The organism is Flavobacterium sp. LHD-80, assembly GCF_030929605.1.
Classification (GTDB): Bacteria; Bacteroidota; Bacteroidia; order Flavobacteriales; family Flavobacteriaceae; genus Flavobacterium.
Genome location: NZ_JAVFVS010000005.1, coordinates 403699 through 461369 on the forward strand (window position 1 = coordinate 403699; position 57671 = coordinate 461369).

A 57671-nucleotide genomic window follows, 5' to 3' on the forward strand; every position below is an offset into this window, starting at 1 on the left:
CTTCTTTCCAAAGCCCAAAAGCTTTTCCCATTCCTTGCTCAAATTGTGTCTGAGCTGATAATAAACTGCAGATAAATAATGTGGTAATTGTAATAATTTTGGTCATGATTTCTTTTTTTTAAAGTTACTAAGGTTCTAAGTTTCTGAGATTCTAAGTTTTTTTATTGATGATTAAAACTCTTTTTTTTAAGCTCTAAGCTTTTAAGAAATCTAAGTTTCTAAGTTTTTTTCTTAGTATCTTAGAATCTTAGCCGCTTAGCGTCTTTTTAATTTATACTTCAAAAGTATGTTGGTTTTTTCTTCTTTAAAATTAAATGATACTGAGTTGTTGATTTTGGTTACTGAATTGTTTTTTTTAAGGTTCTGAGGTTCTAAGATGCTAAGGGACTAAGTTTTTTTCTTAGAACCTCAGAACCTTAGTCCCTTAGCACCTAAAGGTTCTTCAACTGATTCTCTTTTTTATCTTGGCTGATCGTCCAGAAGAAACCTACGAAGAAAAATCTATCGGCAGTTGGTGTTACCGCTTGTCTTTGATACACTCCATTTGGATCTGGTAATTTTGCATAATCATATCCAAAAATGTTTTGTGTTCCTAAAATATTTGAAACTGAGAAATAAAGAATTTTTTGTGTTGTCAATAAATACGCCCAGTTAAAACTCAAACTATTGTATGATTTTGTTTTTCCGTTCATGAATTGCGTCTGATTTGGATCGTTGTACGGACGTCCTGAACTGTAACTATTTGTGAATCCGATTTGTGATTTCCAATCCGTAATAAAATATTTCGTTACGACAGATAAACTATGATTGGCCACAAAACTCGGCGTTGCCATTGTTGGAAAGTTCTTATATTGTCTTTCTGAATCGATATACGAATAGGAAATCCAATATTCTAAGTTTTTGTACAAATTGCTGTCTCTCCAAAACAAATCAATTCCTTTTGCATATCCCGAACCGTTGTTATTAAAAACCGAATTGTACTGAAGATCTCTCGTATCGTACTGAACCAAATTGCTGTAATCTTTATAATAAGCTTCGGCTCTAAAAGTTTGTCCTGGTTTTGTAAACTGATAATTCAAGATATAATGTCTTGCTTTTTCGCTTTCAAACTGATGGTATTTTGAATATTTAATATAATCAACAACAGGCGTTTGAGAAAAATCTCCGTAAGCAAAAGAAAACTGACTGTTTTTTGAAACTTTGTAAGCCAATGAAGCTCTTGGCGCAATATTGTTTTCGTCTAACAAACTATTATTTGAAAATCGCAAACCTACTTTCATTGCTAATTTTTTAGAGAACAAAATATCACCTTCTGTATAAGCTGCAAAAATGTTTGAATCGTAACCGTTTGCAACATTTATAGAAACATTATCATCGACATTTTCATTGAATTTTGTTATGAAATAATCAGTACCAAAAGACAATTTGAAATAGTTTGAAACTTTTTTCTGCAATTTTAATTTCAACTGTGCGGCATTTTCGTTGTTGTCAACATCAGTAATATTGTAGGTTACTTTATTTTTGCTGTAACCGTAGCTAATTCCAGATGTAATTTGCCAGCCGGTACCAAAACTTCCTTTGTATGAAGAATTCAAATAAAAGTTATTATTGTTCATGTCGGTTCTGATTGGATTTTCGAAATTGATGTTTTTCTGATTTAAATCAAATTTCTCAGAATCAAAAGCCGCGTATAATTTAAAGATTCCGTTTGTGAAATTGTATCGGTAAACCGTTTCGCCACCAAGTGATTGGTAAGGATTATTCCAATCTACATTTTGAGGAATAACCGCTTGATAAGGCGCTAAATTGATGTAGGACATATTTACGCTCAACGAACTTTTTTTGAATTTCTGTGTATTTGCCAAACTCAATCCAACGGTCATTAAACCAATATCAGTTTTTTCATGATCGGCTTCATCCTGCGTATTTAAAAGCAAAACACTTGATAAAGCTTCACCGTATTCTGCTGAATAACCTCCTGTAGAAAAAGCAATTCCGCTAAACAAAAAAGGAGAAAAACGGCTTCTTGTAGGCAAATTATTTGTTGTAGCCCCGTATGGCTGTGCAACACGTATTCCGTCGACAAAAGTTTGCGTTTCGCTGGCTTCTCCGCCACGTACAAACAAACGTCCATCTTCTCCAACGTTCTGCGTTCCCGGTAATGTCTGCAAAGCCGCAATAATATTTCCCGCAGAACCCGCAGTTGTAACAATATCTAAAGGTTTTAAAACCGAAACTCTCGCTTTGTCACCAGATTCTAACGTTCCGGCCGTAATGACAACAGCATCAAGCGCATTAACATTTTCGCGTAATTTAATCGTCTGATCTTTATAATTGGCAACATCAATTTCTTGTTTAAAAGTTTCAAAAAGTAAAAAACTTACCACTAAAAATTTATTTCCTGTTTCGCTAGTTTGAAAAGAAAAATCTCCCGTTTCAGAACTTGTTGCTCCATCATAAGTTCCGTCAATATAAATATTCGCGCCAGCAACTGGTTTTCCTTTTTGGTCTACCACTTTTCCTGAAATAGTGTTTTGAGCAAAAATGAAAGCTGTAAAAAATAAAAAGCTTATTGTAAAAAATAATTTGGTTTTCATGTCATCTTTGGTTTTTGATGAAGCAAATATATTTTAACATTTAACGTTAAAAAATATATAATAACCCAATTGTAGAATTTCGAGGATGAGTTGTAAATTACTAATTTGTATCTTAGCTAGGAATTCCAAAAAACACCTAAGTATGTCAGAAAGTAAAAGAGTTTCGAATTTGTATCAATCCATTTATAATGGAAATCCGTGGCTTGAAGTGACCTTAGCAGATACTTTAAAAGATGTAACTGCAGCTCAAGCTTATAAAAAAATCAATCCTAATTTAAACACGATTTGGGAAATTGTCAATCACCTAATACAATGGAGAAGAAACATTTTAAAACGTGTTCAAGGAGAAATAATCACAACTCCCGATCATAATTATTTTGTACCAATTTTAGATTCATCTGAACCTGCCTGGGAACAATCACTACAAAGTCTGGCAAAATCTCAGGAATTATGGAATGATTGTTTGAATAATTTTAATGACGCGGATTTCGAGAAAATAGATCAAAATAATAATCATAATTTTTATGAAGATATTCACGGAATTATTCAGCACGATGTTTATCATTTAGGACAGATTGTTATTTTGAAGAAATTGCTATAGCAGACAACAAAATTTGCTTTTTTGAGCAATCTTGTCATTCCGAGGAACGAGGAATCTCCGCGAGTGACTCTACAAAGATTGGATTTTCGTCACGGAGTTACTTGCGGAGATTCCTCGTTCCTCAGAATGACAAAATTGAGATCCATTTTAAATAAATATCTTATGAAAAAATCAATATTATTATTCGTGTTTCTACTGCTAGGCGCCATAGGATTTTCCCAAGAAACCGAAGTCAAATATGATGAGAAATTGGCAAAATCCCTAAATGCCGATGAATACGGAATGAAGAAATATGTTTTCTGCCTTTTAAAATCGGGAACTAATACGACGGCTTCAAAAGAAGAAACCAAAAAGCTTTTTGAAGGTCATATGGCCAATATCAACAAATTAGCTAAAGAAGGAAAATTGGTTGTCGCCGGACCTTTTATGAAAAACGACAGAAATTATAGAGGAATTTATGTTTTTAATGTTGAAACTGTAGAAGAAGCCAAAGCACTAGTTGCAACTGATCCCGCAATAAAAGCCAATTTACTCGAAGCCGAATTAACGCCTTGGTACTGCACCGCAGCTTTGCAGGAAACTGTAAAAATACATGACAAAATTGCCAAGACGAAAATGTAAAATATGAAAACTGAAAAAGAAAAAATGATCTCTGGCGAATATTATAACGCCTTTGATCCAGAATTGCTTAAAGGCCGAAGAGCAGCAAAAAATCTTTTGCACAGCTTAAATGTGAAAGAATACAGAGTTACCAAAAAAGCAAAAGAAATTTTGGCAACATTAATTCCGAATGCAGGAGCTGGCCTATATATAGAGCCACCATTTCATTGTGATTATGGTTATAATATTTTTTGCGGTGAAAACGTTTATTTTAATGTGAATTGTGTTGTTCTCGACTGCGCTCCGGTAAATATTGGATCAAATGTATTTATTGCGCCAAATGTTCAAATTTATACTGCCTCGCATCCGCTTGACGCTGAATTAAGAAAAACGCTTGAAAATGCATATCCGGTTACAATTGGCGACGATTGCTGGATTGGTGGAAATTCTGTTATTTGTCCTGGTGTGACAATTGGAAAAGGTTGTGTTATTGGCGCTGGATCTGTAGTTACAAAAGACATTCCAGACAATTCATTAGCTGTTGGAAATCCAGCAAAAGTAATTCGAAAATTAAATCAAGAACCTGAATCAAAAAAATAATGCTTACCCTTAATAAAGTTCATCATATTGCCATTTTATGTTCCGATTACGAAAAATCGAAATATTTCTATACCCAAATTTTAGGCTTAACTATTATTCGAGAAATTTACCGCGAAGAGCGCCAATCTTATAAATTGGATTTGGCTTTGAATGGTTCGTATGTTGTCGAGTTGTTTTCATTTCCAAATCCGCCACAAAGACCTTCAAGACCCGAGGCCGTTGGTTTAAGACATTTGGCTTTTGAAGTAATTAATTTAGAAGAAACCATCTCTTTTTTAGATTCTAAAAATATAGAATCAGAACCCATAAGAATTGACGAAACAACTGAAAAACGATTTACTTTTATTGCCGATCCTGATTTATTGCCGATTGAGTTTTATGAGCGTTAGGTTTTTTGCCGCGAAGGCACAAAGACACTAAGTTTTTTATTATTGTGATTTATGAGTTGCCTCCAGCTTTAGCTGGAGGAATATAATTTGACAACAACAAGGGCTTTAGCCAAAGAATGACTTTGGCTAAAGCCTTTTTTGGCAATTATTTTATGACATCCAGCTAAAGCTGGACGCTATTAAAAAACTTAGTGTCTTTGTGCCTTCGTGGCAAAATCCATCACTGAAAGAATTTTCTTATTTTAATAATTTTAACATATAATAAAGACCAATTATTATTAAAAAACAGATTTGATTGCCTAATTTTGTGAAATCGCAAATAAAATCCGGCGACACAAAATCACTTCTGATGAACAAAACGGCGCAAATCAAAAAAAATCATCAATTTATTAAATTCCGAAAATTAGTTATTGTTTCTATTTTAATTGGCTTTCTTTCTGCCTTTCTCGGAATTTCATTAAAAAAAATAACCGAATATTACGAAGAAATCTTCTTCCATGAAGTTTCGGTTAATCCCATATTTTACATCATTTTTCCCGTTTTCGGATTATCAGTTATTTATTTTCTAAGACAATATCTTTTTAAGAAAAAAGAAAATAAAGGAATCAAAGAGGTTTTTGAAAGTACTAAAACCACAAAAAATCTTCCTTCATACAAAATTCCCTCCCACTTTATAAACGGATTATTGACAGTTATTTTTGGAGGTTCAACCGGAATTGAAGTTTCAACCGTTGTTGCTACGGCTACAATTGGTTCAGTTGCCCACGAAAAAGAAAATGTTTTTCGTCAATATAAAACCGAATTAATCTGTGCGGGAGTTGCGGCGGGCGTTACAGCGCTTTTCAGCAGTCCAATTGCGGGTATTTTATTTGCTCTTGAAGTAATTTCCAGAAAAGTAACTCGTGCTTTTATCATTTCAAATGTAATTGCCGTTTCGATTGCCTTTGGTTTATTAACCATTTTAAAAGAAGAACCTTTATTTGCGGTTTCAATTGCAACTTGGCATTTAAAAGCGATTCCGTATTTTATTCTTTTAGGAATTTTAGCAGGGATTAATTCCGTTTATTTAACCCGTTGCGTATTATTCTTTAAATCGCAATTTGGAAAAATTGACACACATTATTACAAAATCCTAATTGGTTCAGCTGTCTTAAGTATTTCTTTATTTACTTTTCCGCAGCTGTATGGAGAAGGTTATCACGCTATAAAAGGGATTTTTGGAAGTTCAAGCCAGCTTCCATTAACTATAACTTTGGCATTGACATTCATCGGGATATTAATTTTAAAACCAATTGTAACTTCTATTACTCTTGCTTCTGGAGGTGATGGTGGCGTTTTTGCACCAAGTTTATTTATCGGTGCATTTTTAGGATTATTATTGGCTTCAATATTAAATACCTTTTTTCATGTAAATGTAATTCCAGTGAATTTTATGATTATCGGAATGGCTGCTGTTTTGAGCGCTAGTATTCACGCGCCTTTTACCGCAATTTTTCTGGTTTGTGGCTTAACAAACGATTATACTTTGTTTTTCCCAATTCTTGTAGTTTGTTTAATCTCAAAATACACTGCAAAAACAATTTATCCATATACCGTATATAGTTATTCTCCAAGCTTAATCAAATAACCCAAACCTACAAGCTACAGATTCACAAAGCAATAAATACTAATACTATACCTCAAAGTGTATTTAAAAACATAACGAGCAAAATAATACCACATACTATGCCCACTCAAAAAATAAAAAGAAGCTATCGCAAAACACGTTATATTCTTTATAAAGAAACTTTAATCGATTATAAAGAGCATTTCTGGTCGTTTTTAGGATCATTTGTCGGAATTGGAATTTTGGCTTACGTTCAGTCCATGCATTTTTCTGGCAGTGATGCTGTTTATTTAATTGGTTCGTTTGGAGCCTCGAGTGTTTTAGTATACGGAATTATTCAGAGTCCGTTTTCACAGCCTCGAAATTTAGTTGGAGGTCATGTAATCTCAGCTCTTGTTGGTGTAACCGTAAATAAACTGGTTCCAGACATAATGTACATTGCTGCTCCATTAGCCGTTTCAATCGCGATTATTTTAATGCAGATCACAAAAACGCTTCACCCCCCTGGAGGTGCAACAGCATTAATTGCTGTTATAGGAACCGAAAAAGTAAAAGCACTTGGTTATATGTACGTGCTTTCTCCAGTTTTCACAGGAGTTATGATTTTGCTTTTAACAGCCTTGGTTTTTAACAATATGACTTCAAGCAGAAGTTATCCTAGTCATAGTACCTATCACAAACATTATCATAAAATCAGAAAGAGATTGACTGGGAAGAAATTCTAATCCCTATTCCTGCAAGGTTTTCAAAACCTTGTAGGTATAACTTTAATACAATTACAAACCTACAAGGTTTTGAAAACCTTGCAGGAGCACCAGCTAAATAATCTACAGTAAATCAAAAGATTAAAATCTTTTCAACAAATCTCGATTCACAATTCGTATTTCGTTTTTTATATTTTACCTTTGACCTCTCAATAAAAACAAAGATTATGGTTTATAAATTTAGAGTTATTCTAGACGCCGAAGAAGATATTTTTAGAGACATTGCTATTCTTGAGGAAGATACACTTGAGGATTTACACAATGCAATCTTCAACGCTTTTGGCTTTGACGGATCAGAAGTGGCTTCATTTTATACTTGCGACGAAACTTGGAATCAAGAAGATGAAATTCCGCTTTTTGATACAGGTGATGTTCCTGGCGAAATCAGAACCATGAACGATTACCCGTTATCTAGCATTTTAGACAAAGAAAATACTAAAATTATCTACGTTTACGATTTCATCAGCATGTGGACTTTCTTAGTTGAATTGGCTGCAGTTGAAGATGAAGCCGTTGGAGCAACATACCCAGAAACTTTATTCTCTCACGGTGAAATGCCTGATGAAGCTACCGAAAAAAGCTTCGAAGCTGATGACATGCACAACGATATCTACGGAGAATTTGAAGACGACCTAGACGAAGATGATCTTGACATGTTCGAAGGCGACGACAGCTTTGAAGATTATGGATTTGAGGAGAATTGGAATTAATTTTTTTTTGAGGTTCTAAGGTTCTGAGAGGCTAAGGTGCTAAGGTTTTTATTTTGAAAGTTTTTTCTTGTTTTTAATTCTTCAAATTAAAAATATTAAACATGAGTAATTTTAGAAGTCTTCTTATTTGGCAGAAATCAATGGCCTTGACAAGCAAAATTTATTTTTCAACAAACAATTTTCCAAAAGAAGAAATCTTCGGGTTAACTTCACAAATTAGACGTAGTTCTATTTCTATCCCAAGTAATATTGCAGAAGGATTTGGAAGAGAAAGTGATAAAGATCTTTTACGCTTTTTAAACATATCTATTGGATCATTATTTGAAATGCAGACTCAGTTAGAAATAGCAAAAAACATATCCTATCTTAAAGAACAAGATTTTAACAACTTATATGAGGACAGTCGCGAAGTAGAAAGAATGTTAGTTTCTTTTATAAAAAAAATAAAAGATAGAACTAAACCTTAGTACCTTAGCATCTTAGAACCTCAGCACCTTAAAAAAAATGATCAACCTATTCAACACCCACATCGAGACGCTTTCCATACATCGCGTAGGAAATAAAAGCCGTAACGAAGCTATTTTTTTATCAGAGCAACCATTTAATTTAAATGATGAGATTGTTCCTTTGATAAAAGAATACTTTTTTAAGCCTTTTAGAGAAAAAGAAGAAAACTATTATCAGTTTGCACACGAAGTGGACTTGGATTACAACGACATGTTTAAATATGCGACTGAAATTTTCGCTAATCCAGCTAGTGTTCAAGAGGTTTCAAAAAAAATTACAAAGCATTTATACGAACAGTCAAATCACCCGCACATTAAAAACGGAGAGGTTTATGTAACGTATTTGACTAACTTAAGCATTGACAATAATGTAGTTGATGCAATCGGAATTTTTAAAAGCGAATTACAAGCCGACTTTTTACAATTTGAAGAAAAAGACAGCAATCTTGAAATGATTTTACAGCAAGGAATCAACTTGAGTAAATTAGATAAAGGTTGTTTGATCTTCAATTATAAAAAAGAAGAAGGATACAAAATCCTGACTGTAGATAGCAACCGTTATGACGCACGTTACTGGTTGGAGCACTTTTTATCTGTGGATGCTTTTGAAGATGAAAATTTCATCACTAAAAAATATTTAAAGTTCTGTCAAAACTTCGCAAAAGACGTTGTTTTGCCAGCTGAAGACAAGAAAGAGGAAGTAATGTTTATGAACCGATCTGTGAATTATTTTGCTAAAAATGATCAGTTTGAAGAACAAAATTTCTTGAATGAAGTATTAGACAATCCTGATTTGATTCCTGAATTTAAAAACTATAAAGTTGATAAAGGAGAAAAATACAGCATCGAAGATGTAACCTCATTCCCAATTGCCAACGCAGCAGTTTCTGACGCTAGAAAATCGATTAAAAATGTGATCAATTTAGATACTCACATTCAGATCAAAATGGATTTTATCAATCCTGAAAGCGCTGAAAAATTTGTTGAAAAAGGCTGGGATGAAGAAAAACAAATGTATTACTACTTAGTTTACTTCAACAAAGAAGAAAAAAACTAAGAAGTTTTCATTTTCTATTACTTACTTAAAACAGAAAACGGCAGTTACATTTGTAATTGCCGTTTTTTTTTATCGCAAATTTTGATGTTATAAAATCGAGAATACTGCTTTTACAATATCATCGTAAACTTGTTTATCTCTTTCACCAGTTCTAGCCAAAACCCTAATCCCCGAATAATTATTAAAGATAAATCTAGCTAAAACTCTTGTGTCTTGCTGTTTGGAAATATGTCCTGCCTCCTGCCCTTTTTTTACAGCATTCGTAAAAACCTCTTCCATTGTCTGGCTATTATTTTTTACAATTTTTGCAATTTCTTCATCGTGCATAGCAAGCTCTACAGAAGAATTAACCATAAAACAGCCTTTTGTAATTCGGTCTTCAAGACTTTCTATAACGGCCTGCTTAAAAATATCATGCAATGTTTCTTTAACATTTTCGGATTTTTCTAATAGCTCTTTTACAGTTTCTTGTGCCTGTTTTTGATAGCGCTGTAAAGATTTTGAAAACAGCTTTTGCTTATCGCCAAAAGTATCGTACAAACTTGAGCGACTCAAACCTAAATAAGTTACTAAATCCTGAGCAGAAGTTCCGTTATAGCCTTTGTGCCAAAAAATTTCGATGGCTTTGTCTAAAGCCTGATCTTCATTAAATTCTTTCGTTCTAGCCATTGTTTCAAAATTAAATTTCTATACAAATATAAGAATAAAACGGAACAATCGTTCCTGAATTAGTCAAAAAAATTATAATACTGTATTTACAGTAAGTCCACCGTCAATAACAATTTCTGTTCCTGTAATAAATGATGAATCGTCTGAAGCAAGAAAAGCAATTGTTTTTGCAACTTCTGAAGCTTGTCCAAAACGTTTCAATAAAATTTTATTTCCTAAAGCAGCTCCTAAACCTTCTACTTCTTCTTTTTCTAAACCTACTTTACCATATAAAGGAGTTTCAATTGGACCGGGAGAAACCGCATTTACTCTGATTTTTCTTCCAGCTAATTCGGCTGCAAAAATTCTGTTTAGTGATAAAACTGCTGCTTTACTTGCTCCGTATACGCTTGAACCTGGCATTCCTAATTGTGCATTTACTGAGGTATTAAAAATAATAGAACCGCCTTCGTTTAAAATTGGCAATACTTTTTGAACTGTAAAATAAACTCCTTTTACGTTCACATTCATAATACTGTCATAATGATCTTCAGAAGCTGAATCTACTGGAGCAAAAGCTGCAATTCCAGCATTTAAAAATAAAATATCAACTTTTCCAAATTTTGATTTTACTTCTTCTACTAAATTATCAATTGATTTTAAATCAGATTGATCAGCAACAATTCCGGTAACGTTTAATTCTGTTTCGGCTTTAGCCAAAGCTTCTTTGTTTCTTCCTGTTACAATTACTTTTGCACCTTTTGATGCTAATTCTGCAGCAGCTGCATATCCTATTCCACTGTTTCCACCTGTTACGATTGCCACTTTGTTTTCTAAATTTTTCATTTTTATTTGTTTTTAAGTTATTGATTATTCAATTATTATGGTACAAAGATATAATAACGGAACGATCGTTCCGTTATTTAAAGTGTTAATTTTTAGTTAAATTATCAAAGCCCGTTTCAAAACCCTTTATTGATAAAGGAATTAACTATTTAATCATAAGCGAAAGAAATAGCAAAATGTCGGCGATTCTTAATATTTGCTTAATTTTGTACTTCTAAAAACAAAAACATATGGAACGCCTTTTACCACATGAAAGTCCTTTCGAAACCATAATCTCTTTTCACAAACTACTTGAGTCTTTTGAAGAAATTGCAGCGTCTGATGTAGATTACCGCTCTAATTACGCCAAAGCCATTTTAAAAGAAGTGGAACCTTTTCCTGAATTCAGAACTGGAATTCATGATTATAATGTTATTAAAAACAACGAAGGTTTAATCAAAAATATAGTTGCCGATTTATTTCCAACAGCATTGACAAACAACGAAATAAAAGCAATTACAATTCCGTTTCAAAACTTATCTTTTAATTATACAGAGCGTTTCAAGAAAATTCTGCGCAATGCCGGAGACGAATTCGATATGGAAATTCGTGATTTTGATGATCATCAATTCTATATAAACAACTGCTGTTTAATATTGGCCTATTACTACAATCAAAACGTTGATTTCAATAAGCCTTTCTTTTATGACATTCCAGACGAACAAGGAATTGAAAAACACTACAGGATTTTGTACAATGCTGATTTCATGGAAATTACTCCAACTGAAAGAGCTATCGAATTAACACAGGACGATATTGACCAATTAATTGACAATTATAATGATATTGAATTATGGAAATCTAAGTTTCCTAAACGAAGCTGGATCCTAAAAGGTTTCGGAATTGTTTCTTTATTTGACGCTACTACAGAAAGTGCAATTTCAAATCTAAAAAGCAATTTATTAAAACCTGATTCAACACGCGTTACTTCAACTGACATTATTGAAGATATTTTCAGATCGATATTTAAAATTCCGAGTTTAAAAGTGGGTTTCATTATTTACAATCCTGAAGAAGAAAAATTTATAAGACCAATTAAGTTCGACAATCAAATGCAAAGTTTTCTATTGAAAACAGATCAGGAAGTCGATTGCAAAAATGCTTTTTTTGGCTGTTCATTTGAAAATCTTTTGAACAATAAAGAACCTTTTGTGATTTCGAATGTCGAAAAATTCATTGAAGAATCTCCAAACAAAAGACTGGGCGAACATTTACTGAAACAAGGCATCAAAAGCTGTGTTTTTGCACCAGTTATAAAGGACGAACAATTATTAGGTGTTGTCGAATTGGTTTCTGAAAATATCCGCGATTTAAATAGTGTCAACGCTACAAAACTGGAATTGATTTTACCGTATTTAACCGATACTATTGATCGCTATAATACGGATATGCAACATCAAATTGAAGCGATTATTCAGCGTGAATATACTACGATTCACCCTAGTGTTTACTGGAAATTCAAGAAAGAATCTCAAAATTATTTTCAAAACATAAATCATACAAAAGATTACATTTTTAAAGAAATTGTTTTTAAAAGTGTATATCCGCTTTATGGTCAAATTGATATTAAAGGTTCGTCTGAGCATCGAAATGAAACCGTAAAAATTGACTTAAAAGATCAGCTTTCGACGCTTTTAGAGATTTTTGACAATCAAGAAACAAATTCAAATCTTGTTCTTTTGGAACAAAGAAAATTTGAATTGGAATCACTTCGAAAAGAATTAGATTTCCCACTAAAAGCAGATACTGAACAGCATATTCAGCGTTATATTGAAGACGAAATTCATCCGATTTTAAGAAACACTAAAGGTTCTGAGAAAAACGAAAAATTAGAAGCTTTATATTTTGAAAGTCTGGACGAAAAATCAGGCTTATTTTATCAGGAACGAAAAAAGTTTGATAATGCAATGTCTATTATCAACAAAAAAATGGCATCGGTTTTAGATAAAAAACAAGTTGAAGCACAGCAAATATATCCGCATTATTACGAACGTTTTAAAACGGATGGCGTTGAGCACAATTTATATATTGGGGCTTCGATTTCGCCAACAAAACCTTTCGACATTATGTATTTGCACAATCTAAGATTATGGCAATTGCAGACATTATGCGAAATGGAATTAGAGCATCATCAACTTAAAGAATCGCTTCCGTATGAATTAGATGTTACCTCATTAATTTTAGTTTTCAGTGTACCGCTTTCCATCCGATTCAGAATGGATGAAAAACGTTTTGACGTTGACGGAACCTATAATGCACGATATGAAGTCGTTAAAAAACGAATTGACAAATCGAATATTAAAGGAACAAAAGAGAGAATTACTGAGAAAGAAAAAATTACAATTGTCTATTCTCAAAACAACGAAGAAACAGAATACTTAAAGTATATCAAGTACTTACAGCATAAAAAAATATTGGAACCTGCAATTGAGCAGTTTGAAGTCGAAGATCTTCAAGGTGTTTCTGGCCTTAGAGCCATTCGCGTAAAAGTGATCAATAATACTGTAAGTCCAACCGCAAAAAAAATTACTTACCAAGATTTATTAGATGAGCTCAACTAAAATTAGTTGAGCTTTTTTTAAACCGTTACTTCTTTAAAAGCAATAACAAAAGCGATTACCGTAATAATTATTCCAACCATAAAAAGATTGTAGGCAATTCTAAGTAAATTGTATTTGCGCTGTAAAACCAATCCCAGGTAATACAAATCTTTTATCATCGTAGAGTACAAATAATCTCTGTCTTTCATCATTTCGTTCATTGCCCAGTCATATTCTTCAAAAGGCATTTTATAGAAATTCCCAAAAAACATCAAATTAACTTTTTTTGCTTCAACATCATCACGTGTAAAAAATCCTGACGTCACTTTTGGTCTTGTCGAAAGAATTGCAAAAATAATCGTGATTACACTAGAAATCAACATTATAAATGTCGGAATTACCAAATGTGCATTTTTTGGACTGTCTAATTTTGGTATAATTGATGAAAGTGCAATCGAAATAATAATCGCGTTTACAGAAAGTAAAATATTCGCTTTACTATCAGCAATACCGCTTAATCGTGTATGATTTCCGAGCGTCACGCGAAACAGCGTATCAATGCCACGCTCTGGTTTTTCGAGTTTTTCTTTCTTTTTATTTTCCTCATCAATTGCCGATGCTGCTTTTAATTCCTGTTTGTTAATTTTCTTCTGAATAAGAATTAGATTTTTCTCTTTCAAAGGCTGCCATTTTCGCAAAGCATAATCGGTATAAAAGCGATGTTTATTCAACAAGAAATTTAAATTTTCTCTTGTCCATTCTGAATTAGAGAAACTTACAATTCCGGTATTTTTAAGTTCCAAACGAAGCAATTCGCAAGTCGTAGTATATTCAGTTCCCATTAAATGGGCATAATCTGCATCTTTAATGATTTTTTCTAAATGTGTTTTTGGCTCATATCCTTTGGCTGTAGCCAAAATTAAACTCGAAACAAGCGCAATGAATTCTTCCGATTTTCCTTTTTCGCGCAAAAAGTCTGCTGCAATATCAGTGCTTTCTTTTTCGTGATTCTCATATCCGTTGATATATCCCGTATCATGAAACCAGGCTGCAACTAATACAGCCTCTTTATCTCCATCTTTTACATCTTCTTTTTTACAAAGCTCTTTTACGGCTGTAACTACTGTGAAAGTATGGTTAAAATTATGGTAAGAATATAAATTAGAAAGTTTATCTTTGAGTAAATTACTGACGAAATCTTCGGATTGTTCTATTAGATTCATAAGAGAATATTTTAATACCACTAAAATATGAAATTGTTTTTGGATAACCATTTTATTGCAAAGATTAAAAACTATTCTTTGGCAATCATGGCACTATTTATTATTTATTCCTGCGCAACACGCAAAGCGCAATATGGGAAAAATGTTAGTGCCAACGAAACAGAAAACGCAACAGATACCATAAAAATTGCTCACACCTTTTTTCTTGTTGGAGACGCCGGAAATGCTGACGAAGAACAAGCCCAGCAAACACTGGAACTTTTACATCAAAAGCTAAAAAAATCGGGTAAAAAATCGACGCTTCTTTTTTTAGGAGATAATATTTATCCAAAAGGCTTTCCTAGCGATAAAAACTCTGAAGACAAAGCGCTAGCCGAGACAAAATTGACCAATCAATTGAAATTATCTGAAGGATTTAAAGGAAAAACCATATTTATTCCCGGAAATCACGACTGGTACAGCGGTATTAAAGGTTTGGAACTTCAGGCTGATTTTGTTACCAAATATCTAAATGACAAGAAAGCATTTCTGCCAAGAAAGGCTTGTCCAATCGAAGATGTCAAAATTGACAGTACTGCAACGTTAGTGACAATTGACAGCGAATGGTTCTTGGAAGACTGGAACAATCACCCTACTATTAATGACAATTGCGACATTAAAACGAGAGAAGATTTTTTTGATGAACTTGAAAGTATCTTAAATAAAAATCAGGAAAAAACCGTAATCATTGCCATTCATCATCCTTTATTAAGCAACGGAACACATGGCGGACAATTTTCGATGGAAAAACAATTATTTCCTTTAGAGAAAAAAATTCCGCTTCCTATAATTGGTTCTTTTATAAATTTATTGCGAAAAACATCTGGCGCCAGTCCGCAGGATCTTCAAAACAAACAATATACGATTTATGCCAAAAGAATAAAGACACTTTTACAAAGGCAGAAAAATGTAATTGTAGTTTCGGGCCACGATCATAATCTGCAGTACATCAGTAAAGAAAATATCCAGCAGATTATCAGCGGTGCGGGTTCAAAATCTGAAGCTGCAAGAGCAATCAGTGAAAATGATTTTTCATACGGCGGAAACGGTTATGCAACACTGACATTATTTAAAAGCGGAGATGCAAAAGTTTCGTATTATGGAAATGAAAACAACAAAGAAAAACTGCTTTTTGAACGCGAGATTATAAAGGCTAAAGAAATAAATTGGGCAGCTGATATTCCAAATAATTTTCCTTCAAAAATCACCACTTCGATTTATACGAAAGAAATGACGGATAAAAGTTTAGTTCACAAATTCTTATTCGGACAACATTATCGAAAATATTACAGTACGCCGGTTGAAGTTAAAGTTGCCACTGTAGATACTTTGATGGGCGGTTTAAAACCAATTCGCGAAGGCGGTGGACATCAATCTATTTCGTTGAGAATGTCAGATCCAAAAGGCCGTGAATACATCATGCGCGCTATGAAAAAAAGTGCCACTGTATTTTTACAGTCGGTTGCGTTTAAGGATCAATATATTGTAAACGATTTTGAAAAAACCTATACCGAAAACTTTTTATACGATTTCTATACGACCTCACATCCTTATGCTCCATATGTAACGGGAAGTATGTCTGATCAAATTGGACTTGCGCACACAAACCCAATTTTATATTATATTCCGAAACAAAAAGGGCTAAAAGAGTTTAATGCGAGTTTTGGTGATCAGCTTTATATGGTCGAAGAACGTCCGGCAGATAATCATTTGGATGCCAAAAATTTTGGAAATCCATCTAATATTATCAGCACAGATGATATGATGAAAAACTTGCATAAAGATGAAAAATACGCTGTCGACGAAAAAGAATATATGAAAGCTCGTTTATTTGATATTCTAATTGGCGATTGGGACAGGCATAGCGATCAATGGCGCTGGGGCGAATACAAACAAGGCGACAAAGTTATTTACAAACCAATTCCGCGCGACCGCGATCAGGCTTTTGTCAAATATGATGGGGCTTTACTTTCACTTATTATGAATATGCCACCGCTTCGTCATATGCGATCTTTTAAAGCCGACAGAATCAATGTAAAATGGCTTGGGAGAGAACCTTACCCAATGGATTTGGCCTTTTTGAGAACAGCCGAAGAAAAAGATTGGATTGAACAAGCAAAATATATTCAGGAAAATTTATCAGATGCGGATATCGATACTGCATTTAAAAATATGCCTAAAGAAGTTCAGGATGAAACAGTTGACGAAATCAAGCTGAAATTAAAAAGCAGAAAAAGAGATCTTCAGAAATATGCTGCAAAATATTTTGATGTTTTGAGCCGTACAGTAATGATTGCAGGAACTGATAAAAAAGACAAATTTGTAATCAATCACAATGCTAAAAAAAGTATTGAAATTCAGGTTTTCAGAACTAAAAAAGAAGGTGATGAATTAGTTTACACCAAAACGGTAACTGATGATAAAACTGTGAACTTATGGGTTTATGGTTTAGATGATAATGATGTTTTTGAAGTCAAAGGAAATCAGAAATCGGACATTAAAATTAGATTGATTGGAGGCCAAAACAATGACACTTACAACATTGAAAACGGCAGAAAAGTGATTGTTTATGATTTTAAATCAAAAGAAAACACATACAACTTATCCCGAGGCCTCGGGACTAAAGCCAAAACACAGCTTACAGATGATTATGATGTGAACTTGTACAATTATGAAAAACCTAAATATAATGTAATTGCTGGTCTGCCAAACATTGGCTATAATCCAGATGATGGTGTAAAAGTTGGTTTTAATTTGAATTATACTGTAAATAATTTCAAGCAAAACCCTTATACACAAAGACATATCTTAAACGGTTTCTATTATTTTGCAACGGGAGGTTTTGAATTAACATATGCAGCACATTTTCCAGGATTATTAGGGAAATGGGTTATTGACGTTGATTCGCAACTTACGACACCAAATTTTGCAATGAACTATTTTGGCTATGGAAACGAAACGGTAAATAATGACGACGAATTTGGAATGGATTATAACAGAGTGCGAATCCGAAAATTTACTGTTGCAGGTGCGGCAAGACATGTCGGGCGTTTTGGAAGTGAATTCAGCATACAGCCAATTCTTCAAAAATTAACTGTGGAAGAAACTGAAAACCGATTTATTGATATTCCTGGAATTATAAATCCGAATGTATTTGACAGTCAAACTTATGGTGCTTTGAGAGTAAAATATCTTTTCAAAAATTCTGATTTTGTTGCAAAACCAACTTTGGGAATTTATTTTATGCTTTCAGGAATGTGGACCACAAACCTAAGTGATACCAAACAGAATTTCCCGACTCTTGAAAGTATATTAGGCTTTACGCATAAGATTGATCATAACGGAAAATTAGTTTTGGCCACATTCTTAAAAGGAAAAGCAATCTTGAATAACAATTTTGATTTTTACCATGGTGCGGCTTTAGGAGGTGATACTGATTTACGTGGATATAGAAATGAACGCTTTTTAGGAAGTTCGTATTTCTCTCAAAGCTCTGATCTACGTTTCACTCTTGGGAAAATCCACAAAACTGTTGCACCTTTAACCTACGGAATCCTAGGTGGATTTGACTACGGAAGAATCTGGCTTGACGGCGAAAATTCAAGAAAATGGCATCAAGATTACGGCGGCGGATTATGGCTGAATGCGATTAATTTGCTAACAGCAAGAATTTCTTATTTCCAATCTCCTGATGAACCAGGAAGAATTATTTTTGGAGCGGCATATAGTTTTTAATTTTTGAGGTTCTAAGGTTCTGAGATGCTAAGGTTCTAAGCTTTTTTAGCTACTGAATAAAAATAGCCACGAATTCACGAAATAATTTAATTAAAATTCGTGAATTCGTGGCTAACTTTTTCTATGCAAACATAAACCTTAGAACCTTAGCATCTCAGAATCTTAGAACCTTAGAGTTTAAATTCATAAACATTCCCGCCTATTTTATCCGCTTTTTCATCAGCGATTAAGAGGGTGTTATTGTCTTTAAAAACTGTGGCTTCTTTTTGTGAAAAGTGATTTAGACTTACTTCTGTTTGTTTTCCTTTGTGGAATAAATCTCCTTTGAAATCTTTAAACAAAACAATTTTATCATGACTTAATAAAGCAACTTTTTTTCCGTCTGGACTAATTGTAGCACTTGTTAAGACACAATGATTGTAGTTGCTACAAGTTTTAAACTCACCTATTTTAGTCGCTTTTTGCGGTCCTTTAGCATTTTTGATTTTATAAATAAAAGCTGTTCCGTCAAAACCTTTGCTTCGGTTTTTGGTGAAAAGATAAAAATATCCGTTTAGTTCAAAAAAACCTTCAACGTCGTAAAACATTTCTTTTTTCTTTGGAGGAAATTCGGTTTGTTCTGGGTAAGAAAATGAGATTTTATATTCGGCGGAAGCCAAATCTTTATTCAGCTGATTTTTTGCGATTTTATAAATACACAAATCCTTGCGCTTGTTGTCGTTATTTCCAAAATCTCCAATGTAAATATTTCCAGATTTATCTTTTGTAATATCTTCCCAATCAACATTTGTCGCATTTGAAATCGTAATGGTTTTTGCTAATTTTCCTTTAGAATCAATTGCATAAATGGCATTTTTGTTTCCACTGTCTTCTAACGTGTAAATTAAATTTGTCTCAGGAAAATACGTTATTCCAGAAACTTCTTTTAATTTCTTTGGAAGCGGAAAAAGCGTTTTAAAATCACTGCTAGTCTGTTGCTGACAAGCCAATAAAACAATAGAAACGGCTACTAAAAAAGATTTCTTCATAAGATTGTGTTTTTTTTAAACCATATAAGTTATATAAGAAAATTTAAGTTTTGCTTTATAAACTTATATTGACTTTTTTAAATAAAATAAGAAATACAATAAAATTCAAGTTTTTCTTTGATGAACTCATATAACTTATATGGTTTAACCCTTTAAACTAAATTAGTGTTTTTAAAATTGCGTGTGATAAACTCAAACGCAGCGTGCATGATATGCCCCATTGATTTTGCGTTTTTAAACTTCATATCATTGGTGTATCGGTACAATTCCATTTTGAGCTGATCCAAATGTTCTTGCGTCGAAATCGTATCGTGGCACATTATATTCAATAATTTTTTAATTCTGGTTTCGGCGGAATGAATACGTTTTGCCAAAATTGCTCTTTCTTCATCTTTATATTGAATGATCGAACGTTCTTCTAATTTTTCTTTTATCAGCTGAATCATCGGATAATTTTCCTTGAAAAACTGCGGACGATACACTTTAAAATTTCCCTCGTAACATTGCTGATCAAAATCGATGGGACGAATTTTATAAACTACTTGGTCAAAATCATGAATTGGAACAATCACATAATTGTACGCACGCATATCGCCAAGCAAACGAATCATACAACGCTCATTAAACTTTACAAATTCTTTTGCGATTTGGGCTTTTTCAGTTTCGGTACATTTGTCCAATAAAGTATCCATAAAAACATCACCGGGAATTCCGATAATATGTTCTTCGATCAAAGTGTCATTGTAGACCAAAAAGTTGATTTTATCTGGCGAAAGAATATCTTCTAACTCTAATCCATAAATTCTTGAAGCATCGGCTTTTTTGATATAAAAATGAACGTAATTGTCATTCAGAATATTTCGAACTTTGATTCTGAAAGGTTTCGAATTCCCAAAAGTGCAGTAATCAATAGCATCAATATTCAAAAACTGAATAATTTCGCTGTTTCCGTCAGAATGCAGGAGCGAATAAATTTTCTTGAGATTCAAATCGATTTCATTTCGTTCAAATTCACCATAATACACACGAATCCATAAGGTATCGGTTTCATTTTTATCATAAACATTTATCGAACCTGAAAATCGCAATAAATCATCATAAAAAACAGAAACTTTCGAAATACGCTCGAATCTGTCTAAATAACTTAAAAGTGGCTGCGTTAAAGGGTATGAAGGTTTTTTTAAAACCATTAAAGGCTCGCTCATTTTGAATATCTTTAGTACAAATTTACATCAATAACACGATAAAAATAAATTTCGCGTAACAATATAGAAGTTGATTCGTCATACTAAAAACTAAAACCGAAAAAACCTTGGAAACCATCCTTACAATCGAAAATCTCAGTAAAAGATACGGGCGCATTCAGGCACTCAAAAACGTATCATTCAGTATTCAAAAAGGTCATGTCTACGGCATTCTTGGCCCTAACGGAAGTGGAAAATCAACCACTTTAGGAATTGTTTTGAATGTTGTAAACGAAACATCAGGCAATTACAAATGGTTTGATGGGAAAATGGAAACGCACGAAGCCTTAAAAAAAGTAGGCGCCATTATCGAGCGTCCAAACTTTTACCCGTATATGACGGCAGAAGAAAACCTGAAATTAGTCTGTAAAATTAAAAGTATCAATTATTCTAAAATTGGAGAAAAACTGAATCTTGTAGGCTTAACCGAAAGAAAAGACAGCAAATTCAGCACGTTTTCATTAGGTATGAAGCAACGTCTGGCAATTGCATCGGCACTTTTGAATGATCCTGAAATTTTGATTTTAGACGAACCTACAAATGGTTTAGATCCGCAGGGAATTCACCAAATTCGCGATATTATTAAAGAAATTGCGTCGCAGGGAACCACAATTTTACTGGCTTCGCATTTATTAGATGAAGTCGAAAAAGTATGTTCGCATGTTGTTGTTTTAAGAAAAGGCGAAATTTTATATTCGGGTTCGGTTGATGCAATGTCTGCAAATGAAGGATTTTTTGAAATTTCTTCGAATGATAATCTGACTTTAAAATCAATTTTGAATGATCATCCGGCTGTTGGCCAAATTAAAGAAGAAGACGGAAAAATTTTGGTTTACTTGAAATCAGAATTATCAGCTTCTGATTTAAATCAATATTTATTCTCAAAAAATATCGTTTTAAATCATTTGGTAAAACGCAAAAACAGCCTAGAAGCACAATTTTTAGAATTAACCAAAAACGCTACCATTCAAAAAAACTAAACCATGAACAGACTTATCTCTATAGAACTTCAAAAAATCTGGAAAAACAAAGCCAGCCGAATCTTAACACTCGCCTATTTTATTTTACTTTCGTTTATAGCATTGATCGCTTCAATAAAATTTGACATTGGTCCGTTTAAATTTCATTTGGCCGAAATGGGAATCTTCAATTTTCCGTTTATCTGGCATTTCAATACCTATGTTGCCGCGTGGCTTAAATTTTTCTTAGCCATTGTAATTGTCTCGATGATGGCAAATGAATACAGTTACGGAACTTTAAAACAAAACCTTATTGACGGTTTGAGCAAGCAAGAATTTATATTGTCAAAATTTCTAACGGTTGTTCTTTTTGCTTTTGCATCGACCATTTTCGTTTTTGTAATGAGCTTAATTCTCGGATTATGCTTTTCATCTTACAATGAATTTGGAATTATTTTCTCCGACTTAGATTATCTCTTAGCCTTTTTTGTAAAGCTTGTTGGTTTCTTTTCATTCTGTTTATTTTTAGGGATTTTGGTAAAACGTTCGGCTTTTGCTTTGGGATTTCTTTTGGTTTGGAGCATTCTAGAAGGAATAGCAAAAGGTCTTTTAATTTTTAAAATATTCCCTAACAGCACAACAGGTTATACAATTCTAAAGTTTTTCCCGCTTGAAGCAATGTCAAATTTAATAATTGAGCCTTTTACCAGATTGTCTGTTGTAAAAAGTATTGGAACTCAAATTGGCGTAGAAAATATAAAAGATTATAGTGTAAACTATTTTTCAATTTTTATCGTTTTAGTTTGGACATTTTTGTTCATTTTCCTCTCATACAAATTATTAAAAAAGAGAGATTTGTAGTATATTTGTTGGCTATGACCCATTTTAAAGTTTATTTATGCGCTTTTTTTATATGTTGTTTATCTCTAAAGATAAACGCTCAATATATTCGCATAGATGACCAAAGAACACCTAAACAGCTTATTGAAAACATATTAGTTAACAGTTCATGTGTATCTGTTACCAATACTTCAGGAAAAGGAGATACTTTTACTCAGGATCAGCAAAGTTTTGCTTACTTTAATGCAGGAACAAGCGGATTTCCTTTTTCTGAAGGAATTGTTTTAACCACTTCAACAAGTCCAAACGCGGTCGGGCCATATGAGAGTTATATTGGCCAAGGCGATGTTAACTGGCAAGGTGACGCTGATCTAAACAATCTTTTAAAAATCAATTCTATAAATGCAACTGTTTTAGAATTTGACTTCGTTCCGCTGACTAATTTCTTGAGCTTTAATTACATTTTTGCTTCCAATGAATATCAGTCTTTTTATCCTTGCGAATATTCAGATGCATTTGCTTTTTTAATTAAAGAAGCTGGAAGTTCTGATCCTTATAAAAATTTGGCCGTACTTCCTAATAACAATACTATTCCTGTTTCTTCGACAAATGTCCGTCCACAAATTAATCCTGGAGTTGCCGTAAATGGAGATCGTTATCCAGGATGTCCAGCAGTTAATGAAAATTATTTCAACGGCTTGAACGACAATAAAAGCCCTATAAATTATGCCGGACAAACTATTGTCATGAACGCGCAGACTAATGTAGTTACTGGAAAAAAATACCATATCAAACTCGTTATCGCTGATGATAAAAACAGGTATTTTGATTCGGCTGTTTTTTTACAGGCGGGAAGTTTTGCGTCTAAAATTGATTTGGGCTCAGATCAGACTTCTACATCAGGCAAGCCACTTTGTTTTGGACAACAAACAACATTAGACACTCATTTATCAGCTGGTTATGATTTTAAATGGTATAAAGATGGCGTGCTTTTACCGACTGAAAAAAATCCAACCTTGCAGGTGTCAACAACCGGCACATACAAAGCTGAAGTTACATTAACACCTTCGACATGCGCAGTAACGGGAGAAATTAAAATTGAAGTAACGCCAGAAATCCTGACTACGAATACGACTTTGTTTCAATGTGATGACAATAATGACGGAATAAATGTTTTTAATTTAAAGAAAGTTGATAATCTAATTAAAAACAACGCCGCGGATATTACGAATAATGGCTATTATGAAACTTTAGCCGATGCGCAGTCTAAAACAAACCCAATTGCAAATCCTGAAAAATATACAAATAAGAGTATCAATCAAACTGTTTTTGGAAGAATTGAAAACAAGTTTGGCTGTTTCAAGACTGTCGAAGTAAAACTTCAAATCTCAAACAATTCGATTGCATCACAAAATCCAATTAAAACTTGTGATGCCGATGATAAGCAAGATGGATTATATCAATTTGATCTTCAAGCAGAAGCAACTCCACAATTAACTGCGGGTCTGCCAACAGGTTTACAAGTAAATTATTTTTTAACTCAAAATGATGCTGTAGCCGAAACGAATGCATTGCCAAATATTTTTAAAAATACAGCGGCATTCTCTCAAATTATTTATGCCCGAATTATAAATGGAGCTGATTGTTACAGTATTTCCCCTATTACATTAGTGGTTAATACTTTTGATCCGCCAAATTTTCAGGAAGAAACAAAATATATCTGCAAGGATGATGATATAACTTTAAGTGTCGCCACAGGTTTCAGCAGTTATTTATGGAGTCCCGGAAACAGCACTTCAAATACTTTACTAGTAAGCGCAACAGGAGACTATACGGTGACCGTAACAGATGCAAATGGATGCGAAAAAACTAAAAAATTCAAAGTCCTTTTATCTGAACCGGCAGTTATTACAGAAGCTGTTGTAAAAGATTTTTCTGGAGTTGACAACTCTGTTTTAATAAAATATACTGGCGCTGGTAATTATGAATTTTCATTAGATGGAAACGTTTTCCAAGATGATCCTTTATTTACTGGAATTGGACCAGGTGCTTATTTTGCGATGGCCAGAGATAAAAATGGCTGTGGACTTTCAAATCGCTTTTTAGTATATGTTTTGGATTATCCAAGATTTTTTACTCCAAACAATGATGGTTATAACGATTTATGGGCAATTAAAGACATAAATCAGATGCCCGATTATACCATTCGAATTTTTGACCGTTATGGTAAATTTTTAAAACAAATGAATCAAAACAGCTCAGGCTGGAACGGATTGTTCAATGGCGAACAATTACCATCTGATGATTATTGGTTCACACTTCTTTTTGTTGATGGAAAAAGTGTTAAAGGACATTTTAGCTTAAAAAGGTAATTTTCTTTCATAAACACATCTCCTTATTTTCTCAAAATTTCAACAAATTTTTTAAAAAAGAAAACAAACAAAACTTTTTTAAATAACTGTAAATGATTGCATTATTTTATATTTGCGTCTTAAATTAATAAGATGAATCCAGTTAAAATTTTATTTCTTTTAATTTTATTTTCATTCAAAATTTATGCACAAAATGACTGCACAGATTTTATAACAGTTTGCGGAAACAGCAATTTATCGGGCCTTACGGCAGTTGGCCCAGGTTTAATACAAGATTTTAAAGATATTAGTCGGTGCAAAGTACCTGAAGACAGTAGTCTTTGGCTAAAAATAAATATTGTAAAAGGAGGTACTCTTGGATTTACATTAAATCCTGAAAGTTCTGATCTAGGTGTTGATTTTGATTTTTACGTTTTTGGACCAAATGTATCCTGCGACAACTTAAAGGAGCCTATTCGATATACGTACTCAAATCCTGTACTTGCAAAACTCACAACCAATAAAACAGGCATGAGTGCTACTGAAATAGATTACTTTGAAGGTGTTGGTGTCCAACAGGATTGTAAAGATTTAGGCAGTGATGGAAATGCTTTTGTAAAATGGCTTAATGTCTTAGACAACGAAAGTTACTTTATTGTAATTTGCAGATATTCAGGTCAGTCAAAATTTTCTATCACGTGGAATGGAACAGCAAAATTCTCTGAGCCTCCATTTTTTAAGAACCAAGAACCTCAGTTTGCTTTAAATTTGGAAAAATGTGATACCGATGGTGTTGATGACGACAAAACAATATTTGATTTAACTCAAAATACAAATGCAGCAGTAGACAAACAGGATAATGTTGAAATAACGTATCATACGACAGCCAATGATGCAATTCTAGGAATTAATCCGATAGTTCATCCTGAAGCTTACACAAATACATCTTTGAGTGAAAACATCTATATCAGACTAAACAACACAGTTACAAAGTGTTTTACCACAGCCGAATTTTCGATTAACCTTACTAAACATAATTTATCATTTCCAATTACTTCGGTTGGTACTTGCGACGATTCTTCAGACGGAAGTGATACTAATGGAAAGGCTGTTTTTTACTTAAAAGACATCACAGAAACACTCTTTCCAAACAAGAAAGATTTAAATATTAAATATTTTCTGAGTCAAAATGACGCTGTAAGCGATACAAACGAATTAATAAATTCATTTTACAACACGATCTCTGGACAGCAATCAATATATGCAAAAGCGTTTGATGCTTTTTACTGCGCCGCAATACAAAAAATCACATTAATTGTAAATTCATTACCTGCAAAAACAAATGCTTCATTGACACAATGTGATTCTAGTAAAAATGGAAACGGGTTAGTTCATTATAATTTAGATCAAGCTAATGATGAATTGACAAATAAAGATTCAAGATTAACTACTAGCTTTTTTCTAAATAAAGATGATGCGCTAAATAATGTAAATCTGTTAGATAAAGATTTTCATAACACCAGTAATCCACAAACTCTTTTTGCCAGAATTACAAATTCGGATACGAAATGTTCGAGTATTGGAACTTTGGTTTTAAAAACAAATCCCATTATAATAGCAGCGCATAGTATGAATCCAAAATGCGATGATGATGGCATTGAAGACGGGGTTCATTTATTTGATTTAACCGCTGCAGGTATTTCAGCGACAAAAACTCAGACGATAAAATACTACAATAATGAAATGGATGCTTTATTAGAAAAAAATGCTATTCAAAACACAACTTCTTATCAAAATGAAACACCCTATTCACAAGATGTTTTTGCACGTATTGAAGAAAACAATTCTTGTTTAGAAATTCATAAAATCAAATTAACAATCAACAAATTACCTCAAATTGAAGCAAATGCCTTGGCAAATATCTGCGAAAATAATCGTTCCTATTTCGCAAATTTAGATGCCGGGTTAATCGACATCAATTTAATCAGTGAATTTAGTTATCAATGGACTAAAGATGGAGTACTAATTCCTAACCAAACCAGCTCAAAATTGAATGTAAATGAAATTGGCAATTATGAAATAAGAATTACAAACAAATCTAATTGTTCAAAAACAAGAACAATAAGTGTTTCTGCTTCAAATACTGCCACAATTACAAGCATAGATGTTATTGATCTTCAAAATGATGATTCTAATAAAATTACGGTTAATGCAACAGGAAAAGGAGAATATGAATATAGTTTAGATAATCCAAATGGCCCTTTTCAAGAATCAAATGTTTTTGAAAATGTTAGTTCTGGCATTCACGAAATTTATATAAATGACAGGAAAAACTGTGGTATAACAAGCAAAACAACAGCTGTTGTTGGTGCGCCTAGTTACTTTACTCCAAACAATGACGGCTATCATGATTATTGGAATATTGCTGGATTAAATATTAGTACTTATAAAAATGCTATCATTTATATTTATGACCGATTTGGAAAACTATTAAAACAACTTCATTCCTCAGATTTAGGATGGGACGGTACATTTGTAGGATCTGCGCTTCCTGCTGACGATTATTGGTACTCTTTAAAATTAGAAGATAATAGAGAAGCAAAAGGGCATTTTAGCTTAAAAAGGTAAAAGCTACTCTCCTTAACTTCTACTTTTTTTGCTTCAGAAATTCATTTCCAAAATAAAGGATTTTCAAAAACCCCTATATTTTAAATATTTACAAAGAAAAAAACACTCTTGCTTTCTATAAAAGTAAAATAAATCTTATTTTTGGTTTGGGCGATTCAATTTTGTATGCTGCCAATAAACGAGCCAATGAAAAAAACATTACACTCCATTTTACTTTTGCTTTTCACCTTAAATTGTTTTTCACAATTCAGCAAAACACATTTTATACCTCCAATGGTTTGCAATCCTTTTATAATAGCGAGCGATCAATATCTATACATTTCAACTCCAAGTTTTGCCAATGTTAATTTCAAAATCATTGCTAGCGGAGGAAGCATTGTTTACGGGACCGTAAACAATACCAATCCTTATCGATATTATATTGGAACAGGCCCTAACACACAATTATTTACAACTGTAATAGGTGCTGCAATAGTATCAAACCGAGGCTACATAGTTGAAGCAGAAGATCTCGTTTATGTTAGCGCAAGAGTTAATGCTACACTTACTCCAAACGGAACATATAATCACGCAGGAGGAGTCGTCTCAAAAGGAAACAGTGCACTTGGCACCACTTTTAGATTAGGCGCAATGTTAAATCCGCTTAATGACTCAAGTTTAACCAACTTTGCTTCCATAATGGCAACAGAAAACGGTACAAAAATTACCATTTCCAATATCCAGAATGGAACCAAAATTTCTGACGAAACAACTTTTACTCCGAAAACAATAACTGGACCAATAACCGTTACGCTAAGTAAAAATCAAAGTTATATAATCAATTTAAATAATTATGACGATAAAGAAATTTTATCAAATAGCTCTAAATTAATTGGAGCCCTAGTTACATCTGACAAACCCGTAGTAGTTACTACAGGTTCTTTTGGAGGAAGTAATAGTTCAGCGGTTGGAGCTACTCAAAATGGACAATTAGCACCTATCGGAAGAGATGTGGGTTTTGACCAAATTGTTCCATTGGAAAAAACAGGAAAAGAATATATTTTCATAAAAGGTCTTGGAACAGATGAATTGGAACGTGCTTTAATAGTAGCACATTATGACAATACAGAAGTATTTCTAAATGGCGCTACTTATCCATACAAAACCCTTAACAGCGGTGAATATGTTGCAATTGACGGAAGCCAATTCAGCAACGGAAGTTTATACGTAAAAACATCCAATAATGTATTTGCTTATCAAAGTATTGGAGGAACAACGAACCCAGCCAATCAAAATATGTTTTTTGTACCTCCAATAAACTGTGCGACGCCTAATACAGTTGACAATATTCCCCAAATCCAATCAATTGGAAATAACACTTTTAACGGATTCCTAAATATTGTTACCGAAACCGGAGCTAGCGTTTTATTAAATAATAGCCCTATTGCTTCACTTCCAACTCCAATAGAGGGAACTGCAGATTTTGTACGTTATAGTGTAACTGACTTATCTGGAAATATAGCAGTAAAATCAACTAAACAAGTGTATGTTTCTTATTTTGGAACTAATGGAGCTGCAACATATGGTGGCTATTATTCGGGCTTTGATTTAAAACCTGAGATTGTTAGCGGCAAAATCACCTTAAATAATTCAGCATGTATTCCGAATGTATCTTTAAAGATAAATACGCTTTCTTCATATGATACTTTTCAATGGTACAAAGATGATGTTCTGATTGCAGGTGAAACTAAAAATACTTTCAGCCCATCACAGCCCGGTTTTTATCAGGTAAGAGGAAGTATCTCTGGTTGTGTCAGCGATGTTTTCTCAGACAAAATTCCAGTAAGCGAATGCCCAATCAATATAGATAATGATTTAGCCAATGACAATATTGACATTGATTACGATAATGACGGAATTACAAACTGTACAGAATCGTACGGAGATTTGCCCATAAATATATCAAATCAAAATTCAGGGTTAGTAAAAACTGGAACCTATTCAAATTCTTTCACAGGTACTGTAACAACCAGTACGACGGCCGCTCCAATTCCTTTTACCGGGAATGCAGACGGAAGTTTTGTTACCGACGTCATGCCGGGAAAAGGATCTTTTGTTAGCTATAATATGAAATTTGCAAAACCAATAAATATTCGTTTAGAATATATCATTAACGCAAATTCAAATGATCTATTAAATTCTAATGCTGAATACAGTATCACTTCCGATATTGACAAAACAGTCACGGTCCTAAATCCTTACAATCAATTATTAATTGATACCAATTATGATGGAATATACGAAAGTGGTATTACGCAATTTTCTTCTTTCGAAATTCGTTTTCGATCAAATGGAGACGTTCCATTACCTGCCGGACATGGCGGTTTTAAATTCCAATCTTATCAGACACAATCATTTAAAATCACTCATAAAAACCTAGTTGATACAGAAAATAATAAATCAACATTCAAACTCATAGCTACTTGCGTTCCAAAAGACACTGATGGCGACGGAATTCCAGATCAATTGGATTTAGATTCAGATAATGATGGTGTTCCAGATACAATGGAATCACAAATTAAACCAATTGTCCTATCTAAAACAGATACTAACTTGGATGGTTTAGACGAAATCTTTAATATCGATACAGTATCAATCGACACAGATAATGACGGTGTTCCCAATTATCTAGATTTAGACAGTGATAATGACGGAATTTATGATTTAACTGAATCTGGAAGCAATACTCCAGATGTAAATCGAGACGGAATTGTTGATGCAATAGCCTTTGGAAGTAACGGATTAGCCGATGTTTTAGAAACTAATCCTGACAGCGGTGTTTTAAACTATACCGTTTTAGATTCTGATAATGATGAAATAAAGAACTACACCGAACTTGACAGTGATAATGACGGCTGCAATGATGTTATTGAAGCTGGATTTACTGATCCAAATTTCGACGGTCAATTAGGAAATGTTCCTGTTAATGTAAATTCTTTCGGAGTTGTAACCAGCAGAACTGATGGTTATACCACACCAAATGGCAACTACATTATTGCAACTCCATTTTTAATTACCAAACAACCAGAAAATCAAACAATTTGCGAATTGGAAAAAGCAACTTTCTCTATAGAATCTAACGCTGATACTTTTCAATGGCAATTTTCTACAGATGGCGGAAATACTTGGAATGCTTTGACAGAAAATGCAATTTATACGGGAACTAAAACTGCTTCTCTAACCATTCAAAAAACAAACAAAACAATGAATGGCTATCAATATCGCGTACTTTTAAACAGAATCAACAATGCCTGCGGACTAACTTCTGCCAATTCTGTAAAACTTACGATTTATGCTTTGCCTGTTCTAAGTTCGCCAATTACAATTGTGCAGTGTGATGACGATACTGATGGTATTTCTAATTTTAATATAACAACAAAAAACAGTTTTGTTTCATCCAATTTTACCAATGAAACCTTTACGTATTATACTACTTTGGCAGGTGCAAATACAAAAGATACTGCAGTATTAATTTCAAATCCGCTTGCGTTTACAAGCGGTAATAAAAATATTTGGACACGTGTTGAAAATTCAAACGGATGTTTTGCTGTTGCTCAACTAAATTTAGTGGTTTCAACGACACAAATCGATCCTAATTTTAAAAGATCTTTTGCCATTTGTGATGATTTTGTCGATGCTATTAATAATGATAATGACGGAATCGCAGTTTTTGATTTTAGCAGTGTAACAAGTGACATTCAAGCAATGCTTCCTTCTGCAAGCACAAATTATTCCATAACGTATTTCGCAAATGAAGCTGATGCTTTGGCAGAAACCAATGCAATTGCAAATCCTTCAAATTATAGAAATACAACAGCAAAACAACAAAAAATCTGGGTGCGCGTAGACAGTAATCTAGATAATGCCTGTTTTGGATTAGGAGCTTACATTACGCTTAATGTAAATCCTAAACCCAACATTGACATTAACAGCAATCGCACTGCTGACGAATTAGTTTGTTCTAATTTACCAACGTTTTTTGTTAAACTCGATGCAGGAATTATTGGTAATATTCCAGCCAGTACATACACTTATAGCTGGTCAAAAGATGGAAGTATTATTCCGGGCGAAACAAATGAAACTTTAGATGTTAACGAAGAAGGAATTTATACTGTAGAAGTTTTCACCAAAGACGCTGTTAGTTGCAGCAGAACACGAACTATTACTGTAACAGCTTCAGATATTGCACATCTTGATTCTGTTTCTATATCTGATTTGTCAGATTATAATACCGTCGAAGCAAATGTTACAGGATCCGGAAATTATGAATATAGTTTAGATGATCCTAACGGTTCTTTTCAAGAATCTAGCTTATTTGAAAATGTACGTCCAGGCATACACGAACTTTATATAAATGATAAAAATGGATGCGGAAAAATTTCAAAAACCGTTGCAGTACTCGGAATTCCGAAGTTCTTTACTCCAAACAATGACGGACACAATGATTATTGGAACCTTCAAGGAGCAAATGACACTTTTAATTCGGGAGCAAAAATCCTAATTTTTGATCGATATGGAAAACTGATCAAACAAATAATTTCTTCAGGAGATGGCTGGGATGGAAATTATACTGGAAGTCCTATGCCTGCAGATGATTATTGGTACACACTAAAGTTGGAAGATGGGCGTGAAGCAAAAGGACATTTTAGCTTGAAAAGATAGCTCTGTTAAATTCCAAACTCCAATTTGAAGCATAAAAAAAATCCCAAACTCCAGATGGAATTTGGGATTTTTATATTGAAATTTAAATCTAATTAGATTTTAAATCTTTTTCTATCAGTTTCTGTCAAATAGATTTTTCTCAAACGAATAGATTTTGGAGTAACCTCTACATATTCATCTTTTTGAATGTACTCTAAAGCTTCTTCTAAAGAGAAAATAATCGGAGGGATAATTCTCGCTTTTTCATCAGCACCAGAAGAACGAACGTTAGATTGTTTTTTCTCTTTCGTTACGTTTACACACATATCATCACCACGAGAGTTTTCACCAATTACCTGACCTTCATAGATTTCAGCATTTGGTTCAACGAAAAACTTACCACGATCTTGTAATTTATCGATAGAGTAAGGAATAGCTTTTCCTTTTTCCATAGAAATTAAAGAACCTTTGTTACGTCCAGCGATTTCTCCTTTGTAAGGCTCATATCCAATAAAACGGTGTGACATGATAGCCTCACCAGCAGTAGCCGTAAGTAATTGATTTCTTAAACCAATAATTCCACGAGACGGAATATTAAATTTAATAATCATACGCTCACCTTTAGTCTCCATGCTCAACATTTCACCTTTACGAAGTGTAACAAATTCAACTGCTCTACCTGAAAGATTTTCTGGTAAGTCGATTGTTAATTCCTCAATTGGCTCACATTTTTTACCATCAATTTCTTTGATGATAACCTGTGGCTGACCAATTTGCAACTCATAACCTTCTCTTCTCATTGTTTCAATAAGAACAGATAAGTGAAGTACTCCACGGCCAAAAACCATGAATTTATCTGCAGAATCAGTTTCACCTAACTTCATAGCTAAGTTCTTCTCTAATTCTTTTGTCAAACGCTCTCTAATATGACGAGAAGTTACAAATTTACCCTCTTTACCAAAGAAAGGAGAGTCATTAATTGTGAATAACATACTCATTGTAGGCTCATCGATAGCAATAGATGCTAATCCTTCAGGATTTTCGTGATCAGAGATAGTATCTCCAATTTCAAAACCTTCAACACCAACAACAGCACAAATATCTCCAGCAATTACTTCTGTAACTTTTTTACGTCCTAGACCTTCAAAAGTATGTAATTCTTTAATTCTTGATTTTGTTACAGTACCGTCTCTTTTTACCAAAGATATTGGCATACCTTCTTTTAAAATACCTCTTTCAAGACGTCCGATAGCGATACGACCTGTAAATGCAGAGAAATCTAAAGAAGTAATCAACATTTGTGGATTTCCTTCAGAAACTTTAGGAGCTGGTACATTGTCAACAACCATATCCAATAATGCTTCAACATTATCAGTTACGTTTTCCCAATGATCAGACATCCAGTTGTTTTTAGCAGAACCATAAACTGTTGGGAAATCCAACTGCCATTCTTCAGCACCTAATTCAAACATTAGGTCAAAAACTTTTTCGTGAACTTCTTCCGGAGTACAGTTTTCTTTATCAACTTTATTGATAACTACGCAAGGTTTCAAACCTAAATCGATCGCTTTTTGCAAAACGAAACGAGTTTGTGGCATTGGCCCTTCAAAAGCATCAACTAGTAAACAAACACCATCGGCCATGTTCAATACACGTTCTACTTCACCTCCAAAATCCGCGTGACCAGGAGTGTCAATAATATTGATTTTTGTTCCTTTATATTGAACTGATACGTTTTTAGAAGTAATAGTAATACCTCTCTCACGCTCTAAATCATTATTATCTAGAATTAAATCACCTGTGTTTTCGTTTTCACGAAATAACTGACAGTGATACATAATTTTATCAACCAAAGTTGTTTTACCGTGATCGACGTGGGCAATAATTGCAATGTTTCTAATAGATTCCATCTGTGATTTTTAATGGGCGCAAAGGTACACTTTATTTTTTAATAAAAAACGTTTCTAACATACTTTGCGTATATACAATCAATTAGTTAATATAAAACACCAAAATATACCCCTCAAAATGCACTTTTGATAGTGCTGAGTTATAGTTAATTTAACTATATTTGAAGTAATGAAAAGTAAAACTCTCCAAATTACTCTAGTTTATATTCTAGTATCATTGTTTATGGCAATCATCTGTCATAAAATACTTACCACTTATTTTTCCGATGTAAAATACTTTTATCTTTTTTTTCTGAAAGATATTTTTTTCATTTTAACTACTGCACTATTTTTCAAATACATAGTTTCTAAAAACGAAAAAAAGAACGTCACTGTTTTTAAAAAATTAAAAGAAACAAATGAAGAAATTAAAGAATCAAATGAGAAGTACGATATTGTAGCAAAAGCAACAAGCGACACTATTTGGGACTGGAAAATTCAAGAAGACAGCATAAATTGGAACAAAGGAATCGAAGGTGTCTTTGGCTATAATCCAAACGACGTTGGAAAAACATCAAAATGGTGGTTCGACAAAATTCATCCTGAAGACAGTATCAGAATGTCAATAAAACTATATTCTTTTATTGAACAAAAAACCGAAAAATGGCAAGATCAATATCGTTTTAGATGCGCTGACGGAAGCTACAAATATGTTTTAGATCGAGGCTTTTTATTAAAAGATGAAAATGGAAGAGCCATAAGAATGATTGGTGCAATTCAAGACATAACCAAACAAAAAGAAGAAGAACAGCGATTAAAGCTTCTTGAAACTGTAATCACACAATCTAAGGATTCGATTTTAATTACCGAAGCCAATTCACAAGCTCGAAAAATACCTAAAATTGTCTATGTAAACCCAGCATTTTCACAAATGTCAGGTTATTTATCCAATGAAATTGTCGGCAAATCTCCGAATATTTTCAAAGGACCAAAATCAGATTCTGATGAACTTAAAAAACTATTAAGAGCAATCAAAAACGAAGAAGAATGCCTTATAGAAACCATTAGCTACACCAAACAAAAAGAAGAATATTGGGTTCGTTTTTCTATGATTCCAATTTTCAATAATGAAGGTTCAATTTCGCACTGGATCTCAATTCAAAGAGACATTACAGAAGAAAAAAAGCTGGAAACTGAGAAAGAACATCTAATTCGCGAACTGACCCAAAACAACAAAGATTTAAAACAGTTTTCATACATTACTTCGCATAACTTAAGAGCGCCATTATCTAATTTAATTGGACTTTTGAACCTCATAGAAGATATTCCAATAGAAAACCCAGAGCTCGAAGAAATTTTAACCGGTTTTACGAAATCAACACATTTGCTGAACGAAACTATCAATGATTTAGTAAAAGTGATCATTATCAAAGACAATCCTTCTATGCAAAAAGAAGAAGTTTCTTTAAAGGAAGTCTTTGAAAATGTTTTTAGCCAATTATCTTTTCAAATAGAATTACACAAACCAATCATCAAGCTTAAATTTGAACGCGTACCTTTGCTAAACACAAACAAGGCGTATATTGAAAGCATTTTGCTTAATTTGCTTACGAATTCGATAAAATATAAATCAGAAAACAGGAAATTAAAAATATCGATTATTGCAGAGCAAATTGACAACAAAGCAATATTAACATTCAAAGACAACGGAATTGGGATTGATTTAGAAAGAAATAGAGACAAAGTTTTTGGCCTTTATCAAAGATTTCACAATTATCCAGACAGCAAAGGACTTGGCTTGTACCTTGTAAAATCGCAGGTAGAAACCATGGGAGGAACAATAAGTATAGAAAGCGAGGTCAATAAAGGGACAACCTTTACAATAACATTTAAAAATTAACATCATGCTCGAGCAAATTTTATGTATTGACGATGATCCAATCACGTTAATGTTATGTAAAAAAGTAATTTCGAAGTCACAAATTGCAAATGAAATTATCACCGCTCAAAATGGAGAAGAAGCTCTTCACCACTTCAACACCTTAAAATACACCAATAACAAAAACAAAGACAACAAAAAACCCGAATTAATTTTCTTAGATTTAAATATGCCTGTCATGGGAGGTTGGGAATTTTTAGATCATTTTACCTCACCTGATTATGCTGAATTCAACACTGCAAATGTCATAGTATTATCTTCAACAATTGATCCCGAAGATTTGGCCAAAGCAAAAAAATATCCAATTATAATTGATTTTCTTTCAAAACCAATTACACAACCAATGCTGGAATATCTTAAAAAAAAAATAAATCTTTAAGTTAAATTCGCATTTTTCAAAATCCAAATTCTAATTTTTCTAAAGCTTGGAATTTGGATTTTTTTTATTTTGGAATTTGAAATTCCGAAAATAGATATAAACAAAAAAAGTCCTCTAAAAGAGGACTTTTTATATTTTTAAAAATTGTAATTAATTACAATTTAGCAACATGTTTCGTTAATTTAGACTTCAAGTTAGAAGCTTTGTTATCGTGAATGATGTTCTTTTTAGCTAATTTATCAATCATAGAGATTACAGTTGATAATTTTGCAGTAGCATCAGCTTTATCAGTAGCTATTCTTAATGCTTTGATAGCATTACGAGTAGTTTTGTGCTGATATCTGTTAAGAACTCTTCTTTTCTCGTTACTTCTGATTCTTTTTAATGCTGACTTATGATTTGCCATTTTCTTTTAATTTTAGATGTAATAATAATTATAAATACTAGTTAAAAAAGAAAAACCTCCCACAATCGAAAAAACAATCACTTTGGTTTTAACTAATAAAACAAAAACCGAGACACCAATTTTTATTTTATAAAACTTATTTACAACTAATTTTGTAGTCTGTAAGGGAATCGAACCCCTGTTACCAGGACGAAAGCCTGGAGTCCTAACCCCTAGACGAACAGACCAATTTCTTCTAAGTTTTCTTCAATTTAAATAAAATTGAAATTGTAGTCCGTGGGGGAATCGAACCCCCCTTACCAGGATGAAAACCTGGCGTCCTAACCGATAGACGAACGGACCATTAACATCAAGTTATAGAACTTAAATCTGCAGAAAAAAAAGTAGTCCGTGGGGGAATCGAACCCCCCTTACCAGGATGAAAACCTGGCGTCCTAACCGATAGACGAACGGACCGTGTTTCTCTAATGCGGATGCAAAAATACAACTATTTTTTAGTTGTACAACACCTGATGCAAAAAAAAGTGATTTTTTTTAATACGCCTTAGCAAAAAGCACTCTTTTTGAAGAAGGATTACCAGTAAACACACAGGTTCCCGCCTCTTCTACAGCATCCAAAGGAATACAACGAATTGTAGCTTTTGTCAAATCTTTTATCTTTTCTTCAGTCGCCGCTGTTCCGTCCCAGTGAGCAGATATAAAACCTCCTTTACCATCCAAAACTTGCTTAAACTCTTCAAAACTATTTACTTCTGTAATATGAGTATTACGGTAATTTAATGCACGATCAAATAAATCTTTTTGAATTTGCTCTAAAAGATCATTTACATACTCAACGATTTTTTCGCTAGCAACAACTTCTTTCGACAAATTATCGCGTCTTGCAACCTCAAAAGTTCCGTTTTCTAAATCTTTTGGTCCAACAGCAATTCGAACAGGAACTCCTTTCAATTCCCATTCAGCAAACTTGAATCCTGGTTTTTGAGTTGTTCTGTCATCATATTTTACTGAAATTTTCAGTTTTCTTAATTTCGCTGTCAATTCATTTACTGCAGCCGTAATTTCCGCTAATTGCTCATCCGTTTTATGAATTGGAACAATTACAACTTGAATTGGCGCTAAATTTGGAGGCAATACTAAACCTTGATCATCAGAGTGCGTCATAATCAAAGCCCCCATTAATCTTGTAGAAACTCCCCAAGAAGTTCCCCAAACATGCTCTTGCTTCCCTTCTGCATTAGCAAATTTCACATCAAAAGCTTTTGCAAAGTTTTGACCTAAAAAGTGAGAAGTTCCAGCTTGAAGCGCCTTACCATCTTGCATCAATGCTTCAATACAATACGTTTCATCTGCACCTGCAAAACGCTCAGTTTCAGTTTTAAAACCTTTAACAACTGGAATTGCCATGAAATTCTCAGCAAAATCAGCATAAACATTCATCATTTTTTCAGACTCTTCAATAGCTTCTGCTTTTGTAGCGTGAGCCGTGTGACCTTCTTGCCACAAAAACTCTGCAGTTCTTAAAAACAAACGCGTACGCATTTCCCAACGCACCACATTCGCCCACTGATTAATCAACAATGGCAAATCTCTATAAGACTGCACCCATCCTTTATATGTAGACCAAATAATCGCTTCACTCGTAGGACGAACAATAAGCTCTTCTTCTAATTTTGCATTTGGATCAACCATTAATTTCCCTGGTTTGTCGGGATCATTTTTTAATCTATAATGTGTCACAACAGCACATTCCTTTGCAAATCCCTCTGCATTTGTCTCTTCCGCTTCAAACATGCTCTTTGGCACGAATAAAGGAAAATAAGCATTCTGATGACCAGTTTCTTTAAACATTCGATCTAACTCAGCCTGCATTTTTTCCCAAATAGCATATCCGTACGGCTTAATAACCATACATCCTCTAACTCCTGAATTTTCAGCTAGATCTGCTTTTACAACCAGCTCGTTATACCATTTCGAATAATCTTCTGATCTTGTAGTAAGGTTCTTACTCATATTATATAGTTTGGCACAAATTTTGTTTTAAATAATTTTAACTAAATAGTTTGACAAAACTAACTATTTTTGTAATGTGCAACAATAAAAAACACCACAGATATGAAAACTTCTACTTCTCTCCGCCAAAACTCAAGTTACTTTTACTTAATTGGATTACTGAGTTTTCTGCTTGCATCGTGTGGCTCTTACCAAAATACTTCTTATTACGACAATGATGGAGTGTATGGCAAATCTGCAAACACGTACACACAAACAACGACTACAAACGTTAATAATCAATATAAAGATTACTTTAAGTCGCTTCAAGACGACAATCAGCCTACCGAAATTTTTACTGATGTAGATAATTACGGTAATTATGCTGTAAATGATAGTACTCAAACAGCAACAGCTTACCCTGCTTGGGGAAGCGGCACTACAGAAACCTCAGTAACGTATTACTCTGACCCAACGTGGTCATGGGGAATTGGTTTCGGATGGGGTTATCCTTATTATGGATACGGCTGGGGATACCCATACTACGGATGGGGCTATTATCCTGGCTGGGGTTATCCAGGTTGGGGCTACCCGGGATGGGGATATCCAGGATATGCCTACTACAACAATTATTCTTACAGCTATGGAAGAAGAGGATCTGCTGCTTATTACGGATCTAGAGGATATGCTTCTAGAGATTCATACGCAGGAAGAGGCTCATATAGCGGAAGAAATTACGCAGGAAGAAGCACTTATACCGGAAGAGATTATGCTAGTAGAAATTTTGCCGGAAGAAGCAGCAATAGCGGAACCAGCAGAGGTTATTCTGATTTCAGAAGAAGCTCGTCTGTAAACGGCAGAACCTATTCAAGTCCAACATTTACTGATAGAAGAAGCACAGCTCAAGGTCAAAGCAACGGTTATGATTATTCTAACAGAAGATCAAGTGCCGGAGCAACCAACAGAAGCTACAGCACCCCAAACAACAACTCTGCTAGAACATACTCTCCTAGCCCATCACGCTCAATGGATAGTGGCGGCGGCGGAAGAAGCTACAGCGGTGGCGGCGGTGGCGGAGGCGGAAGATCTTACGGCGGCGGTGGCGGTGGAGGCGGAAGAAGATAAATCTCTTCTGCAAATCATTCAATCACTTTAAAAACTTAACCAGATGAAAAAAATATTCTTCCTCTTTATAACAGGACTATCTATTAGCGCCTTACATTCACAAGAAGTATCTGATGCTGTTCGTTATGGACAGGACAATCTAACAGGAACTGCGCGTTTTAGAGCAATGAGCGGTGCATTTGGAGCTGTTGGAGGAGACTTATCAGCTTTAGGCGTGAATCCTGCTGGATCTGCGATATTCAACAACAATCAAATTGGATTATCTTTCAGCAATCAGACGGTTAAAAATAATTCAAACTATTTTGGAACCGAGACGAGCGACAAAGACAATTCTTTCATACTTAACCAAGCTGGAGGTGTATTTGTTTTTAAAGATCATAATCCAAATAGTAATTGGAAGAAAATTGCTATTGGAACGACGTATGAAAACACAAACAATTACAACAGTGATGTTTTTTCTGTTGGAAACAATCCAAGAAATTCAATCGATCAATACTTTTTGACTTATGCCAATGGAATTCCGTTGAAAAACATAACTAATATTCCATATAAAGATCAATATTACGATGAACAACAAGCTTATTTTGGATATCAAGGATACGTTATAAATCCAGTTTCAAACACTGATGACAATACACAATATGTTTCTGCGGTTCCTGCACTAACTCCAGGAAAGAGTTATTATCAAGAAAATGAGATTTATGCAAGAGGATACAACAGCAAATTAAGCTTCAATATCGCAACCTCTTACAAAGACAGAATTTACTTTGGAGCCAATTTAAACGTTCATATTACCGATTATAGAAGATCCTCAACTTTTTATGAAGACAATGAACAACCACTTGAAACAAGAGAAACAATTTCAAGCCTTCGTTTCAACAATGATTTATACACATACGGAAACGGATTTTCCTTCCAATTAGGTGCAATTGCCAAAGTAACCGATGCTTTTAGACTTGGTGTTGCGTACGAATCAAACACTTGGCATGACTTATATGATGAAGTAGCACAAAGTATATCAACAACAAGACAAGCTGCAGGTGGTCAGGAAATATACGAATCAATCAATCCAAACCTTATCAATGTTTACGAAAGATATACATTGCAGACACCTGGAAAATTCACATTTAGTGGTGCATATGTATTTGGAAAATCTGGCTTAATTAGTGTTGACTACTCTATTAAAGATTATGCAAACACAAAATACAAACCAACAAGCGATCCAGGTTTTAGAGGATTAAATACCGACATGAGCAATCAGTTGACATCTAATGGAGAATTAAGAATTGGTGCCGAATATAAAATACAGCGATTAAGCCTTCGCGGAGGTTACCGTTTTGAAGGAAGTCCATACAAAAACGGAACTACAATTGGCGATTTAAACAGTTATTCAGGTGGTTTAGGCTATAGTTTTGGAGCGACAAAACTAGATTTAGCGTACTCGTATTTAGAAAGAAAATCGAATCAAGGATTTTTTGCAACTGGATTCACAGACGGAGCTAACATTACATCAAAACTCAACAATGTTACTTTGACCTTATTATTTGAATTGTAATTAGAAATCAAAATAGATGGATAGAGATTTCCGTCAAGCATTGCTTGGCGGATTTTTTTTAAAATCTTGATAAAGGAAAAACGCTTTTCTTATCTCTTTAATTTTAAAAACCAAGACAAATCTCACTCCAAAGCTTCGGGACAGGGAGATAAGCTTCATAAAAAACATCTAAAAGAAAGTGAAACAGGCGGTGTTTGAATAAAAAAGTGTAATTTTGCACTCCAATTTATAAAAGTATGAGAACCAAGTCTTTAAAAAAGAACAAAATTAACGTAATCACTCTTGGGTGTTCAAAAAATGTTTATGACAGTGAAGTCCTTATGGGACAGCTTCGCGCTAACGGAAAAGAAGTTGAACATGAAGCTCCAGCAGAAAAAGAAGGAAACATTATTGTAATCAACACTTGTGGTTTTATTGATAACGCTAAAGCTGAATCAGTAAATATGATTTTGGAATATGCAGATAAAAAAGACAAAGGCTTAGTTGATAAAGTTTTTGTAACAGGATGCCTATCTGAACGTTACAGACCCGATTTAGAAAAAGAAATTCCGAATGTAGATCAATATTTTGGTACAACAGAGCTACCTCAACTATTAAAAGCTTTGGGAGCTGATTATAAACACGAATTATTAGGAGAACGTTTAACAACAACTCCAAAAAACTACGCTTACTTAAAAATTGCAGAAGGATGCGACAGACCTTGCAGTTTTTGCGCAATTCCGCTTATGCGTGGATCACACGTTTCACAGCCAATTGAAAAATTAGTAAAAGAAGCTGAAGGCTTGGCTAAAAATGGCGTGAAAGAATTAATTTTAATTGCTCAAGATTTAACTTATTATGGTCTTGATCTTTATAAAAAGAGAAATCTTGGAGAACTTTTAGAAGCATTGGTTAAAGTTGAAGGAATCGAATGGATTCGTTTACACTATGCTTTCCCTACAGGTTTCCCGATGGATGTTTTGGAAATCATGAAACGTGAACCAAAAATCTGTAATTATATTGATATTCCGTTGCAACACATTTCTGATTCAATCTTAAAATCAATGCGTCGCGGTACAACTCAGGCTAAAACAACTCAATTATTGAAAGATTTCCGTGCTTCAGTTCCTGGAATGGCAATCAGAACAACTTTAATTGTTGGGTATCCTGGCGAAACTCAGGAAGATTTTGAGATTTTGAAAGATTTTGTTCAGGAAATGAAATTTGATAGAATGGGATGTTTTGCTTATTCTCATGAAGAAAACACACATGCTTATTTATTAGAAGATGATGTTCCGGACGACGTAAAACAAGCCAGAGCAAACGAAATAATGGAACTTCAGTCGCAAATTTCATGGGATTTAAACCAAGAAAAAGTGGGACAAGTATATAAATGTATCATTGACAGAAAAGAAGGTGCACATTTTGTAGGCCGAACAGAGTTTGACAGCCCAGATGTTGACAATGAAGTTTTGATTGATGCATCTAAACATTACGTAAAAACAGGTGAATTTGTTAATATAAAAATAATAGAAGCAACAGAATTTGATTTATACGGAGAACCTGCTTAAATTTACGCTAAATTATTATCAATTTAGATAAAACTTACTATGAAACCTACGAACACTTTTTTTATTTTGATTTTCACCATATGTTGCTTTAACGTAGCATCTGCTCAATATGGAGGCGGTTATGGCGGTTATAATAATGGCTACGGAGGCGGTTACGGACGTGGTAGCGGAATGGGTATGGACAGAAGTATGATGGCTGGACCACAAAGTGCTCCAAGCAAACCAAAGGAGATTCCCGTTGAAGAAACTGCTGCAAAAGTTGTTGAGCAAATGAAGCCCGAAGTAAAACTTGACGAACTTCAAGTTATTGCAATTACAAACGCCTTGGTAGATAGCATGAAAGAACAAGGAATTCTTTTGAAAAACGAAAGCACTAGCCAAGATGAAAAAATGGAACAGATCAAAGCTTTAAGAGAGAGTACAAATAAAAAAATTACTGCTTTTCTAAATCCTGATCAAGTAGAAAAATACACTGCTTTCATGGCTAACTTTAAGGAAATTAAAAAAGACAAATCAAAAAAGAAAAAAGATTCTAAAGATAAAAAAGAAGCAACAGAAGAAGAAAAAACAATAAAAGCTGAAGAATAATTTTTTTAAACTTCAACTTACAATGTAAATGATCATGGTAAAAAAACATTTTTGTTATTTGATTTTAGCAATTATTATAACTTCTTGCTCTACAAATCCATATAAGACTACTGAAAAGGTATACGATCAGCAGCTTAAAACTTTAGAAAACCAAATTACAAGTAAAGATCCTCAGGCAATTCCAGCAATTAGTCCGGTGGTAATTGACACTACTTATGCAGCGCAATTAGGCATTGTAAAAGACACTTTGTCAAAAACAGGATCTACACATTTAGTAAACGGCATAACAACAGAATGGATTGGAACGGTAAATTTCAATTTAAGAAAACCGAGCTTTATTATCATTCATCATACCGCTCAAGATTCGCTGAAGCAGACTATCAATACTTTTACTAAAACTAAAACACAGGTTAGCGCACATTATATTATTTCGGAAAACGGAAAAGTAGTGCAAATGCTGAATGATTACTTAAGAGCATGGCATGCTGGCGCTTCAACTTGGGGAAAAAATACTGATATCAATTCGAGTTCAATCGGAATTGAATTAGATAATAACGGTTTCAAACCTTTTACTGAAAGCCAAATCAGTAGTTTAGTGGCTCTTTTGACAAAATTGAAAAAAGATTATAATATTCCGACTCAAAATATTATTGGCCACTCTGATATTGCTCCAGGCAGAAAACAAGATCCAAGTGCTTTATTTCCTTGGAAAACATTGGCAGAGAAAGGATTCGGAATTTGGCCGGATGAAGTTCTGGAAGAAGCCCCATTTGATTTTAAAATAGAGCCGGCTTTGAGAATCATTGGATATAACACAAAAAACCTTTCAGCAGCAATTATGGCTTTTAAATTACATTACATTCAAACGGATGTAAGTGCAACTTTAGATCGAAAAACAATAGACACTATTTATTCTATTTATAAGAAACAAGTTCAATAAAGAATAAAATTGGTTTTAAAAATATACAAACGCATTTCTCATTGGAAATGCGTTTTTTTTATGTAATAAATCTATTCGACAAAGAATTATCCCAAAAATCACTTTGCAAAACTCCTCTAAAATATGTTTCAATAATTTTTTTCTACTAAAAAGACACACCGTTTTAAACCTCTACAATTACACCTAAAAAACATTCCATTTCCATCATATAGCTGTAAAACAAAATTACAGGCATTACAACAAATATTTTATTGCCAGAAAGACGCACTGCTGTGCGCCTATACGGATATTACAGGCAATAATCCGTAACTCACAAAAAATAAAAAAGCTGCCAAAACATTAATATGTTTCGACAGCTCCAAAAAAAAAAAAAAATATCAATCTTTATCTCTAGAAAGAGTATGTTGTAGCTACAAGAGCGTAGAATGACCCACCTGTTGGTAATGCATCGCTATCTAAAAAGATATCTTCAGAAGCAGCATCATATCTTAACTCAGGAATTATAGTCAGTTTTCCAACTTTGTAGTTTAAAGAAACTGTATTTGCAAAAACATTCGAACCTGTTAAAGTTCCTAAACTTGGCGCTGCATCTTTAGCATCAAAGTATTCCATTCTGTACGCTAACAATAATGATGGAGAGAATGAATAATTTGCATATCCTACTAATGAAAACCATTCTCCATCTAAATCGCTTACAAAATCATTTTTTGTTTTAGCATAAGTTGCATTAAACCCAAGAGCAAAACTGTCACTAATTGTTTTTGATGCAACTAAATCAAATTGTGTTTTATTTTCATCAGATGCTGGGTTACTACTACCTGAAGTAAAGTTCAAGTAAGCACTTCCCGTTTCACCAATATAGCCTAGTTGCCCAATGAATGTTTTTTGAGTTGAACCAGCATCCATTGCTGATTTAAAATCTGTTGGATTTGTTATCCCAAACATTGCCGTAAACTTTCCTGAAGTATATTGTGCTTTTACCCCAGTGTTAAAGAAAGGCCCATAAGAGAAAGCATATGACATACTGTAGTTTTTATTATCGACAGCATCTAATACTTCGTAACCTATATGAGTACCAAAACTACCCGCTACAAATTTAAATTTATCAGTAACATTATAAGTAAAGAACAATTGTTTAATTAAAAATTTTGCAGTTATATCTTTATCTGTTGTTTCATTATATGAGAATTCACCTGCTCTTTTTCCGAATCCTAAGTCTACAAATACAGAAGCTTTCCCGAAAGTATGACCTGCTTCTATAGACGCCATTCCTAGTTCAAACGAATTCTGAGAGTTGGTAAAGCTCGTTAATCCGTTCATTTGTTTAGAGAAATCATATTTATAGTACGCATCTGCTGATCCGCCCCAGGTTGTTGCTGGTGAAACTGGAGTTTCTGTATCATCTTGAGCAAAAGCAAAAGAACTCGTTAACATCGCGGCTAAAATGTGTAATACTTTTTTCATGTTTTAATTGGTTTTTGGTTATTAATTGATTCTGGTTAGTTAATCTTTTATATAGCTTTATTAATAGTATATTTCAATTCTAAAATCCCTCATCATCCTCAAAAAACCCCTTCATTTTCATTAGCGAATTTATTAACTTTTGCATGAGTAGAACAATTGAAAAGAACTTTTTTGATGTTTTACAAGCAGAATTATGGATTACAAAAATTTACCAACCAATAATCGTTATTTGACATTTATATCGATTCATTTTTGAAAATTCAATAACGCATTTTTGGTGCTTTTTAAATTTTAAAATGGGTCAACAACAAAAAACAAACAAAAAACCAAGCAAAAACAACATAATTAAACATACAAATAAAACATACCCCCTAAAAATTTAGGGGTATAAAATAAAATCAATAAAAAACACAATCACAACTCAAAAAAACTAGCCTTCCAAAAACAGTACCTTCACAAAAACAAAATTCCTACAAAAATAAACCTACAAAAGAGCGAAAAACGATCTTAAAACACAAGTTCGATTTTTCATTTAGCAACAAAAAAAAGCCCGTTCAAAATTGAACAGGCTTCATAAAGAACAGAAAGATTTTTTCTATTCCTGCGTATTGTATTTTCTTAAAAACGCTCTGACTTTTATTCCAGATTCTTTTAAATCTTCATCTTTCCACTTCCCTTCAGATTTAGCCGATTTCTTCAAAATAGAACAAGTTTCATCTTTATCAGAGACAGACCATGTAATCCAGCTTAGTTTTCTAGATTCCATCCAATCGATGTATTCCTGCCAAGCTTTCATATTTAAAGGTCCATCACCCGATGCTTCCATCCCAGCAGATTCTGAAATAAAAACGGGAAGCCCACTTTTTATAGCAGCATCTGTGCGATCTCGCAATTCCTTGCCGTGTGTTGCTGCATAAAAATGCATTGTATACATGATATTACTGTACCCTATAATTGGATCTTCGGCCGGAAGATTAATATCTTGATCCCAATGCGGACAACCAACTAAAATAACATTATTAGGGTCATTTTCTCTAATTACACGAATTATCTCCTCTGCATACGTTTTAACTTCCCACCAAGTTTCATAATCTGGCTCGTTGAACACCTCGTATATAATATTAGGATACTTGGCATACTTTTTTGACATCTCAGCAAAAAAAGCCGATGCTTCCTTTAAATTAACATTGTGACTGTGCCAGTCAATAATAACATAAATATCTGATTTAATCGCTCCATTTACAACCGCTTCAATTTTTTCTTTTGATTGTTGCGGTTCTTTCATATAAGACATGTCCCCTAACTCAATTCCCGTTGCTGCTCTAACCACATTACAATTAAAATCTTTCTTTAGCCAGCTTACCGCTTTTTCATTATAAAATCTCGGCCACATACTATGCCAGCCAAAACTTAATCCGCGCAAGACAATTGGATCGTTATTTTTATCAACCAATTGAGTTCCATTAACACTTAGCTGACCGTGCTTTTTTACAAACTGAGCTTGCAAAACATAAGAAAACAACAGAAAAGCAATTACATAAAGATGACTTTTTGATTTCATAAACTAAGATTTAAAGCGTTAATTTAAGCGTAATAACATCATGCGATGCAAGATCAGAAACAAAATTCTTTTTAGTCGTTCCCATTTCCTTGTTCTTCCAAAGATCTTTTATTTTGTAGGTCACTTTATTAAAATCGGCTTCATATCCAAAATCAGCATCTTTGATTACATTCTTTTTAAAATCGAAATTGACTTTTTTAGCGACATCGCTTCTATTTAAAAAGGTTATTACCCAGTTTCCTTCAGACAAAGGTTTCACCCAAACTTCTAAACCATCTTCAGCAGCATATTTAAATCCTTGAATTCCTAATTTATCTTGATTAACTGCGATCAAATCTTTATTAGTTAAAATCGCCAATGTTTCTTTAGACATTTTTCGGTAATCATTTCCTGTAAATAAAGGTGACGAAAGCATACACCACATTGCAAAATGCGATTTATCTTCAATATCATTCATTTCATTTCCAACTTCCATCATATCAAAATCGTTCCAATGATCTGGGCCAGAATATTTACGGATATCTTTTCGCATTTCGGCAATTTTCATAAATCCCCATGACGACCAATTTTCCGGATGTTTAAATTCGCAGTCAAAACACGGATAAATATCACCCGAAATTCTCCAAAGATTCCCTACAGGTTTTCCCCATTCCCACGGCTGATTATCACCCCATTCGCAAAGACTAAAAACAATTGGCCTTCCAGCAGTTTTTAGCGCATTACTCATAGTTGTATAAGCTTCTGGAGCGGTAATGCCTTTTGTATTGCACCAATCGTACTTTAAAAAATCAATTCCTAATTTAGCATAAAAACGAGCATCTTGATACTCGTAACCGCGCGTACCTGGATACCCTGCACAAGTTTGAGTTCCGGCACAATTGTACAAACCAAACTTCAAACCTTTGCTGTGTACATAATCAATCAATGCTTTCATTCCACTCGGAAATTTAACCGGATCCGGCACAAGATCACCATTTGCGTCACGTTGTTTTGTCATCCAGCCGTCGTCTAAAACAATATAATTATAACCCGCTGCAGCTAAACCTGATGAAACCATTATATCAGCTGTTTCCTTGACCAATTTCTCATCAATATTAGTGGCAAAAGTATTCCAAGAATTCCATCCCATTGGAGGAGTCATGGCTAAACCTTCAAATTTTCCTCCTGTCTGATTATGTGTATTTCCTTGCCCGAAACTCAGGCAAGAAACAAACAGCGCAAATACTGAAATAATCTTTTTCATTATTAAAATTTCAAATTAATTATAAATAAAAAAAAGTATTCCCTAATTGAGTAGATTAGGGAATACTTAAACAAAACTCAAAACAAATAACTGCTTTTTATTTTAATACAAATCCCATGTCATCCATAAGGATTGTATTTCCTCCAAAATTACCCGATTCCTGAAGTGTCAGCTGATCGAAAGTAGTTGGATTTCCAATATCTGAAAACGGAATTTCAATTGTAGTCCAATTTGGAGTTATTGTCTTTTTAATTTGATAAGCCCAGCCTCCAAAAACAAATACTACGCTTGCAGCGGTATTTGTTGATGCCGATTTCACTTTTACTCTAAACGCTTTATATTTTGAAACATTTCTAGAATTGAACTTCATATCAGCACCATTCCATCCTCCAAATACAAATTTAATTGACGATTTACCTTGTACTTTATCATCTTTAAAGTCGGTATCAAAAGTATCGCCACCGCTCCACATCCAATGTCCTGCATCTCCTTGCAAAACATCATCGTACAAAGCTGAACCAATTGCTTCTTCAGAAACAGTAGAACCAGAAATATTTGTTACGGTAACATATTTATCTGTTGCATTAGCTGGCATTTTAAATTTAATTTCAGTTAATGTAGAAGAAATCACAGGCACATCTGCAGTTCCTACTTTTACAGTTGGATTCAAGAAATAATCACCATAAACGGTTACAATTTCACCTTCGGCAGCATTAATAGAATTATAACTCTCGAATTTTGGTGTTGGCGGCGCAATCACAAAATCATATAAAACAGTTCCCGATTTTGTAACAACTTTTAATTTATTACTTGCATTTGCATAAGGCGTTTTCTCGTCGATCAAAACAACTATTGCAGTATCTGTAACCAATGTAGGATTGAAATAAGTATCAAAATCATTAAAATAGATTTTAGTTGTATTTAAAAGCCCAGTTCCCTGAATGATATAGTAATTTTTTGGATCGCCAATCTTAACTGGAACCAAGGGACCTTCAACAGATTTTGCAACACTTGTGATTACAGGTGCACCGCCTCCGCTTGAAGCTTCTTCATTGTCACATGAAGAAAACACACCCAGCACCATAAATACCATCGCAAAGAATGGCAAAAGGTATATATTTTTTATATTTTTCATAGTTGTCAAATTTTAGTAATTATTTAAAAGTATACGGAACTGGTGCTTGTAATAATTTTGGATTTTTAGCAACCTCATTGTCCGGATAATCCATATAGAAATCATTTGTTGCATGATCTTGACTATATACTGGTGTGTAATGACGTTCAGCATATCTATCTCCTCTATTTTGAGCCGACATAATTGCGATTGCTTTATTTTTATCAATACGTCCTAAATCAAACCAATAATCACCTTCAAAACACAATTCTTTTCTTCTTTCTAAAAAGATATCATCAAACGTAACTGAAGTCAAATTAGCTAAACCAGCTCTTCTTCTAACTTGATTAATAGAATTTAATGCACTTGCATCTGTAGTCGTTGCATTTGCTCCAAGAACAGCTTCAGCATGAATAAGCAACAACTCTGCATAACGCATAACATAAGAGTTGTTATCCATCATTGCCCATGCATCTGCCTGGCCAGTTGCGCTTCCGTTTACAACACCAATACAATATTTTTTAATTGCACCACCAGACCCTTGTGCCAAATCTTTACCAGCTGGAACAGTGAAACCAATTCCTTGTGTCGTTTTAATAGTTGGATAACTATCTCCAGCAACCATTACAGTTTCATGTTTTCTTAAATCGCCAGCTCCATACAATGAAAGAATTACCTCTTGACTTGGTCCAAAAACACCCGCATATGATGCATTAGATGTTGACAATGTACCATCTTGGAAACCGAATTGTGTATTACAGTTGTTTGCCGAACCGTAAGCTCCATCACCTTTCCACTGAATAGCAAAAATAGATTCTTCGTTATTGTTGTTTGGATAAGTAAACAAATCAGCAAAACTTTTTCCTGGCAATTGATCTCCACCTAAAAGTTTAAATTCACCACTGCTGATAACCGCTTCAGCCATTGCTTTTGCGTTTGCATAATCTTTTTGGTACAAATACACTTTTGCTAGCAATGCTCTTGCAGAACCTTTTGAAACGTGTCCGTTGCTTGCATAATTTGCACCTCTTGTTTTAGCTGCCAATAATTCAATTGCTTTTAAATAATCCATTGTGATTAATTTGTAAATATCTGCAACCGTATTAGTATTCACATAAGGATTACTTGTATAATCAAGCGGGTTTTCAATAATTGGCACAGGACCCCAAAGTCTAACCAAATCAAAATAAGCAGTCGCTCTCATGAAATAAGCCTCACCAATTGTATTGTTTAAAACAGCTTTATCAACATCTGGACCTACTCGCGCAGCCAAAAAGTTAATAATCATATTCGATTGCTGCACATTAGCCCATAATGATGACCATCCGTTTACTAATTCAGGATCACTTCCGTTTAATGAAAACGTTCTCAATCCACTTACGTCTGGTGAACCTGAATACATATTTCCTGAACCAACTTCAAGCGCCCACCAAAACTTATTATACATTTGAAACCAAGTTCTGCTGTACATACCATTTGTAGCCGATGAAACCTGATCATTTGTGCTGTAATAAGAATCTAAACTTATTCCATCTTCAGAAGGTCTGTCTGTAAAATCATCCGAACATGATGCAAAAGTCAGAAATGCTGTTGCTACAAAAAGCAAACTATATCTATTTAAAAAAGATTTCTTTTTCATTTTTATTATTTTTTAAAATTCTAAATTAAGACCAACTAAAAATGTTCTTGCTACCGGATATCTTCCGTTGTCAATTCCTGATAAAAGCACATTTTGATTAAATGAACCAATCTCTGGATCGTAACCTGAATAATTAGTAAACGTGTATAAGTTTTGAGCAGATCCATACAACCTTAATCTTGAAATTTTATATTTTGAAATTACATCCTGCGGTAATGAATATCCAAGCGTAATGTTTTGAATTCTTAAATAAGAACCATCTTCAACGTAGCGGTCAGAAATCAACAAGTTAGTATTTGACGCATCAGCAATTGGTCTTGGATTATTACTAGCTGTATTGGTAGATGAATAATAATCCATCGCATCAACTAACTGATTATCATATAAAGATGCATTTGTTGTTCCCGCTCTTTTTGTTAAGTTCATAACATCATTTCCGTATGATCCTTGAAGAAAAATAGAAAGATCTACATTTTTATATCTGAAATTGTTTGTAAAACCGTAAGTGAATTTTGGATGCGGATTCCCGATGAATGTTTTATCCGCAGCATCAATTTTTCCGTCACCGTTTACATCAACATATTTTACATCTCCAAGTGCTGTTTCTCCAGCTCCTGTTCCAACAGCTTGACCAAATTGAAGTGGCGCACTGTTTAAAACTGCCTGATCTTTAAAAATACCGTCAGTTTTATATCCGTAGAATAAGCCAATTGGGTTTCCAATAGTAGTATTTGTAACTACAACAGGCTGGTATCCATTCGTGTTTACTTCTTGAGTCAATACAATTCCGTTTGCGATTTCATCCAAATTATTTTTGTAATGAGAAACAACTGCCGAAGCGCTCCAGTTAAAATTACCTGCTGATCTCATATCATAACCAAGAGTCAAATCGAAACCTTTATTACTCATTGTACCTAAGTTAGAATAAGGTGCAGAAACTCCTCCATATTGACCTCCGCCACCAGTTAAGTAAAGAGGCAAAGGAACTTGGAACAAGAAACCTTCAGATTTTTTGTCATATACATCAAAACTAGCAGAAAGCTTACTGTCAAACATTGTAAAATCAATACCAATATTAGTTTGATTTAATGACTCCCAAACTAAATCTGGATTTGGATAATTTGACGGTAAAAATCCGCTTCCTAATCCTGAATTTTGCGTTCCTAACATTGCAGAATAACTATTGTTTGGAATTTGCTGATTTCCAGTTTCTCCGTAACCAACTCTAATTTTGATATTATCAACATACTTACGAGTTCCTTCCATGAAAGATTCGCTAGACAATCTCCAAGAACCAGAAATTGCATTAAAAACACCTTTTTGATTCTCTGTAGTTGGGTCAAATTTAGAAGAAACGTCCTGTCTGATCGATGCTGTAATACTGTATTTATCATTGAAATCATAAATAATACGAGCAAAAAGAGATGATAATGAAGCACTTCCTTTATACTGTGTTACTGTATTGTTATCAACATCAGCTAAATTAATAGTGTGAATTGAATTTGTTTTGAAACCTTGCGCCGAAGCAATCAAACCTTCCCAATGAGAGTCATTAGCTTCCTGACCTGCCAAAACTGTAAATTTATGTTTCCCGATAGTTTTATCGTAAGTCAATAAATTTTTGATGTTTGTAGAATACCAATTTTGTCTTCTTACATCAAGATCAGCAAGCAAGTTTGTTTGGCTTCCCCATTTGTATGATGGCCTAAAATCATCATTTTCAGAAAATTCAGTATTTGCCGCTATTTCTAAACGGTATTTTAAACCTTTAATAATCTCAGCTTCAGCGTAAACGTTTCCTAAGAAATTTTTTCTAACCAATTTATTATCTCTAGTTAAAGCCTCAGCAACTGGATTATAATACGTTACACTTTGCTCTGATGATGGTGGCCCAGCAAAAGATCCATCTGTATTTCTAACAGGAATATCTGGCGACTGCAATAAAGTGTTTGAAATCAGTCCAGAGAAACTTTGATTCACTGTAATTCTTTCATTTGTAATACCTCCAGTAAGATTACCTCCAACTCTCAACCAAGATTTAATTTTTGAATCTAAATTCAATCTAACCGTATATCTTTTTAGACCAGAATTGATAATTGTTCCTTCGTTATCTAAATAACTTCCAGATAAATAGTAGCTTGTTCCGTCTTTAGCACCAGAAAATGATAACTGATGACTGTTTGAAATTGCTGTTCTGTATACCTCATCTTGCCAATTCGTTCCAGGCCCTAATAATTCTGGATGTGCAAATTCTTGACGTGTTTGAAAACCCCACAATTTAGCCAAATTAGTTTTTAAAGTTGCGTATTCTGGCAAAGTCAAAACATCTAATTTATTAGTTACAGAAGCAAACGAAGTATAGTTTTCATAAGATACTTTTCCAGTTCCTTTTTTACCTTGCTTAGTTGTGATAATGATTACACCATTTGCACCTCTAGAACCGTAAATTGCTGTTGCCGAAGCATCTTTTAAGATATCCATAGATTCGATATCATTTGGGTTGATCATAGAAAGCGGACTCATTGCGTTATTTCCACTTCCTCCTGAAGAAGAAAAACCATCTTTTCCAGCCAAAGTTTGACCACTTGTAGATTTACCAGTTGCATCTCCAGAGATTGGCACACCGTCAATTACATATAAAGGTTCGTTAGTTCCTGTAATAGAAGTGGTTCCACGAACTCGTACAGAAGCTGCTCCACCCGGCTGTCCCGAGTTGTTTGTTACCGAAACCCCCGCTGCTTTACCCTGAAGCATTTGATCAATAGAAACTTGCTTTAAATTTTCAATATCTGTTGATTTTACTGAAGATATTGCACCGTTTACATCTTTCTTTTTCTGAGTTCCGTAACCAATTACAACTACCTCTTTTAAGTCTTCAGAGCTTGATTGCAAAGTAACATTAATCTTATTTCGGCCTCCAATGGCTATTTTTTGAGAATCAAATCCAATAAACGAAACTAATAAAGTCCCGTTCGCAGGAGCATCAATCGTGTATTTACCGTCAAAATCAGTTGAGGCAGTAGTTTTTGAACCAACAACAGAAACGTTGGCCCCAGGAATTGTCATTCCTTTATCATCAGAAACTACTCCTGATATTTTAACCTGAGCAGTAATAAAATTACTCAGTAACAAGAATAAAATCAAAGGAACTGCTCTGTGGTTAGCATTCCAATGAATAAAGTTAGTCATTAGTTTTTTCATAATAAGTGTTTGGTTAGTTTAAATTTGTTTTACTCATAATCAAGTAATAAAAAAAGGGTGTGATTTATTTTCTAAATTATTTAACAAATCTATAACAGAACAAAACATTAAATCGATAGTATTATATCATTTAATGATAATATTTTTACTATATCAGTTTAAAAAAACACATATGAAAATAAAACCAGATATTAATTGCATTTTTCGCAATAGCACCCTCCTAAATCACTACTTCTTATAAATAAAAATGAACGAATCAGCAAAAAGCAAACGATTTCGTTAAAAATAATATTTGTTTGTGAAAAAAAAGTATCACTATAAAATGCGCTTTAATCCAGAAAAATCTTCTCTATATTGACTAGGAGTACAATTTTTAGTAGCCTTGAAACTACGGTTGAAATTGGCAATATTATTAAAACCCGATTTGAAAGCTACTTCTGAAACACTCATATCCTTTTCAACCAGCCAACGTGCTGCATAACCAATTCGGATGTCATTAATATAGTTTACGAAAGTTTTTCCGGTGCGTTTTTTAATAAATCGGTTAAAAGAAATAATCGACATGCTGGCAACATTTGCAGCATCTTCTAAAGTAATTTTATCTGCAAAGTTTTTCTGCACATATTCATAAACGAGTTTCATTTTATCATAATCATCAAACGTATCATAATCTACTGTATAAGTAGAAAGCAAACGCTGATTTCTAGAATTTGCCAAATCATATAACAAGGAAGTGATTTCTAAAAAATAATCCATACCATCTAGTTTAGAAAGCCTTACAAGCCTTGGCGTTAATTCTTCGGCTACTTTTTTAGAAAATAAAATTCCATGAATGGAACGATTAAACATATCCCGAATCGGATTCATAATTCGTCTTGACAACAAAGATTCATGAAATAAATCGTTATGAAATTGAATGGTAATTTCGTGTATTTTTTTGCTCGTGCATTTATTTAATTCCCAGCCGTGATATAAATTTGGGCCAATTAAAACCAACTCCACATTATCGATTTCTTCAATATTATCTCCAACTACGCGCTTCACTCCTTTTCCGTTCAAAATAAAATTTATCTCAAACTCAGGATGATAGTGAACCGGAAAATCAAAACTGTCTTTAACACGGTCAAAAACCAAAAAACTGTCACCAGCAGACAACGGCGCTATTTCTCTATAAAAATTTTTAGTACTGCTCATATCTTTAAAAAACTATTTTATGAAGTAATTAGATCATTTTCGATTGCAATAATATGATATATAATTGATAAAATAATATTAATTACACGATAAACATCCAATTATCTTTGAAAAATAGAATTATCAATTTTTTAAAAACGGTATTAATAATAAACATTAATCATTTTTTATAGAATATCTTTTTAAAGTTTTAATAATTTTATCTAAAAAACAATACTGAATCGTCGATTGAAAATTGAAGCACAGAAATTACATTCTCAATCTCTGAATTTGTGGATATTACCTCCAAAAACAATTTAAAACCAGAATGAAAAAAAACATACTTACCTTAATTATTGCCGTATTTATAGGAACTTCATGTTCCTCAAAAACGATTGTCAGTAATACTAATTTGTCACTTTCAGATAAAAAAGCGACACCTGAAACCGTTTCTCTTTATAAAAAATTAAATCAATTGTCGCAAAAAGGATATTTGTTTGGACATCAGGATGACCTTGCTTACGGCGTAAACTGGAAATACGAAAACGGCCGAAGCGATGTTAAAGAAACTGCTGGAGATTATCCCGCAATTTACGGCTGGGATATTGCTGGTTTAGAAAAGGATGATTCCAAAAATATTGACGGAGTTCCATTTGATAAAATGAAACAATATATTAAAGAAGCCAATGTAAGAGGCGGAATTTCGACTATAAGCTGGCATTTTGACAATCCTGCAACCGGAAAAAATGCTTGGGACAATACACCAAATTCCCTAAAAACGGTTTTGCCGGGCGGTCAAAATCACAAAAAATTCACTTCTTGGCTTGATAAAGCTTCTGTTTTCTTTTTGTCTTTAAAAGATAAAAAAGGAAAAAACATTCCTATACTTTTTAGACCTTATCATGAACTTACCGGAGGCTGGTTTTGGTGGGGAAAAGGAAATGCAACTCCTGAAGAATTTAAAACATTATGGAAATTTACCTTCGAATACCTTCAGAAAAAAGGCGTTCACAATTTAATTTACATCTACAACACAAGTAGTTTTGGCACTAAAGAAGACTTTTTGGCCAATTATCCAGGCGATAATTATGCTGATATTTTAAGCTTCGATAGTTATCAGAATAATGATGATAAAGACGGTAAAAAATTCATCGAAGAAGTTCAGAAACAGCTTAAAATTATAAACGAAATTGGTCTTGAAAAACACAAATTAATAGCTGTTGCCGAAGCTGGTTATGAAGCAATTCCAGATCCTAAATGGTGGACAGGAACTTTAGATAAAGCGATTGGTAATTACAAAATATCCTATGTCTTATTATGGAGAAACCACGGTTGGCAGGAAAAAGAACAAAAAATGCATTATTATGCGCCGTTTTCGGGACAAATCAGCGAAAAAGATTTTGTCGACTTTTACAATCTTGATAAAACGCTGTTTGAAAAAGACATAAAAAATTAAAAACGTAAAAATTATTAAACACATAGAAACATAGTCCCGAAGCTTCGGGATTATATTGAAAAAAGAGATCAAAAGAAACAAGTTTCCACACATAGATAAACTATGTGCATTTAAATTAGTGAAACGCCTTTTTTAAATCTTCAAAAAAACTATGTCTCTATGTGTTAAAAACAAAATAACAACCAAATCAAAAACAAACCTTTAAAAAGAATTCAATGCACGACAAA

The 57671-nt window shown here is 33.6% G+C and carries 42 protein-coding genes and 3 tRNA genes (2 of these 45 only partly in view); 25 read left to right on the top strand and 20 right to left on the bottom strand.

Annotation, left to right across the window (positions count from 1 at the left end):
• Both RB619_RS09810 and RB619_RS09815 read right to left on the bottom strand, forming a co-directional pair.
• Positions 1–106 carry the start of a hypothetical protein gene (locus RB619_RS09810; RefSeq protein WP_155102064.1) on the bottom strand. 518 nt of this gene lie to the left of the window's left edge, so only the first 106 of its 624 coding nucleotides appear in the window; its start codon is at positions 104–106; its stop codon lies beyond the left edge, outside the window.
• A gap of 325 nt (positions 107–431) precedes the next feature.
• Positions 432–2597, bottom strand: a complete 2166-nt coding sequence (locus tag RB619_RS09815) for a TonB-dependent receptor (RefSeq protein WP_308096885.1) — start codon at positions 2595–2597, stop codon at positions 432–434.
• A gap of 142 nt (positions 2598–2739) precedes the next feature.
• Between RB619_RS09815 and RB619_RS09820 the strand changes: the two genes are divergently transcribed.
• The 9 genes from RB619_RS09820 (at position 2740) to RB619_RS09860 (ending at position 9430) form a co-directional block, all read left to right on the top strand.
• Entirely contained in the window at positions 2740–3198 is a 459-nt protein-coding gene (locus tag RB619_RS09820; protein WP_308096886.1) for a DinB family protein, read from the top strand.
• 162 nt (positions 3199–3360) lie between these two features.
• Positions 3361–3819, top strand: a complete 459-nt coding sequence (locus tag RB619_RS09825; protein WP_308096888.1) for a YciI family protein — start codon at positions 3361–3363, stop codon at positions 3817–3819.
• Between the two features lie 3 nt (positions 3820–3822).
• Positions 3823–4398, top strand: a complete 576-nt coding sequence (locus tag RB619_RS09830; protein WP_308096890.1) for a sugar O-acetyltransferase — start codon at positions 3823–3825, stop codon at positions 4396–4398.
• Positions 4398–4787, top strand: coding sequence for a VOC family protein (locus RB619_RS09835; RefSeq protein WP_308096892.1), 390 nt, complete (start codon positions 4398–4400; stop codon positions 4785–4787). The genes RB619_RS09830 and RB619_RS09835 overlap by 1 nt, the downstream gene beginning before the upstream one ends.
• Positions 4788–5136: 349 nt before the next feature.
• Positions 5137–6414, top strand: a complete 1278-nt coding sequence (locus RB619_RS09840; RefSeq protein ID WP_308096894.1) for a chloride channel protein — start codon at positions 5137–5139, stop codon at positions 6412–6414.
• Positions 6415–6512: 98 nt separating this feature from the next.
• Positions 6513–7118 carry an HPP family protein gene (locus RB619_RS09845; protein ID WP_308096895.1) on the top strand — a complete coding sequence of 202 codons (606 nt, stop codon included), beginning with the start codon at positions 6513–6515 and terminating at the stop codon, positions 7116–7118.
• A 206-nt stretch (positions 7119–7324) separates the two neighbouring features.
• Positions 7325–7867, top strand: a complete 543-nt coding sequence (locus RB619_RS09850; protein WP_308096896.1) for a hypothetical protein — start codon at positions 7325–7327, stop codon at positions 7865–7867.
• 101 nt (positions 7868–7968) lie between these two features.
• The gene (locus tag RB619_RS09855; RefSeq protein WP_308096898.1) at positions 7969–8334 is read left to right on the top strand and encodes a four helix bundle protein; all 366 of its coding nucleotides are present in this window, start codon (positions 7969–7971) and stop codon (positions 8332–8334) included.
• A gap of 37 nt (positions 8335–8371) precedes the next feature.
• Positions 8372–9430, top strand: coding sequence for a nucleoid-associated protein (locus tag RB619_RS09860; protein WP_308096899.1), 1059 nt, complete (start codon positions 8372–8374; stop codon positions 9428–9430).
• An 87-nt stretch (positions 9431–9517) separates the two neighbouring features.
• Here RB619_RS09860 and RB619_RS09865 read toward each other — a convergent pair whose 3' ends face one another.
• Entirely contained in the window at positions 9518–10099 is a 582-nt protein-coding gene (locus RB619_RS09865) for a TetR/AcrR family transcriptional regulator (protein ID WP_308096900.1), read from the bottom strand.
• 72 nt (positions 10100–10171) lie between these two features.
• Positions 10172–10924: an SDR family oxidoreductase gene (locus RB619_RS09870; RefSeq protein WP_308096901.1), complete on the bottom strand. Its 753-nt coding sequence runs from the start codon at positions 10922–10924 to the stop codon at positions 10172–10174.
• Positions 10925–11154: 230 nt separating this feature from the next.
• Here RB619_RS09870 and RB619_RS09875 point away from each other — a divergent pair, with 230 nt between their 5' ends.
• Positions 11155–13524, top strand: coding sequence for a GAF domain-containing protein (locus RB619_RS09875; protein ID WP_308096903.1), 2370 nt, complete (start codon positions 11155–11157; stop codon positions 13522–13524).
• Positions 13525–13541: 17 nt separating this feature from the next.
• On the opposite strand, the gene RB619_RS09880 is transcribed toward RB619_RS09875, so the two are convergent.
• Positions 13542–14726, bottom strand: a complete 1185-nt coding sequence (locus RB619_RS09880; RefSeq protein WP_308096904.1) for a Pycsar system effector family protein — start codon at positions 14724–14726, stop codon at positions 13542–13544.
• An 87-nt stretch (positions 14727–14813) separates the two neighbouring features.
• Between RB619_RS09880 and RB619_RS09885 the strand changes: the two genes are divergently transcribed.
• Entirely contained in the window at positions 14814–18500 is a 3687-nt protein-coding gene (locus RB619_RS09885; RefSeq protein ID WP_308096906.1) for a metallophosphoesterase, read from the top strand.
• A gap of 170 nt (positions 18501–18670) precedes the next feature.
• On the opposite strand, the gene RB619_RS09890 is transcribed toward RB619_RS09885, so the two are convergent.
• Both RB619_RS09890 and RB619_RS09895 read right to left on the bottom strand, forming a co-directional pair.
• The gene (locus tag RB619_RS09890; RefSeq protein ID WP_308096907.1) at positions 18671–19528 is read right to left on the bottom strand and encodes a hypothetical protein; all 858 of its coding nucleotides are present in this window, start codon (positions 19526–19528) and stop codon (positions 18671–18673) included.
• A 152-nt stretch (positions 19529–19680) separates the two neighbouring features.
• Complete coding sequence (locus tag RB619_RS09895; protein ID WP_308096908.1) at positions 19681–20733, bottom strand: hypothetical protein; 1053 nt, start codon at positions 20731–20733, stop codon at positions 19681–19683.
• Between the two features lie 107 nt (positions 20734–20840).
• Here RB619_RS09895 and RB619_RS09900 point away from each other — a divergent pair, with 107 nt between their 5' ends.
• The 5 genes from RB619_RS09900 (at position 20841) to RB619_RS09920 (ending at position 32251) form a co-directional block, all read left to right on the top strand.
• Positions 20841–21752 carry an ATP-binding cassette domain-containing protein gene (locus tag RB619_RS09900; protein WP_308096909.1) on the top strand — a complete coding sequence of 304 codons (912 nt, stop codon included), beginning with the start codon at positions 20841–20843 and terminating at the stop codon, positions 21750–21752.
• 3 nt (positions 21753–21755) lie between these two features.
• On the top strand, positions 21756–22592 hold the full coding sequence (locus tag RB619_RS09905; protein ID WP_308096911.1) for an ABC transporter permease: 837 nt from the start codon (positions 21756–21758) through the stop codon (positions 22590–22592).
• Between the two features lie 14 nt (positions 22593–22606).
• Complete coding sequence (locus RB619_RS09910; protein WP_308096912.1) at positions 22607–24943, top strand: choice-of-anchor L domain-containing protein; 2337 nt, start codon at positions 22607–22609, stop codon at positions 24941–24943.
• A gap of 132 nt (positions 24944–25075) precedes the next feature.
• On the top strand, positions 25076–27550 hold the full coding sequence (locus tag RB619_RS09915; RefSeq protein ID WP_308096914.1) for a T9SS type B sorting domain-containing protein: 2475 nt from the start codon (positions 25076–25078) through the stop codon (positions 27548–27550).
• Between the two features lie 186 nt (positions 27551–27736).
• Positions 27737–32251: a T9SS type B sorting domain-containing protein gene (locus tag RB619_RS09920; RefSeq protein ID WP_308096915.1), complete on the top strand. Its 4515-nt coding sequence runs from the start codon at positions 27737–27739 to the stop codon at positions 32249–32251.
• Positions 32252–32343: 92 nt separating this feature from the next.
• On the opposite strand, the gene typA is transcribed toward RB619_RS09920, so the two are convergent.
• On the bottom strand, positions 32344–34140 hold the full coding sequence (gene typA / locus RB619_RS09925) for a translational GTPase TypA (RefSeq protein ID WP_142451157.1): 1797 nt from the start codon (positions 34138–34140) through the stop codon (positions 32344–32346).
• Positions 34141–34309: 169 nt separating this feature from the next.
• Here typA and RB619_RS09930 point away from each other — a divergent pair, with 169 nt between their 5' ends.
• Positions 34310–36019, top strand: a complete 1710-nt coding sequence (locus RB619_RS09930; RefSeq protein ID WP_308096917.1) for a PAS domain-containing protein — start codon at positions 34310–34312, stop codon at positions 36017–36019.
• A 4-nt stretch (positions 36020–36023) separates the two neighbouring features.
• Positions 36024–36437 (top strand): response regulator, encoded by a 414-nt coding sequence (locus RB619_RS09935; protein ID WP_308096919.1) that lies wholly within the window; start codon positions 36024–36026, stop codon positions 36435–36437.
• Between the two features lie 154 nt (positions 36438–36591).
• Here RB619_RS09935 and rpsT read toward each other — a convergent pair whose 3' ends face one another.
• The 5 genes from rpsT to proS all read right to left on the bottom strand — a co-directional run bounded on the left by rpsT (position 36592) and on the right by proS (position 38856).
• On the bottom strand, positions 36592–36843 hold the full coding sequence (rpsT, locus tag RB619_RS09940) for a 30S ribosomal protein S20 (RefSeq protein ID WP_068844538.1): 252 nt from the start codon (positions 36841–36843) through the stop codon (positions 36592–36594).
• A 155-nt stretch (positions 36844–36998) separates the two neighbouring features.
• Positions 36999–37070, bottom strand: a tRNA-Glu gene (locus tag RB619_RS09945).
• 43 nt (positions 37071–37113) lie between these two features.
• Positions 37114–37185 (bottom strand) — tRNA-Glu (locus tag RB619_RS09950).
• A 42-nt stretch (positions 37186–37227) separates the two neighbouring features.
• Positions 37228–37299, bottom strand: a tRNA-Glu gene (locus RB619_RS09955).
• A 78-nt stretch (positions 37300–37377) separates the two neighbouring features.
• A complete protein-coding gene (gene proS / locus RB619_RS09960) occupies positions 37378–38856 on the bottom strand; it encodes a proline--tRNA ligase (RefSeq protein ID WP_308096920.1) in 1479 nt (492 codons plus the stop codon).
• 102 nt (positions 38857–38958) lie between these two features.
• On the opposite strand from proS, the gene RB619_RS09965 reads away from it, so the two are divergent.
• From RB619_RS09965 to RB619_RS09985, 5 genes are all read left to right on the top strand, one after another.
• Complete coding sequence (locus RB619_RS09965) at positions 38959–39960, top strand: hypothetical protein (RefSeq protein WP_308096921.1); 1002 nt, start codon at positions 38959–38961, stop codon at positions 39958–39960.
• A gap of 43 nt (positions 39961–40003) precedes the next feature.
• Positions 40004–41515 (top strand): outer membrane protein transport protein, encoded by a 1512-nt coding sequence (locus RB619_RS09970; RefSeq protein WP_308096923.1) that lies wholly within the window; start codon positions 40004–40006, stop codon positions 41513–41515.
• A gap of 236 nt (positions 41516–41751) precedes the next feature.
• The gene (rimO, locus tag RB619_RS09975) at positions 41752–43065 is read left to right on the top strand and encodes a 30S ribosomal protein S12 methylthiotransferase RimO (protein WP_308096925.1); all 1314 of its coding nucleotides are present in this window, start codon (positions 41752–41754) and stop codon (positions 43063–43065) included.
• Between the two features lie 39 nt (positions 43066–43104).
• Positions 43105–43653: a hypothetical protein gene (locus RB619_RS09980; RefSeq protein ID WP_308096927.1), complete on the top strand. Its 549-nt coding sequence runs from the start codon at positions 43105–43107 to the stop codon at positions 43651–43653.
• A gap of 34 nt (positions 43654–43687) precedes the next feature.
• Positions 43688–44593: an N-acetylmuramoyl-L-alanine amidase gene (locus RB619_RS09985; RefSeq protein WP_308096928.1), complete on the top strand. Its 906-nt coding sequence runs from the start codon at positions 43688–43690 to the stop codon at positions 44591–44593.
• Positions 44594–44983: 390 nt separating this feature from the next.
• On the opposite strand, the gene RB619_RS09990 is transcribed toward RB619_RS09985, so the two are convergent.
• The 7 genes from RB619_RS09990 to RB619_RS10020 all read right to left on the bottom strand — a co-directional run bounded on the left by RB619_RS09990 (position 44984) and on the right by RB619_RS10020 (position 56009).
• Positions 44984–46057 (bottom strand): outer membrane beta-barrel protein, encoded by a 1074-nt coding sequence (locus RB619_RS09990; RefSeq protein ID WP_308096929.1) that lies wholly within the window; start codon positions 46055–46057, stop codon positions 44984–44986.
• Positions 46058–46652: 595 nt separating this feature from the next.
• The gene (locus RB619_RS09995) at positions 46653–47618 is read right to left on the bottom strand and encodes a glycoside hydrolase family 5 protein (protein WP_308096932.1); all 966 of its coding nucleotides are present in this window, start codon (positions 47616–47618) and stop codon (positions 46653–46655) included.
• Positions 47619–47628: 10 nt separating this feature from the next.
• Entirely contained in the window at positions 47629–48861 is a 1233-nt protein-coding gene (locus tag RB619_RS10000) for a glycoside hydrolase family 27 protein (protein WP_308096934.1), read from the bottom strand.
• A 97-nt stretch (positions 48862–48958) separates the two neighbouring features.
• Positions 48959–49996 (bottom strand): IPT/TIG domain-containing protein, encoded by a 1038-nt coding sequence (locus RB619_RS10005; protein WP_308096936.1) that lies wholly within the window; start codon positions 49994–49996, stop codon positions 48959–48961.
• A 19-nt stretch (positions 49997–50015) separates the two neighbouring features.
• Positions 50016–51614 (bottom strand): RagB/SusD family nutrient uptake outer membrane protein, encoded by a 1599-nt coding sequence (locus RB619_RS10010; protein WP_308096938.1) that lies wholly within the window; start codon positions 51612–51614, stop codon positions 50016–50018.
• Between the two features lie 12 nt (positions 51615–51626).
• On the bottom strand, positions 51627–54815 hold the full coding sequence (locus RB619_RS10015; protein WP_308096939.1) for a TonB-dependent receptor: 3189 nt from the start codon (positions 54813–54815) through the stop codon (positions 51627–51629).
• Between the two features lie 315 nt (positions 54816–55130).
• Positions 55131–56009: an AraC family transcriptional regulator gene (locus tag RB619_RS10020; RefSeq protein WP_035647779.1), complete on the bottom strand. Its 879-nt coding sequence runs from the start codon at positions 56007–56009 to the stop codon at positions 55131–55133.
• A gap of 307 nt (positions 56010–56316) precedes the next feature.
• Here RB619_RS10020 and RB619_RS10025 point away from each other — a divergent pair, with 307 nt between their 5' ends.
• Together RB619_RS10025 and RB619_RS10030 are read left to right on the top strand one after the other, a co-directional pair.
• Complete coding sequence (locus tag RB619_RS10025; RefSeq protein WP_308096943.1) at positions 56317–57444, top strand: glycosyl hydrolase; 1128 nt, start codon at positions 56317–56319, stop codon at positions 57442–57444.
• A 215-nt stretch (positions 57445–57659) separates the two neighbouring features.
• Positions 57660–57671: the start of an MFS transporter gene (locus tag RB619_RS10030; RefSeq protein WP_308096945.1), read on the top strand. It continues 1380 nt past the right edge of the window; 12 of the gene's 1392 nt are visible here — the first part of the coding sequence; the start codon lies at positions 57660–57662; its stop codon lies beyond the right edge, outside the window.

Coding starts and splice junctions, on each gene's coding strand:
- RB619_RS09815 (WP_308096885.1), bottom strand. CDS start 2,597: ATGAAAACCAAATTATTTTTTACAATAAGCTTTTTATTTTTTACAGCT.
- RB619_RS09820 (WP_308096886.1), top strand. CDS start 2,740: ATGTCAGAAAGTAAAAGAGTTTCGAATTTGTATCAATCCATTTATAAT.
- RB619_RS09825 (WP_308096888.1), top strand. CDS start 3,361: ATGAAAAAATCAATATTATTATTCGTGTTTCTACTGCTAGGCGCCATA.
- RB619_RS09830 (WP_308096890.1), top strand. CDS start 3,823: ATGAAAACTGAAAAAGAAAAAATGATCTCTGGCGAATATTATAACGCC.
- RB619_RS09835 (WP_308096892.1), top strand. CDS start 4,398: ATGCTTACCCTTAATAAAGTTCATCATATTGCCATTTTATGTTCCGAT.
- RB619_RS09840 (WP_308096894.1), top strand. CDS start 5,137: ATGAACAAAACGGCGCAAATCAAAAAAAATCATCAATTTATTAAATTC.
- RB619_RS09845 (WP_308096895.1), top strand. CDS start 6,513: ATGCCCACTCAAAAAATAAAAAGAAGCTATCGCAAAACACGTTATATT.
- RB619_RS09850 (WP_308096896.1), top strand. CDS start 7,325: ATGGTTTATAAATTTAGAGTTATTCTAGACGCCGAAGAAGATATTTTT.
- RB619_RS09855 (WP_308096898.1), top strand. CDS start 7,969: ATGAGTAATTTTAGAAGTCTTCTTATTTGGCAGAAATCAATGGCCTTG.
- RB619_RS09860 (WP_308096899.1), top strand. CDS start 8,372: ATGATCAACCTATTCAACACCCACATCGAGACGCTTTCCATACATCGC.
- RB619_RS09865 (WP_308096900.1), bottom strand. CDS start 10,099: ATGGCTAGAACGAAAGAATTTAATGAAGATCAGGCTTTAGACAAAGCC.
- RB619_RS09870 (WP_308096901.1), bottom strand. CDS start 10,924: ATGAAAAATTTAGAAAACAAAGTGGCAATCGTAACAGGTGGAAACAGT.
- RB619_RS09875 (WP_308096903.1), top strand. CDS start 11,155: ATGGAACGCCTTTTACCACATGAAAGTCCTTTCGAAACCATAATCTCT.
- RB619_RS09880 (WP_308096904.1), bottom strand. CDS start 14,726: ATGAATCTAATAGAACAATCCGAAGATTTCGTCAGTAATTTACTCAAA.
- RB619_RS09885 (WP_308096906.1), top strand. CDS start 14,814: ATGGCACTATTTATTATTTATTCCTGCGCAACACGCAAAGCGCAATAT.
- RB619_RS09890 (WP_308096907.1), bottom strand. CDS start 19,528: ATGAAGAAATCTTTTTTAGTAGCCGTTTCTATTGTTTTATTGGCTTGT.
- RB619_RS09895 (WP_308096908.1), bottom strand. CDS start 20,733: ATGAGCGAGCCTTTAATGGTTTTAAAAAAACCTTCATACCCTTTAACG.
- RB619_RS09905 (WP_308096911.1), top strand. CDS start 21,756: ATGAACAGACTTATCTCTATAGAACTTCAAAAAATCTGGAAAAACAAA.
- RB619_RS09910 (WP_308096912.1), top strand. CDS start 22,607: ATGACCCATTTTAAAGTTTATTTATGCGCTTTTTTTATATGTTGTTTA.
- RB619_RS09915 (WP_308096914.1), top strand. CDS start 25,076: ATGAATCCAGTTAAAATTTTATTTCTTTTAATTTTATTTTCATTCAAA.
- RB619_RS09920 (WP_308096915.1), top strand. CDS start 27,737: ATGAAAAAAACATTACACTCCATTTTACTTTTGCTTTTCACCTTAAAT.
- typA (WP_142451157.1), bottom strand. CDS start 34,140: ATGGAATCTATTAGAAACATTGCAATTATTGCCCACGTCGATCACGGT.
- RB619_RS09930 (WP_308096917.1), top strand. CDS start 34,310: ATGAAAAGTAAAACTCTCCAAATTACTCTAGTTTATATTCTAGTATCA.
- RB619_RS09935 (WP_308096919.1), top strand. CDS start 36,024: ATGCTCGAGCAAATTTTATGTATTGACGATGATCCAATCACGTTAATG.
- rpsT (WP_068844538.1), bottom strand. CDS start 36,843: ATGGCAAATCATAAGTCAGCATTAAAAAGAATCAGAAGTAACGAGAAA.
- proS (WP_308096920.1), bottom strand. CDS start 38,856: ATGAGTAAGAACCTTACTACAAGATCAGAAGATTATTCGAAATGGTAT.
- RB619_RS09965 (WP_308096921.1), top strand. CDS start 38,959: ATGAAAACTTCTACTTCTCTCCGCCAAAACTCAAGTTACTTTTACTTA.
- RB619_RS09970 (WP_308096923.1), top strand. CDS start 40,004: ATGAAAAAAATATTCTTCCTCTTTATAACAGGACTATCTATTAGCGCC.
- rimO (WP_308096925.1), top strand. CDS start 41,752: ATGAGAACCAAGTCTTTAAAAAAGAACAAAATTAACGTAATCACTCTT.
- RB619_RS09980 (WP_308096927.1), top strand. CDS start 43,105: ATGAAACCTACGAACACTTTTTTTATTTTGATTTTCACCATATGTTGC.
- RB619_RS09985 (WP_308096928.1), top strand. CDS start 43,688: ATGGTAAAAAAACATTTTTGTTATTTGATTTTAGCAATTATTATAACT.
- RB619_RS09990 (WP_308096929.1), bottom strand. CDS start 46,057: ATGAAAAAAGTATTACACATTTTAGCCGCGATGTTAACGAGTTCTTTT.
- RB619_RS09995 (WP_308096932.1), bottom strand. CDS start 47,618: ATGAAATCAAAAAGTCATCTTTATGTAATTGCTTTTCTGTTGTTTTCT.
- RB619_RS10000 (WP_308096934.1), bottom strand. CDS start 48,861: ATGAAAAAGATTATTTCAGTATTTGCGCTGTTTGTTTCTTGCCTGAGT.
- RB619_RS10005 (WP_308096936.1), bottom strand. CDS start 49,996: ATGAAAAATATAAAAAATATATACCTTTTGCCATTCTTTGCGATGGTA.
- RB619_RS10010 (WP_308096938.1), bottom strand. CDS start 51,614: ATGAAAAAGAAATCTTTTTTAAATAGATATAGTTTGCTTTTTGTAGCA.
- RB619_RS10015 (WP_308096939.1), bottom strand. CDS start 54,815: ATGAAAAAACTAATGACTAACTTTATTCATTGGAATGCTAACCACAGA.
- RB619_RS10020 (WP_035647779.1), bottom strand. CDS start 56,009: ATGAGCAGTACTAAAAATTTTTATAGAGAAATAGCGCCGTTGTCTGCT.
- RB619_RS10025 (WP_308096943.1), top strand. CDS start 56,317: ATGAAAAAAAACATACTTACCTTAATTATTGCCGTATTTATAGGAACT.